The sequence below is a fragment of the Sphingomonas sp. S2-65 genome, from assembly GCF_021513175.1.
GTDB lineage: Bacteria > Pseudomonadota > Alphaproteobacteria > Sphingomonadales > Sphingomonadaceae > Sphingomonas.
The window spans coordinates 56,002-111,033 of sequence record NZ_CP090953.1 but is presented as its reverse complement, the minus strand read 5'-3'; the positions used below and the strand labels follow the sequence as shown (position 1 = coordinate 111,033).

General features: G+C 66.5%; 60 protein-coding genes, 1 tRNA gene and 1 pseudogene (2 of these 62 cut by a window edge). 37 read left to right on the top strand and 25 right to left on the bottom strand.

The features are described 5' to 3' along the window. On the bottom strand, positions 1 to 222 hold the 5' portion of the coding sequence (gene serB / locus LZ586_RS00590; RefSeq protein ID WP_235077784.1) for a phosphoserine phosphatase SerB. 654 nt of this gene lie to the left of the window's left edge; the window shows 222 of its 876 coding nt (coding positions 1–222); it begins with the start codon at positions 220 to 222; the stop codon falls past the left edge of the window. Between serB and miaA the strand changes: the two genes are divergently transcribed. The 9 genes from miaA (at position 221) to LZ586_RS00545 (ending at position 8,314) form a co-directional block, all read left to right on the top strand. Next, the gene (gene miaA / locus LZ586_RS00585; RefSeq protein WP_413777350.1) at positions 221 to 1,159 is read left to right on the top strand and encodes a tRNA (adenosine(37)-N6)-dimethylallyltransferase MiaA; all 939 of its coding nucleotides are present in this window, start codon (positions 221 to 223) and stop codon (positions 1,157 to 1,159) included. The two genes, serB and miaA, sit on opposite strands and share 2 nt — an antisense overlap. A 56-nt stretch (positions 1,160 to 1,215) precedes the next feature. After that, complete coding sequence (ilvB, locus tag LZ586_RS00580; protein ID WP_235077782.1) at positions 1,216 to 2,997, top strand: biosynthetic-type acetolactate synthase large subunit; 1,782 nt, start codon at positions 1,216 to 1,218, stop codon at positions 2,995 to 2,997. Between the two features lie 4 nt (positions 2,998 to 3,001). Further along, positions 3,002 to 3,517 (top strand): acetolactate synthase small subunit, encoded by a 516-nt coding sequence (gene ilvN, locus LZ586_RS00575; protein ID WP_235077781.1) that lies wholly within the window; start codon positions 3,002 to 3,004, stop codon positions 3,515 to 3,517. 35 nt (positions 3,518 to 3,552) lie between these two features. Then, complete coding sequence (ilvC, locus tag LZ586_RS00570) at positions 3,553 to 4,572, top strand: ketol-acid reductoisomerase (protein WP_235077780.1); 1,020 nt, start codon at positions 3,553 to 3,555, stop codon at positions 4,570 to 4,572. Between the two features lie 170 nt (positions 4,573 to 4,742). Beyond that, positions 4,743 to 5,381: a YceI family protein gene (locus LZ586_RS00565; protein ID WP_235077779.1), complete on the top strand. Its 639-nt coding sequence runs from the start codon at positions 4,743 to 4,745 to the stop codon at positions 5,379 to 5,381. 137 nt (positions 5,382 to 5,518) lie between these two features. Further along, positions 5,519 to 6,139: a GTP cyclohydrolase I FolE gene (gene folE / locus LZ586_RS00560; protein ID WP_235077778.1), complete on the top strand. Its 621-nt coding sequence runs from the start codon at positions 5,519 to 5,521 to the stop codon at positions 6,137 to 6,139. Then, on the top strand, positions 6,139 to 6,903 hold the full coding sequence (locus LZ586_RS00555; protein WP_235077777.1) for an SDR family oxidoreductase: 765 nt from the start codon (positions 6,139 to 6,141) through the stop codon (positions 6,901 to 6,903). The genes folE and LZ586_RS00555 overlap by 1 nt, the downstream gene beginning before the upstream one ends. After that, positions 6,896 to 7,246: a dihydroneopterin aldolase gene (locus tag LZ586_RS00550; RefSeq protein WP_235077776.1), complete on the top strand. Its 351-nt coding sequence runs from the start codon at positions 6,896 to 6,898 to the stop codon at positions 7,244 to 7,246. The genes LZ586_RS00555 and LZ586_RS00550 overlap by 8 nt, the downstream gene beginning before the upstream one ends. 78 nt (positions 7,247 to 7,324) lie before the next feature. Beyond that, on the top strand, positions 7,325 to 8,314 hold the full coding sequence (locus tag LZ586_RS00545; RefSeq protein ID WP_235077775.1) for an SDR family oxidoreductase: 990 nt from the start codon (positions 7,325 to 7,327) through the stop codon (positions 8,312 to 8,314). 208 nt (positions 8,315 to 8,522) lie between these two features. On the opposite strand, the gene leuA is transcribed toward LZ586_RS00545, so the two are convergent. Next, positions 8,523 to 10,181 (bottom strand): 2-isopropylmalate synthase, encoded by a 1,659-nt coding sequence (leuA, locus tag LZ586_RS00540; RefSeq protein ID WP_235077774.1) that lies wholly within the window; start codon positions 10,179 to 10,181, stop codon positions 8,523 to 8,525. Positions 10,182 to 10,431: 250 nt separating this feature from the next. Here leuA and LZ586_RS00535 point away from each other — a divergent pair, with 250 nt between their 5' ends. Next, the gene (locus LZ586_RS00535; RefSeq protein WP_235077773.1) at positions 10,432 to 10,836 is read left to right on the top strand and encodes a BLUF domain-containing protein; all 405 of its coding nucleotides are present in this window, start codon (positions 10,432 to 10,434) and stop codon (positions 10,834 to 10,836) included. A gap of 12 nt (positions 10,837 to 10,848) precedes the next feature. Here the strand turns inward: LZ586_RS00535 and LZ586_RS00530 are convergent, their stop codons facing one another. After that, positions 10,849 to 11,832 (bottom strand): Gfo/Idh/MocA family protein, encoded by a 984-nt coding sequence (locus LZ586_RS00530; protein ID WP_235077772.1) that lies wholly within the window; start codon positions 11,830 to 11,832, stop codon positions 10,849 to 10,851. Then, a complete protein-coding gene (locus LZ586_RS00525) occupies positions 11,829 to 12,797 on the bottom strand; it encodes an MDR/zinc-dependent alcohol dehydrogenase-like family protein (protein WP_235079858.1) in 969 nt (322 codons plus the stop codon). The genes LZ586_RS00530 and LZ586_RS00525 overlap by 4 nt, the downstream gene beginning before the upstream one ends. Between LZ586_RS00525 and LZ586_RS18205 the strand changes: the two genes are divergently transcribed. Both LZ586_RS18205 and LZ586_RS00515 read left to right on the top strand, forming a co-directional pair. Next, on the top strand, positions 12,712 to 13,119 hold the full coding sequence (locus LZ586_RS18205; protein ID WP_319938027.1) for a DUF2945 domain-containing protein: 408 nt from the start codon (positions 12,712 to 12,714) through the stop codon (positions 13,117 to 13,119). The genes LZ586_RS00525 and LZ586_RS18205 overlap by 86 nt on opposite strands. A 31-nt stretch (positions 13,120 to 13,150) precedes the next feature. After that, positions 13,151 to 13,420, top strand: coding sequence for an SWIB/MDM2 domain-containing protein (locus LZ586_RS00515; protein ID WP_235077770.1), 270 nt, complete (start codon positions 13,151 to 13,153; stop codon positions 13,418 to 13,420). Between the two features lie 115 nt (positions 13,421 to 13,535). On the opposite strand, the pseudogene LZ586_RS00510 reads toward LZ586_RS00515, so the two are convergent. Beyond that, positions 13,536 to 14,430, bottom strand: a pseudogene (locus LZ586_RS00510) (LysR substrate-binding domain-containing protein). A 97-nt stretch (positions 14,431 to 14,527) separates the two neighbouring features. On the opposite strand from LZ586_RS00510, the gene LZ586_RS00505 reads away from it, so the two are divergent. After that, positions 14,528 to 15,313 (top strand): SDR family NAD(P)-dependent oxidoreductase, encoded by a 786-nt coding sequence (locus LZ586_RS00505; protein ID WP_235077769.1) that lies wholly within the window; start codon positions 14,528 to 14,530, stop codon positions 15,311 to 15,313. Positions 15,314 to 15,477: 164 nt separating this feature from the next. On the opposite strand, the gene LZ586_RS00500 is transcribed toward LZ586_RS00505, so the two are convergent. From LZ586_RS00500 to LZ586_RS00490, 3 genes are read right to left on the bottom strand one after another with little or no spacing between them, the layout of a single operon-like run. After that, positions 15,478 to 16,491, bottom strand: coding sequence for a glycosyl hydrolase (locus tag LZ586_RS00500; RefSeq protein ID WP_235077768.1), 1,014 nt, complete (start codon positions 16,489 to 16,491; stop codon positions 15,478 to 15,480). Beyond that, on the bottom strand, positions 16,488 to 17,306 hold the full coding sequence (locus LZ586_RS00495) for a TIGR04290 family methyltransferase (RefSeq protein WP_235077767.1): 819 nt from the start codon (positions 17,304 to 17,306) through the stop codon (positions 16,488 to 16,490). Before LZ586_RS00495 ends, LZ586_RS00500 begins: the two co-directional genes overlap by 4 nt. Beyond that, positions 17,303 to 17,899, bottom strand: coding sequence for a histidine phosphatase family protein (locus tag LZ586_RS00490; RefSeq protein ID WP_235077766.1), 597 nt, complete (start codon positions 17,897 to 17,899; stop codon positions 17,303 to 17,305). Before LZ586_RS00490 ends, LZ586_RS00495 begins: the two co-directional genes overlap by 4 nt. Positions 17,900 to 18,154: 255 nt before the next feature. Between LZ586_RS00490 and LZ586_RS00485 the strand changes: the two genes are divergently transcribed. The 11 genes from LZ586_RS00485 to LZ586_RS00435 all read left to right on the top strand — a co-directional run bounded on the left by LZ586_RS00485 (position 18,155) and on the right by LZ586_RS00435 (position 29,499). Then, entirely contained in the window at positions 18,155 to 19,273 is a 1,119-nt protein-coding gene (locus tag LZ586_RS00485) for an NAD-dependent epimerase/dehydratase family protein (RefSeq protein ID WP_235077765.1), read from the top strand. Continuing rightward, positions 19,270 to 20,346, top strand: coding sequence for an SDR family NAD(P)-dependent oxidoreductase (locus LZ586_RS00480; protein WP_235077764.1), 1,077 nt, complete (start codon positions 19,270 to 19,272; stop codon positions 20,344 to 20,346). Before LZ586_RS00485 ends, LZ586_RS00480 begins: the two co-directional genes overlap by 4 nt. Beyond that, positions 20,343 to 21,461, top strand: a complete 1,119-nt coding sequence (locus tag LZ586_RS00475) for a glycosyltransferase family 4 protein (RefSeq protein ID WP_235077763.1) — start codon at positions 20,343 to 20,345, stop codon at positions 21,459 to 21,461. The genes LZ586_RS00480 and LZ586_RS00475 overlap by 4 nt, the downstream gene beginning before the upstream one ends. After that, on the top strand, positions 21,458 to 22,588 hold the full coding sequence (locus LZ586_RS00470) for a glycosyltransferase (protein WP_235077762.1): 1,131 nt from the start codon (positions 21,458 to 21,460) through the stop codon (positions 22,586 to 22,588). Before LZ586_RS00475 ends, LZ586_RS00470 begins: the two co-directional genes overlap by 4 nt. Continuing rightward, complete coding sequence (locus tag LZ586_RS00465; RefSeq protein ID WP_235077761.1) at positions 22,585 to 23,667, top strand: glycosyltransferase; 1,083 nt, start codon at positions 22,585 to 22,587, stop codon at positions 23,665 to 23,667. Before LZ586_RS00470 ends, LZ586_RS00465 begins: the two co-directional genes overlap by 4 nt. A 145-nt stretch (positions 23,668 to 23,812) precedes the next feature. Continuing rightward, positions 23,813 to 24,880: a glycosyltransferase gene (locus tag LZ586_RS00460; protein WP_235077760.1), complete on the top strand. Its 1,068-nt coding sequence runs from the start codon at positions 23,813 to 23,815 to the stop codon at positions 24,878 to 24,880. A 218-nt stretch (positions 24,881 to 25,098) separates the two neighbouring features. Next, positions 25,099 to 25,278 carry a hypothetical protein gene (locus LZ586_RS00455; protein ID WP_235077759.1) on the top strand — a complete coding sequence of 60 codons (180 nt, stop codon included), beginning with the start codon at positions 25,099 to 25,101 and terminating at the stop codon, positions 25,276 to 25,278. 13 nt (positions 25,279 to 25,291) lie between these two features. Then, a complete protein-coding gene (locus LZ586_RS00450; RefSeq protein WP_261346020.1) occupies positions 25,292 to 26,452 on the top strand; it encodes an NAD(P)/FAD-dependent oxidoreductase in 1,161 nt (386 codons plus the stop codon). Positions 26,453 to 26,592: 140 nt separating this feature from the next. Next, positions 26,593 to 28,332 (top strand): DEAD/DEAH box helicase, encoded by a 1,740-nt coding sequence (locus tag LZ586_RS00445; protein WP_235077758.1) that lies wholly within the window; start codon positions 26,593 to 26,595, stop codon positions 28,330 to 28,332. Between the two features lie 163 nt (positions 28,333 to 28,495). Then, the gene (locus LZ586_RS00440) at positions 28,496 to 28,954 is read left to right on the top strand and encodes a YaiI/YqxD family protein (protein ID WP_235077757.1); all 459 of its coding nucleotides are present in this window, start codon (positions 28,496 to 28,498) and stop codon (positions 28,952 to 28,954) included. A 266-nt stretch (positions 28,955 to 29,220) separates the two neighbouring features. Beyond that, positions 29,221 to 29,499, top strand: coding sequence for a hypothetical protein (locus LZ586_RS00435; RefSeq protein ID WP_235077756.1), 279 nt, complete (start codon positions 29,221 to 29,223; stop codon positions 29,497 to 29,499). Between the two features lie 105 nt (positions 29,500 to 29,604). Here the strand turns inward: LZ586_RS00435 and LZ586_RS00430 are convergent, their stop codons facing one another. Beyond that, positions 29,605 to 31,317 carry a hypothetical protein gene (locus LZ586_RS00430; RefSeq protein ID WP_235077755.1) on the bottom strand — a complete coding sequence of 571 codons (1,713 nt, stop codon included), beginning with the start codon at positions 31,315 to 31,317 and terminating at the stop codon, positions 29,605 to 29,607. Positions 31,318 to 31,583: 266 nt separating this feature from the next. On the opposite strand from LZ586_RS00430, the gene LZ586_RS00425 reads away from it, so the two are divergent. The 4 genes from LZ586_RS00425 (at position 31,584) to LZ586_RS00410 (ending at position 37,221) form a co-directional block, all read left to right on the top strand. Continuing rightward, positions 31,584 to 32,939, top strand: coding sequence for a M28 family metallopeptidase (locus tag LZ586_RS00425; RefSeq protein WP_235077754.1), 1,356 nt, complete (start codon positions 31,584 to 31,586; stop codon positions 32,937 to 32,939). A gap of 333 nt (positions 32,940 to 33,272) precedes the next feature. Then, positions 33,273 to 34,022 carry a trehalose-phosphatase gene (gene otsB / locus LZ586_RS00420; RefSeq protein WP_235077753.1) on the top strand — a complete coding sequence of 250 codons (750 nt, stop codon included), beginning with the start codon at positions 33,273 to 33,275 and terminating at the stop codon, positions 34,020 to 34,022. Continuing rightward, positions 34,019 to 35,815, top strand: a complete 1,797-nt coding sequence (locus LZ586_RS00415; RefSeq protein ID WP_235077752.1) for a glycoside hydrolase family 15 protein — start codon at positions 34,019 to 34,021, stop codon at positions 35,813 to 35,815. Before otsB ends, LZ586_RS00415 begins: the two co-directional genes overlap by 4 nt. Continuing rightward, entirely contained in the window at positions 35,812 to 37,221 is a 1,410-nt protein-coding gene (locus LZ586_RS00410) for an alpha,alpha-trehalose-phosphate synthase (UDP-forming) (RefSeq protein ID WP_235077751.1), read from the top strand. Before LZ586_RS00415 ends, LZ586_RS00410 begins: the two co-directional genes overlap by 4 nt. Before the next feature lie 126 nt (positions 37,222 to 37,347). Here LZ586_RS00410 and LZ586_RS00405 read toward each other — a convergent pair whose 3' ends face one another. From LZ586_RS00405 to LZ586_RS00390, 4 genes are all read right to left on the bottom strand, one after another. Continuing rightward, the gene (locus LZ586_RS00405) at positions 37,348 to 37,659 is read right to left on the bottom strand and encodes a hypothetical protein (RefSeq protein ID WP_235077750.1); all 312 of its coding nucleotides are present in this window, start codon (positions 37,657 to 37,659) and stop codon (positions 37,348 to 37,350) included. Between the two features lie 150 nt (positions 37,660 to 37,809). Further along, positions 37,810 to 38,124, bottom strand: a complete 315-nt coding sequence (locus LZ586_RS00400) for a hypothetical protein (RefSeq protein WP_235077749.1) — start codon at positions 38,122 to 38,124, stop codon at positions 37,810 to 37,812. Between the two features lie 75 nt (positions 38,125 to 38,199). Beyond that, positions 38,200 to 38,619 (bottom strand): hypothetical protein, encoded by a 420-nt coding sequence (locus LZ586_RS00395; RefSeq protein ID WP_235077748.1) that lies wholly within the window; start codon positions 38,617 to 38,619, stop codon positions 38,200 to 38,202. Between the two features lie 72 nt (positions 38,620 to 38,691). Continuing rightward, complete coding sequence (locus tag LZ586_RS00390; protein ID WP_235079856.1) at positions 38,692 to 39,321, bottom strand: DNA/RNA non-specific endonuclease; 630 nt, start codon at positions 39,319 to 39,321, stop codon at positions 38,692 to 38,694. Between the two features lie 162 nt (positions 39,322 to 39,483). Here LZ586_RS00390 and LZ586_RS00385 point away from each other — a divergent pair, with 162 nt between their 5' ends. Next, positions 39,484 to 40,290, top strand: coding sequence for a DUF6402 family protein (locus LZ586_RS00385; protein ID WP_235077747.1), 807 nt, complete (start codon positions 39,484 to 39,486; stop codon positions 40,288 to 40,290). After that, a complete protein-coding gene (locus LZ586_RS00380) occupies positions 40,290 to 40,649 on the top strand; it encodes a hypothetical protein (RefSeq protein WP_235077746.1) in 360 nt (119 codons plus the stop codon). The genes LZ586_RS00385 and LZ586_RS00380 overlap by 1 nt, the downstream gene beginning before the upstream one ends. 730 nt (positions 40,650 to 41,379) lie before the next feature. On the opposite strand, the gene LZ586_RS00375 is transcribed toward LZ586_RS00380, so the two are convergent. The 5 genes from LZ586_RS00375 to LZ586_RS00355 all read right to left on the bottom strand — a co-directional run bounded on the left by LZ586_RS00375 (position 41,380) and on the right by LZ586_RS00355 (position 43,796). Further along, positions 41,380 to 41,456, bottom strand: a tRNA-Arg gene (locus LZ586_RS00375). Between the two features lie 34 nt (positions 41,457 to 41,490). Next, complete coding sequence (locus tag LZ586_RS00370) at positions 41,491 to 41,958, bottom strand: DUF1178 family protein (RefSeq protein ID WP_235077745.1); 468 nt, start codon at positions 41,956 to 41,958, stop codon at positions 41,491 to 41,493. Then, entirely contained in the window at positions 41,955 to 42,776 is an 822-nt protein-coding gene (locus LZ586_RS00365) for a carbon-nitrogen hydrolase family protein (protein WP_235077744.1), read from the bottom strand. The genes LZ586_RS00370 and LZ586_RS00365 overlap by 4 nt, the downstream gene beginning before the upstream one ends. Further along, a complete protein-coding gene (gene grxC / locus LZ586_RS00360; RefSeq protein WP_235077743.1) occupies positions 42,773 to 43,030 on the bottom strand; it encodes a glutaredoxin 3 in 258 nt (85 codons plus the stop codon). Before grxC ends, LZ586_RS00365 begins: the two co-directional genes overlap by 4 nt. 34 nt (positions 43,031 to 43,064) lie before the next feature. Then, a complete protein-coding gene (locus LZ586_RS00355) occupies positions 43,065 to 43,796 on the bottom strand; it encodes a ComF family protein (protein WP_235077742.1) in 732 nt (243 codons plus the stop codon). Positions 43,797 to 43,838: 42 nt separating this feature from the next. Between LZ586_RS00355 and LZ586_RS00350 the strand changes: the two genes are divergently transcribed. Beyond that, entirely contained in the window at positions 43,839 to 44,678 is an 840-nt protein-coding gene (locus tag LZ586_RS00350) for a methyltransferase domain-containing protein (protein WP_235077741.1), read from the top strand. Here the strand turns inward: LZ586_RS00350 and LZ586_RS00345 are convergent. Further along, positions 44,675 to 45,085, bottom strand: a complete 411-nt coding sequence (locus tag LZ586_RS00345; RefSeq protein WP_261346019.1) for a (deoxy)nucleoside triphosphate pyrophosphohydrolase — start codon at positions 45,083 to 45,085, stop codon at positions 44,675 to 44,677. The two genes, LZ586_RS00350 and LZ586_RS00345, sit on opposite strands and share 4 nt — an antisense overlap. A 55-nt stretch (positions 45,086 to 45,140) precedes the next feature. Here LZ586_RS00345 and LZ586_RS00340 point away from each other — a divergent pair, with 55 nt between their 5' ends. Both LZ586_RS00340 and LZ586_RS00335 read left to right on the top strand, forming a co-directional pair. Then, positions 45,141 to 45,329, top strand: coding sequence for a Flp family type IVb pilin (locus tag LZ586_RS00340; protein WP_235077740.1), 189 nt, complete (start codon positions 45,141 to 45,143; stop codon positions 45,327 to 45,329). Positions 45,330 to 45,454: 125 nt separating this feature from the next. Then, on the top strand, positions 45,455 to 45,637 hold the full coding sequence (locus LZ586_RS00335; protein WP_235077739.1) for a Flp family type IVb pilin: 183 nt from the start codon (positions 45,455 to 45,457) through the stop codon (positions 45,635 to 45,637). Positions 45,638 to 45,694: 57 nt separating this feature from the next. Here the strand turns inward: LZ586_RS00335 and LZ586_RS00330 are convergent, their stop codons facing one another. The 4 genes from LZ586_RS00330 to LZ586_RS00315 form a co-directional block, all read right to left on the bottom strand. Then, a complete protein-coding gene (locus LZ586_RS00330) occupies positions 45,695 to 46,645 on the bottom strand; it encodes an acetyl-CoA carboxylase carboxyltransferase subunit alpha (protein WP_235077738.1) in 951 nt (316 codons plus the stop codon). A 106-nt stretch (positions 46,646 to 46,751) separates the two neighbouring features. Beyond that, entirely contained in the window at positions 46,752 to 47,681 is a 930-nt protein-coding gene (locus LZ586_RS00325) for a tyrosine-type recombinase/integrase (protein ID WP_261346018.1), read from the bottom strand. Next, positions 47,678 to 49,483, bottom strand: a complete 1,806-nt coding sequence (locus tag LZ586_RS00320; RefSeq protein WP_235077737.1) for a hypothetical protein — start codon at positions 49,481 to 49,483, stop codon at positions 47,678 to 47,680. The genes LZ586_RS00325 and LZ586_RS00320 overlap by 4 nt, the downstream gene beginning before the upstream one ends. Next, positions 49,464 to 49,601 (bottom strand): hypothetical protein, encoded by a 138-nt coding sequence (locus tag LZ586_RS00315; protein WP_235077736.1) that lies wholly within the window; start codon positions 49,599 to 49,601, stop codon positions 49,464 to 49,466. The genes LZ586_RS00320 and LZ586_RS00315 overlap by 20 nt, the downstream gene beginning before the upstream one ends. Positions 49,602 to 49,676: 75 nt before the next feature. On the opposite strand from LZ586_RS00315, the gene LZ586_RS00310 reads away from it, so the two are divergent. Together LZ586_RS00310 and aroB are read left to right on the top strand one after the other, a co-directional pair. Beyond that, on the top strand, positions 49,677 to 50,216 hold the full coding sequence (locus LZ586_RS00310; protein ID WP_235077735.1) for a shikimate kinase: 540 nt from the start codon (positions 49,677 to 49,679) through the stop codon (positions 50,214 to 50,216). Beyond that, complete coding sequence (gene aroB, locus LZ586_RS00305) at positions 50,213 to 51,313, top strand: 3-dehydroquinate synthase (RefSeq protein ID WP_235077734.1); 1,101 nt, start codon at positions 50,213 to 50,215, stop codon at positions 51,311 to 51,313. Before LZ586_RS00310 ends, aroB begins: the two co-directional genes overlap by 4 nt. 71 nt (positions 51,314 to 51,384) lie before the next feature. On the opposite strand, the gene LZ586_RS00300 is transcribed toward aroB, so the two are convergent. Beyond that, entirely contained in the window at positions 51,385 to 51,555 is a 171-nt protein-coding gene (locus tag LZ586_RS00300) for a hypothetical protein (protein ID WP_235077733.1), read from the bottom strand. 123 nt (positions 51,556 to 51,678) lie between these two features. On the opposite strand from LZ586_RS00300, the gene LZ586_RS00295 reads away from it, so the two are divergent. Both LZ586_RS00295 and LZ586_RS00290 read left to right on the top strand, forming a co-directional pair. After that, entirely contained in the window at positions 51,679 to 52,050 is a 372-nt protein-coding gene (locus LZ586_RS00295; RefSeq protein ID WP_235077732.1) for a hypothetical protein, read from the top strand. Between the two features lie 149 nt (positions 52,051 to 52,199). Then, positions 52,200 to 54,080 carry a M1 family metallopeptidase gene (locus LZ586_RS00290; RefSeq protein WP_235077731.1) on the top strand — a complete coding sequence of 627 codons (1,881 nt, stop codon included), beginning with the start codon at positions 52,200 to 52,202 and terminating at the stop codon, positions 54,078 to 54,080. A 7-nt stretch (positions 54,081 to 54,087) separates the two neighbouring features. On the opposite strand, the gene LZ586_RS00285 is transcribed toward LZ586_RS00290, so the two are convergent. Continuing rightward, positions 54,088 to 55,032, bottom strand: partial view of a sulfotransferase family protein gene (locus LZ586_RS00285; RefSeq protein WP_235077730.1) — the 3' portion only. Its footprint extends 369 nt past the window's final position; 945 of the gene's 1,314 nt are visible here — the last part of the coding sequence; its start codon lies off the right edge, out of view; its stop codon occupies positions 54,088 to 54,090.

Sequence of the window (55,032 nt, the reverse complement as noted above, 5' to 3'; positions counted from 1 at the left end):
ACGGCCCGCCTGGGGCTGGACGATCACGTCGGTGGCCGGAAACGCCCCTTCCAGCGCTGCGCGCGCCGCCTGCGGATGCGACATGAACAGCAGGTCGGCCGCGCGTCCCTCGTCGATCCAGTGCCAGGCGCCCGGCGCACAATCCACGCCCGCCAGCCGGTCGGCTGCCTCGCCAAGCTGCCCAGCGGTCAACCCCTCTGCTATAAGCGTCGCGATGAACATGACTTCCCCTGCCGATAGCCCTGAGCGCCCAATGGTCGCGCTCATCGCAGGGCCGACCGCGAGCGGCAAGTCCGCACTCGCGCTGGCGCTGGCGCGGAAATATCGCGGCACGGTCATCAACGCCGATTCGATGCAGGTCTATGCCGATCTGCGCATCCTCACCGCCCGCCCCAGCGAAGCGGAGGAAGCCTCCGTACCGCACCGCCTGTTCGGTCACGTCGACGGTGCCGAGCCCTATTCCGCCGCGCGCTGGGCGGTCGAGGCGCGCGCCGCCATCGCCGAAGCGCACCAGCAGGGCCGTCTCCCCATCCTGGTCGGCGGCACCGGCATGTATCTGCGCACCCTGCTCGACGGCATCGCGCCGGTGCCGGAGATCGACCCCGCGATCCGTGCCGAAATCCGCGCGCTCCCGGTGGCGCAGGCGCATGTCGCGCTTGCCGCGCTCGATCCCGAAGCCGCCGCGCGGCTCAATCCAGCGGACACCCTGCGCGTCGCCCGCGCGCTCGAAGTGGTGCGCGCGACCGGCAAGCCCCTCGCCGCCTGGCAATCCGATCGGGTCGGCGGCATCGCCGGTGAGATCCGCCTCGCCCCGCTGGTCCTGCTTCCCGATCGCGATTGGCTCGGTGCGCGTATCGATTACCGCTTCCGCCTCATGGTCGATCAGGGCCGCGAGGAAGCCGCCGCGCTGCTCGCGCGCACCGATGTCCCGCACGACGCTCCGATATTGCGCGCGATCGGCGTGCCCGAAATGCGGGCATTACTTGCCGGCGAGATCGACGCCGACCAGGCTGTGGCGCAGGGCGCGCTTGCCAGCCGCCAATATGCCAAGCGGCAATATACCTGGTTCCGCCGCCAGCCGCCGCCGGATTGGCGACGCGAAAACGAGACAGAAACAAACAAGCTGATGGCCACATTTGAAACTAAGTTGCTTTCATAGGGCTTGACGCGTAGTTTTTGTACCGGTAGCAGGCCGCTCCCGCAGCCATGCTGCGCATGCGAATTCGGAAGGAACAACCAGTGGCCGAGAAGAGCGGCGCCGACATCCTGATCCAGGCACTGACCGACCTCGGTGTGGAGGTCGTGTTCGGCTATCCGGGCGGCGCGGTGCTTCCGATCTACGACGCGCTGTTCAAGCAGGCCGAAAACCCGAACGGCATCCGCCACATCCTCGTCCGTCACGAACAGGCGGCGACCCATGCTGCGGAGGGCTATGCCCGCTCGACCGGCAAGCCCGGCGTGGTGCTCGTCACGTCGGGTCCCGGCGCGACCAACGCGGTCACCGGCATCACCGACGCGCTGCTCGATTCGATCCCGATGGTCGTCATCACCGGTCAGGTGCCCACCGCGCTGATCGGCACCGACGCCTTCCAGGAAGCGGACACGGTCGGCATCACCCGCCACTGTTCCAAGCATAACTATCTGGTGAAGGATCCCGCCAAGCTCGCCGACACGGTGCGCGAGGCATTCTACATCGCCACCGCCGGCCGTCCTGGCCCGGTCGTGATCGACATCCCCAAGGATGTTCAGGTCGCGACCGCGGAGTACACTCCGGCGGGTCCGATCCAGCACAAGACCTATCGCCCGCAGACCGAGCCCGATGCCGCGCTGATCCAGGAAGCGGTCGACATGCTGGCCGCGGCCGAGCGCCCGGTGTTCTACACCGGCGGCGGCATCATCAATTCGGGGCCGGAGGCGTCGCGCCTGCTGCGCGAGCTGGCCGCGCTCACCGGCGCGCCGGTCACCTCCACGCTGATGGGCCTGGGCGCGCTGCCGGCCTCGTCGCCGCAATGGCTCGGCATGCTCGGCATGCACGGCACCTACGAAGCCAATTGGGCGATGAACAAGGCCGATCTCATCATCGCCTTCGGCTCGCGCTTCGACGACCGCGTCACCGGCCGGCTCGACGCCTTCGCGCCGCATGCGCGCAAGGTCCATATCGATATCGACCGGTCGAGCGTGAACAAGAATGTCCGCGTCGATCTGCCCATCATCGCCGATGTCGGCGCGGCGCTGCGCGAGATGGTCGCGGTGTGGAAGCAGCGCGAACACCCCAAGCCCGATTTGTCCGAATGGTGGCGGCGGATCGAGGGGTGGCGCGCGGCCGACTGTCTCGGCTTCGAGGATCGGGGCGAGGTCATCATGCCCCAGCGCGCCGTGCGGGCGCTGTACGAGGCGACCCGGCACCGTCAGCCGATCATCACCACCGAGGTCGGCCAGCACCAGATGTGGGCCGCCCAGCATTTCGGGTTCGAGGAGCCGAACAAGTGGCTGACCAGCGGCGGGCTGGGCACGATGGGCTATGGTTTGCCCGCCGCGATCGGTGCGCAGCTCGGCAATCCGGACGCTTTGGTGATCGATATCGCCGGCGAAGCGTCGATTCAGATGAATATTCAGGAGCTGGCGACGGCGGCGCAATACCGGCTGCCGGTCAAAATCTTCATATTAAACAATGAGTACATGGGAATGGTGCGTCAGTGGCAGGAACTGACCTACCAGTCGCGCTATTCGCAGAGCTACAGCGATGCACTTCCAGATTTCGTAATGCTTGCAGAGGCTTATGGCTGGAAGGGGATCAAGATTGAGCGCCTCTCCGACCTCGCCTCCGGCGTCAACGAGATGCTCGCTTATAATGGTCCAGTCCTAGTCGATTGCCGCGTCGCCAAACTCGCAAACTGCTTCCCGATGATCCCCTCCGGAGCCGCCCATACCGACATGATTCTCCAGGCAAATGAAGTCTCCGGCGAGATGGACGACGAAGCCAAGGCACTGGTCTAAGGGCATGCACATCAAGGAAGAACAGCGCGAGCGCCACACGCTCGCCGTGATCGTCGACAACGAACCTGGCATCCTCGCCCGGATCGCCGGCCTCTTCACCGCGCGCGGCTACAACATCGAAAGCCTCACGGTGACCGACATCACCGAGGACGAGGCGGTGTCGCGCATCACCATCGTCACCTCTGCTTCCGCACATGTGATGGAACAGATCATCGCCCAACTCGAGCGGCTGGTGCCGGTGCACAAGGTCACCGACCTCACCGCACTCGGCCCGCATGTCGAGCGCGAGCTGGCTTTGGTAAAGGTCGCCGGCACCGGCGACCATCGGATCGAGGCGCTCCGCCTGGCCGAGGTCTACCGCGCCCGCGTGGTCGACGCGACGATCGCAAGCTTCGTGTTCGAAGTCACGGGCGGTTCGGACAAGATCGACAAGTTCGTCGAGCTGATGCGCGAGGTCGGCCTAGTCGAAGTCGCCCGCACCGGCATCGTCGCGATCTCGCGCGGCGCCGAGCCCGCCTAACCTTTCCACATCACCCGAAGAGGGACTGAACCACCATGCGTGTCTATTATGATCGCGACGCCGATCTGAACCTGATCTCGTCCAAGAACATCGCCATCCTCGGCTATGGCTCGCAAGGCCACGCCCACGCTCAGAACCTGCGCGACAGCGGCGTCCAGAACGTCGCGATCGCGCTGCGCCCCGGCTCGCCCTCCGCCAAGAAAGCGCAGGACGCCGGATTCCAGGTGATGAGCAACCAGGAAGCCGCCAGCTGGGCCGACATCCTGATGATCCTCGCCCCCGACGAGCATCAGGCCGCGATCTACGAGGCCGATCTCAAGGGCAATCTCAAGCCGGGTGCCGCACTGGCCTTCGCCCATGGCCTCAACGTCCATTTCGGTCTGATCGAGCCGCCCAAGGACATCGACGTGATCATGATCGCACCCAAGGGCCCGGGTCACACGGTGCGCAGCGAATATGTGCGCGGCGGAGGCGTCCCCTGCCTGATCGCGATCCACCAGGACGCCAGCGGCAACGCCCATGACGTCGCGCTCGCTTATGCCAGCGGCGTCGGCGGTGGCCGTTCGGGGATCATCGAGACCAATTTCCGCGAGGAATGCGAGACGGACCTGTTCGGCGAGCAGGCCGTGCTGTGCGGCGGAGCGACGGCGCTGGTCCAGGCCGGCTTCGAGACGCTGGTCGAGGCTGGCTACGCCCCCGAAATGGCCTATTTCGAGTGCCTGCACGAGCTCAAGCTCATCGTCGACCTGATGTATGAGGGCGGCATCGCCAACATGCGCTATTCGATCTCGAACACCGCCGAATATGGTGACATCAAGACCGGCCCGCGCATCATCACCGAAGAGACCAAGAAAGAGATGAAGCGCGTCCTCGCCGACATCCAGTCGGGCCGCTTCGTCAAGGATTTCGTCCTCGACAACCGCGCCGGCCAGCCCGAGCTCAAGGCCAGCCGCATCGCCGCCAAGCGCCACCCGATCGAACAGGTCGGAGCCGAACTGCGCGCGATGATGCCCTGGATCGGCGCCAACAAGCTGGTCGACAAGGACAAGAACTGATCTGCTCGGCATAGGGCCCTCACTCTCCCGTCCCCCCGGCCTTGAGCCGGGGTGACGGAAGTGGGTCGTCAAGCTTGCGGTTTGCCTCCAGAAACGGTCGGTTTCCAACTTGCCGTTTGACCTGCGCAACGAATCAACGGAAATTCCCGTCTCCCAAACAGGAGGCTTCCATGCGCGCCCGCTTCATCGCACTCGCCGCCACGCTCGCTATTGCCACTCCGCTCATCGCTCAGCAGGCGATGCAGGTGCCGGGCTCCAAGAACCCCGCACTCGTCACTGCAGGCAGCTACACCGCAGACCCGGGTCACACACTGGTCGAGTGGACGGTCGACCATCTCGGCTTCACGCCTTATTTCGGCATCTTCGGCGATGTCTCGGGCACGCTGACGCTCGACCCGAAGAACCTCTCGGCCGCGAAGGTCGACGTCACGATCCCGGTATCGAAGCTCACCACCGCCAACGCTGGCCTCACCGCCCACATGCTGCGCGCACCCCAGGGTGGCGGCAAGCCTGACTTCTTCGGCGCCAACCCCGCCGATGCGCGGTTCGTCTCTACCCGCGTGGTCGCCACCGGCCAGACCGCCAAGGTCACCGGCAACCTCACGCTCAACGGCGTAACCAAGCCGGTAACCCTCGACGCCTCCTTCTACGGCGCCGGCAAGGCGCCCGAGCAGATGGGCGGCAAGGAAGCGGTCGGCTTCGAAGCCCGGGGCTCGATCAAGCGCAGCGACTTCGGCGTCGCCTACGGCACCCCTGTCGTCTCGGACGAAGTGAAGCTCAAGATCGTCGCGGCGTTCAACAAGAACTGATCGCAACGCCCCTGCATGCAGGGTTCTCTGGCGCGGCCTGCCGATCCTCGGCGGGCCGCGCCTTTGCTTTTGCTGGCGGGCAAACTAACGCTGGCGCCTTCGACGCCGGCGAGAATGGCGACGCACGAGGAAGACAGATGACGAACTTCAACGCGGATCCCGAGGATGGCGACATCGTCGCGCCGTTGCCCAAGATCCCGGTGCCCGACGAGGTTTCCGACGCGATCCGCACACTGCTCCGCTGGGCCGGCGACGATCCCGAGCGTGAGGGCCTGCGCGACACGCCGCTGCGGGTCGCACGCGCGTGGAAGGAATATTGCGCCGGCTATGGCGAGGACCCCGCTCACCATCTCGAGCGCGTGTTCGAGGAAGTCGGCGGCTATGACGACATCGTCCTCCTTACCGGCATCCCGTTCCAGTCGCATTGCGAGCATCACATGGCGCCGATCACCGGCAAGGCGTCGATCGCCTATCTGCCCAAGGACCGCGTCGTCGGCATTTCCAAGCTCGCGCGCGTGCTCCACGGCTTCGCACGGCGGCTGCAGGTTCAGGAGCGCCTCACCGCCCAGGTTGCCGATTGCATCTGGGAGCGGCTCCAGCCCCAGGGCGTCGCGGTGGTGATCGAGGCGCAGCATGGCTGCATGACCGCGCGGGGCGTGCGTACCCCTGGTGTCGGCATGGTCACCAGCCGGATGATGGGCGTGTTCCGCGAGGATGAGCGGAGTCGCCAGGAAGTGCTCAAATTGATGGGCTATTGATGCGGGTCCTCGTCACCGGCGGCGCGAAGCGGATCGGCGCGGCCATCGCCCGCCGCCTCGCCCTGCGCGGCCATGCCGTGGCGATCCACCACCATCACGCGCCTGAGGACGCGGAGGCACTGCGCGCCGCCATCATAGCGGCCAGCGGAACTGCCTGCATCGTCTCGGGCGAGTTAGCCGACGCCGCTACCGCCGCGACGTTGATCGAGGCAGCGCGCGAGGGCCTGGGCGGCCCGATCGAAGGCCTAGTCAACAACGCTTCGCAATTTACCTTCGACGCGGTGCCGCTGACTGACTTCACGCTGCTCGACCAGCATATGCGCATCAACTGCGGCGCCCCCGTCGCGCTCGCCTCCGCACTCGCGGCGCAGGATGATCTCGAGCGCGGGGCGGTCGTGAACCTGCTCGACCAGAAGCTCGCCAACCTCAATCCGGACTTCCTCACCTACACCCTCAGCAAGGCCGCACTCGCCACCGCGACCGAACTGCTCGCCCGCGCGCTCGCGCCGCGCATCCGCGTGAACGCCGTCTCGCCTGGCCTCACGCTGCCCAGCCTCGACCAGACGCCTGAGGAATTCGCCGAGCACGCCCGTCAGAACCTCCTGCAACAGCCGGTCGCGCTCGATGACGTCGCCGCGGCGGTTGAGCATCTTCTCACCAGCCGCTCGATCACCGGCCAAAACCTGTTCGTCGATTGTGGCCAGCGCTTCCTGCCGCGCGACGGCGACGTGATGTTCTCTTCTCGGGAGCACTCCGATGGCTGAGTACCGCATCCTGCTAGACGGTCTCGAAGTCGCAATGGGCCTCGGCATCCACGCTGCCGAGCGCGCAGCCGCCCAGCGCGTCCAGATCACCGTGGCAATGGAGTGCCGCTATCCAGCAGCGCCCGAAGATCGCATCGATGCTGTGGTCGATTACGACTTCCTGCGGACCGGCATCCTCGCACTCGCCGCCTCGCGGCATTTCGAGCTGCAGGAGGTGTTTTGCGACGCCATCGCGGCCCTCGCCCTGCGCGATTCGCGGGTGCAACGCGTCGAAGTCCGTTCAGTAAAGCTCGACATCTATCCCGATGCCCGCATCGGCTGTGAGATCGTGCGCACCCGCTAAACTTCTGGACCTGCGCAACTTTCCGACTGCGTCCGCCGTTCGTGGTTGGTCCAAGGCAGGGACTTCCAGGAGATCATCATGGCGGAACAGGGAACGACGCGGCGCGGCGTGCTGGGCAGTGCGGCAGCAGGTCTGGCGGCAACCGCCGCGGCCCCTTCATTGGCGCAGGCGGGCGCAGCCGCAGCGGCGCCGCTCCGCGACCCGCAAACCAGGTTCACCAAGGGTCCATTCCCCGAGCAGCGGCAGGAATGGCCGGGGCTCCAGGGCAAGATGACTCCGCGCCCGGATTGCGGCGAAACCAGCTACCGCGGCTCGGGCCGCCTGACCGGACGCAAGGCGCTGATCACCGGCGGCGACAGCGGCATCGGCCGCGCCGCCGCGATCGCTTATGCCCGGGAAGGCGCCGACGTCGCGATCAACTATTATCCCACTGAGGAACCCGACGCCCGCGAAGTTGTCGACCTGATCCAGCGTGCCGGGCGCAAGGCCGTGGCGATCCCGATGGACATCCGCACCCGCGCCAATTGCGAGAAGATCGTCGCGCGTGCGGTGGACGGCCTGGGCGGGCTCGACATCCTGGTGAACAACGCCGCCTATCAGCAGAGCAAGGCCGACATCTCCGAAATCAGCGACGAGCAGATGGTCCGCACGTTCGAGACCAACATCTTCGCCACCTTCCGCCTCAGCAAGGCGGCGATCCCGCACCTGCGGCCCGGCGCGGTAATCATCAACACCGGCTCGGTGAACAGCTATGATCCGGGCGAAGAGCTGCTCGATTACGCCTCGACCAAGGGCGCGATCCTGATCTTCACCAAGGGCCTAGCCAAGCAGCTCGCCAAGAAAGGCATCCGCGTCAACATGGTCGCGCCCGGTCCCTTCTGGACCCCGCTCCAGGTCGCTGGCGGCCAGCTACCCGGCCAACTGGGCGAGTTCGGCAAGGACACACCACTCGGCCGCGCCGGCCAGCCGGTGGAACTCGCCGGCCACTATGTCCTGCTCGCCTCGGACGAATCCAGTTTCACCACCGGCGGCTCGATCGGAGCCAACGGCGGCAAGGGAAACCCCTGAGCCCATGCTGGCCAGCGAACGCCCGCTACAGTCGACCCCCTAACCGTCACCCCGGCCTTGTGCCGGGGTCCACCGGGCGGCACACGCCGGACCAGAGATCAGGCAACAGCCAGCGCGGCAACGTGGCCCCCGGCACAAGGCCGGGGTGACCGCTTATGTTCGCGAACAGGCTTCCAACCTGCCGTGAGGACGGCTCCGACCGCCCCTCTCAGACCCGGTTCGCCGCGCTCAACACCGCACGCACCGAAGCCGTTGCGACATCGGCATCGATCCCCGCCCCGAACACCGTCGCGCCGTCGACAGTCCGACACTCCAGATACGCCGCCGCCTGTGCGTCCGAGCCATGGCCGATCGCGTGCTCATTATAGTCCACAACATCGAGCACGACCCCGCACGTCTCGCGCAATGCGTCGATTACCGACGAAATCAGCCCGTTGCCTCGCCCGCTTACCGAGCGCTGCACGCCGTCCACCGACAGCGTCCCGGCAAAGGTCCGCGCCCCCGCAGCGCCGCTCTCGGCATAGTCCACCAGCGCAAACCGGTCGCTTGCTCCCGGCAGGTACACCCTCTCGAACAGCCCCGAAATGTCGGCGGCATTGAGCTCGCGGCTAGTCTCGTCCGCCAGGGCCTGCACGTGGCGCGAGAAGTCGGCCTGCATGCGCTTGGGCAGCTTCAACCCGCGATCCTGCTCGAGCACCCAGGCGACCCCGCCTTTGCCCGATTGCGAATTCACGCGGATCACCGCCTCGTAATCGCGGCCCAGGTCGCGCGGGTCGATCGGCAGATAGGGCACGTTCCACAACTGATCGTTGCGCGCTTCCTGTGCCGCGAACCCCTTCTTGATCGCGTCCTGATGGCTGCCGGAAAACGCCGTGAACACCAGGTCGCCGGCATAGGGCGTGCGCGGATGGACGGGGATGTTCGTGCAATAGTTCACCGTGTTCACGATCTCGTCGATGTTCGACAGGTCGAGCCCGGGATGCACCCCTTGGGTGTACAGGTTGAGCGCGACGGTCACGAGGTCGCAATTGCCGGTACGCTCGCCATTGCCCAGCAGGCAGCCCTCGACACGGTCGGCCCCGGCCATCAGCCCCAGTTCCGCCGCCGCGACGCCGGTGCCGCGGTCGTTGTGCGTGTGCAGGCTGATCACCACGCTGTCGCGGTTCGGCACGTTGCGGCAGAACCACTCGATCTGGTCGGCATAGATGTTCGGCGTAGCCGCTTCGACCGTGGCGGGCAGGTTGAGGATCAGCGGCCGCTCGGGCGTGGGGCGCAGTATCTCCATCACCGCCTCGCAAACCTCGACCGAAAAGTCGAGTTCGGCCGTCGAGAAGGTTTCCGGGCTGTATTCGAAATGCCACTCGGTGTCGGGCTGCTTGGCAGCCTCGTCGCGCAGCACCTTGGCGCCGGCGACGGCGATCTCGCGCACCTCGTCGCGGGTCATCCGGAACACTACTTCGCGCCACGCGGGCGAGACCGCGTTGTAGAGATGGACGATCGCCTGCTTCGCGCCCCGCACGCTCTGGAAGGTCGTCTCGATCAGGTCGCGCCGGGACTGGGTGAGCACCTGCACGAACACATCGTCCGGGATCTTGGCTTGCTGCACCAGCCCCGAGATGAAGTCGAACTCGGTCGCGCCGGCGCTCGGAAAGCCGACCTCGATCTCCTTCAGTCCAACCTTGCACAGCAGCTCGAAGAAGCGTGTCTTCTTCTCGCTGTCCATCGGATCGATCAGCGCCTGATTGCCGTCGCGCATGTCGGTCGAAAGCCAGCGCGGCGGCGTGGTGATGGTGCGGCTCGGCCACTGCCGGTCGGGCAAGTCGACCTGGGGGAACGGGCGGTATTTGACGCTGGGATCACGCAACATGGGAACGGGCCTCTGCAAGGAGATCGCGGCCGCGCAGTAGCGCAGGCGCAGGGATGCCGGAAAGTCGCTAAACCCTTAGAGGCGTGCGCGCGCGGCGGTTCGGCCCCTAAGGGCGGATAAGTCGAAGAAGGCGCGCGGTGGTCACCGTCACTTTGTGGCCGAGCATGTCCGCTTTGTCCACCGCCGCAAGAATTTGCTCATACTTTCCCCCTAAGTACCGAAAAGCGCGAGGGAAACGCGAGAGGGACCCATGACCATGCTTCAGCTCATCTACGTCAGCAGCGTTCGGCCAGGCGCTGAGGGTATCGATCCGGACACGATCCTTGCGAAATCGCGGGTCAACAACCAGCGCGACGAAATCACGGGACTGCTCTACTCGGACGGCACGCGCTTCCTGCAGGCGCTCGAAGGGCCAACGGACAAGGTCGAGGCCGCATATGCCCGCATCAAGGCCGATCCGCGCCACCGCGCCATCGTGATGCTGTCGGAACGCGAAATCCAGGCTCGCGAATTCGGCGAATGGGCCATGGCGCACAAGACGCCGAGCACCGATGCGGACGAGTTCATCGGCCGCGTCAGCGATCTGTCGGCGAATGCCTCGCCCAACGTCCGCGCGACCTTTGAAAGCTTCGCTCAGGTCCGCCGCGCCGCCTGAGCTATCCCCCGCTCACCGTCCGTAGATCCTGTCGATCACCTCGGCCACGCGGACCAGCCCCTCGGCATCCGCGTCGAACCGCTCGCCAGCCGCCAGCCGCCGCGCCCAGTCGGCTGCGGCGCGCCCGCCCCACGCTTCGGGCGGCTGCGTCATCACCGCGTGCGACGTGCCCGTGAGATGCCGGCTCTCGAAATCGTAGAACGAACCCCCGACATTGCGCTGCGACGCGCCGCCATCGGTGCCGTAGAAGTCGGCGGCGATCACCGCCTCCTGCCCGGCATGGAGCCGCCAGGAACAGGCCAGCCGCACCGATGTGCCGCCCGCTAGCTTGAGCTGCGCCACCGCAAAATCCTCGACGCGGTCGCTGCCGGTCAGCGGCTCGCCCCCGGCGAACAATTGCGAGCGCACGTCGGTGACTTCGGGAAAGCCGAGCACCCACAGCGCCAGGTCGACCAGGTGCACGCCCAGGTCCATGACACAGCCACCCCCGGCAAATTTGGGGTCATAGAACCAGGGCTTGTCCGGGCCGTACGCGTTGTGGAACACCAGATCGGCGGCGAACACGCGCCCGAGCGCCCCGTCCCGGGCAAGCTCGGCGACTCGCCGCGTGCCATCCTGAAACCGGTACGAGAAGTCCACCGACAACAGCCGGTCAGCAGCCCGTGCCGCCGCCACCACCGCGCGCGCCTCCTCGGCGGTGCGCCCCAGCGGCTTCTGACAGAATACCGCGACCCCGGCGTTCAGCGCCGCGATCGACTGTTCGGCGTGGAGCGCGCTGGGCGTTGCGATCACCAGCCCGTCCAGGCCAAGCGCGAGCAGGCCGTTGAGCCCCTCCACCACCGGCGCGTCCGGTGCCAGCTTGCGCGCCTCTGCCACCATGTCGGCAGAGGGGTCGGCGATCCCGGCGACCTCGACTGCACCGGTCTCGACGATCGCTTCCATCCGGTGCCGGCCGATCCAGCCGGTGCCCAGGAAGCCCACCCTCGGCGTGCTCATGCGTCCGCCGCCTCGAAGGTCACCAGCGCCTTCACGAAGCCATCGGGCTTGTCGCGCGTGTCGTTGAGCGCATCGTCCAGCCGGTCCAGCCCGTAGCGATGGGTGTAGAGCGCTCGAGGGTCGAGTCGGCCGCTAGCGACGGCCTCCACGGCCTCCCGCAGCCCCTGCATCTGGACCTCGGGATCGCGCTCATGCGCGTTGATCACGTCGATCCCTTTCCAGTTCCACATCTGCATGTTCACTTGGCGCGGCCCGTCCTGGTGGTAGCCCGCGACGATCAGCTTGCCGCCTTCGCACACCAGCTCGCTGGCCAGGTCGAGCGGCCATTGCTTGCCCACCGCCTCGATCACGCGTTCGCAGCCCTTGCCGCCGGTCAGCGCGCGGACATCCTCGAGGATGCGCCAATGATCGTCCATCACGATCCCCTCGTCGGCGCCATAGCTGCGGGCGAGGTCCAGCGAGCTTTGCCGCCGCGAGATCCCGACCACCCGCGCCCCGGCGTCCTTGGCCAGCCGCGTGAGCACAGCGCCCAGGAAGCCGATGCCGATGATCGCCACGGTCTGCCCGGCTCGGATGTCGCTGCGCCGGAAGATGTTGAACGCACAGCCCAGCGGCTCGCCGGGAAAAGGCTGATCATCCAGGCTGTCGGGCAGCTTCACCACTGCGCTCGCCTGGGCAAGGTCGTATTCGGCGAAGCTCTTGAACGACAGCGCCGCCACCCGGTCGCCGGCCGCCAGCGCCTCGACGCCCTGCCCCACCGCGTCGATCACGCCCCAGCCTTCATGCCCCATGCCGCCGGGATCGGTCGGGAACTGCATCCACTCGGGCCCTTCCCACGGCGTGATGTTCGAGGCACAAACCCCACACCCTTCCAGCCGGATGCGGACTTCGCCCGCTCCGGGCTCCGGCCGTTCCACGCTGTGCACGGCGAACGCACGGGGGCCGGTTACCACGGCCGCAAGCATCTTGTTCAAAGAAGAACCCCTTTCGGTGAGCCGAACGGTGAATGCGGTCACGCGTTCCGTCGGCGAAACATATTTCGCGGATGCGCGCTTAATCCCCGTTAGCAGGAGATGTCCGATGGCCGATGACCTCAAAAAGGGCGATCATGTAAGCTGGAAATCGCACGGCGGCACCGCCCACGGCGAAGTCGTGACTAGACAGACGAGCGATACCAAGATCAAAGGGCATCAGGTCCGTGCTTCAAAGGAGGACCCGCAGTTCATCGTGAAGAGCGATAACGGCGGAAAAGCGGCTCACAAGCCGGGGGCATTGACCAAGGAATAGCCCGTAACGGGCGGAACAGGAGAAGAGACACATGGCCGAGACTAAAGCAGCTGGCGGCGCCAAGGGCGGTATTGCGAAGCCCGTGACCCCCTCGCCCGAACTGGCCGCGATCGTCGGCAAGGCCGATCTGCCGCGCAGCGAGATCGTCAGCAAGATGTGGGAATACATCAAGAAGCACAACCTCCAGAACCCTGAAAACAAGCGGGAAATTCTGGCGGACGACAAGCTGGAGAAGATCTTCGATTCCAAGAAGGTCACGATGTTCGAGATGAACAAGCACATCTCCAAGCACGTCAAGTAACCCGAGCGGCCGGCATCACGCCGGCACCGGTTGCGATTTCGCGGGGCGAGCCTTTCAAGAAAGGCTCGCCCCGTTTGCGTTCGGAGGCGACAGCCGCGTCCGGCCAGCGACTCAGTCAGCCCGGCAGTGCCAGATGCTCGTTCAGAAAGTCCAGAAAGGCGCGAATCCGAACCGCCAGCCGCTCCTGGCCGACATAAACCGCATGAATATACTCGCCATCGCCCGGGTTGAACCACGCAATACCTCCACAAGGCGTCCTTCTTCAGGTCCGCCGCGATGTGGAACCGCCCCAGCCGGGCGATCCCGCCACCCGCAGCCGCCATCTGGCGCACGACCTCGCCGGAATTCCCGAAGAACAGCCCGCTGACCGGCCGCTGCATCCCCCGTCCCTCCACGGTGAACGGCCAGCGGTCGACCGAGCGGCGGAAGCTGAAATGGAGGCAGCGATGCGCGTCGAGATCGCTCGGGTGCTGCGGCGTGCCGTGGCGCGCCAAATAGTCCGGGCTTGCGACCACTGCCATTTCGCTGCGGCCCAACTTCTTGGCGCGAAGTCGGCTGTCGCGTAGCGGCCCCACCCGAATGGCCAGGTCAGCGCGTTCCTCGACCAGGTCCACCACGGCATCCGACAGCGTCAGGTCTAAAGTAATGGCCGGATATTCTTCCTGGAAGCGCGGCAGGATGGGCACCAGGCAGTGCAGCCCGAACGGAACCGACGCATTGATCCGCAGTCGCCCGCTCGGCCCCGCCTGCCCACGCGACAGGTTGCGCTCCACCGCATCGAGTTCGGCGAGCAGGCCCGCCACTTGATCGCGATATGCCTCCCCTTCCGGCGTCGGGGCCAACGCACGGGTGGTGCGGCGGATCAGCACCAGCCCCAGCCGGGTCTCCAGCCGCGCGATACTGCGGCTCACTGCCGAGGGGGTTAGCCGCAACGCCTTCGCCGCGGCCGCGAAGCTCCCTTCGCGCGCCACCGCCAGAAACGCTTCCATCTCACCGATGCGATTGTCCAATTGATGACTCCCACGCACTTCTGAGGTGCATCATGCTCGTCTAATCACGAGCAGAGCAGGCGCCTAGCTTAAGGCAGCATCATCAACGGAGCATATCATGGATCTTCAGCTGCAAGGCCGCACCGCCGTCGTTACCGGTTCTACCGCAGGCATTGGCTTGGCAATTGCCGAACGGCTGGCTGCCGAGGGCGTGGAGGTCGTGATCTGTGGCCGCAACCAGGCCAAGCTCGACGCTGCCGCCGCGCAGGTCGGGGCGGCGGGCAAGGTTCGCGCAGTGCTGGCCGACCCGGCGACCGCCGAGGGTGCCGAGGCGTTGATCGCTGCGGCGCCCGATGCCGACATCCTGGTCAACAATCTGGGCATCTACGAAGCCAAGGCTTTCGCAGACATCACCGACGCGGACTGGCACCGGTTCTTTGAAGTGAACGTGGTGAGCGGCGCGCGGCTGGCCCGCCATTATTTCCCGCGCATACTGGAAAAGAACTGGGGCCGCGTGATCTTTATCGCCAGCGAGAGCGCGCTCGTGATCCCTGGCGAGATGATCCATTACGGCATGACCAAAACCGCCCAGCTCGCGATCGCCCGCGGCCTGGCCGAACAGACCCGCGGCACCGGGGTGACGGTGAACTCGGTCCTGCCCGGCCCGACGCGGTCGGAGGGGATCGTCGAGTTCATCCGCTCTGTGGTCGACAACAAGAATGCACCGGAGGCCGAGCGCGAGGAGGCGTTCTTCACCAAGCTAGGCCCGCTGTCGCTGATCCGCCGGCTGATAGAAGCGGAGGAAATCGCCGCGACGGTGGTGTTCCTGGCAAGCCCGCTGGCCGCAGTGACCAACGGAGCGTCGATCCGCGCCGAGGGCGGGATCGTGCCGACGATCGCTTAAGCGGCGGCTCACCGGTGGAAGGTGGATCCCTGCTATATACTGCTCTCCGGCGGAGGCCGGGGTCCAGTTAGGCTGCGCTATGAAGCAGGGGCTGTCGTCACGCCCCTTCGCGGCTGGACCCGGCCTCCGCCGGGGAATCCGACGGTCGAACGGCGGCCGCCGGCTCAGGCGGCGCTGCGCTCCCCTGCCAGGCGTTCGTCGCGATTGAAGTTCAGCGTCGCCAGCTCTGCCGCCTGAACCTCCACGCCGTCCGGCAGAGCCGGCGCCTCGACCGCCGGCCGCTCCGCCTGGCCGGGAGCGTAGCGGTCGATCATCCAAGCACAGAAATCGGCGAAGGCCTGGGGATCGCGTGCGGGGCTGGTGTGGTGCGGCGCGACGCCCAGATGGGCTGGCGTGAAGCAGAAGGTGACGGTAACCTCGAACTCCTCCAGCGCGCCCATCATGCGGTCGAACCAGTCGATTGCATTCGGGCGGAAGCTGTCGGCCCAGCTCAGCCCGGTGCGCAGTCGCTTGGTGCCGAGCCGCTTCATCCACGCGACGGCGTCGTCCAGCCGCGGGTCCTCGAAATGGAACCACTGCATCAGGCCGAGATCGGCGGCATAGCGCGAATAGACGTCGAGCGCCGGCTTGGGGGTCCCGTCCTCGCGGATCAGGCCCAGATAGAAGTGACGGTAATAGGACGATCCTTCCGCCTCGCGGTGGCGGGTCTCCGCACCCCAGCTCATCGGCAGATCGTAGAGCGAGTACCAGAAGGCGCGCGGCGCGACGCCCTTCAGCAGCTCGGCGGTACGCTCCAGGCCAAAGGCCTGGACTTCCTCGGCGCCGAACGAACTCACACCGACTTCGGTGACCCACACCGGCTTATCGGTGACCGCCTTGATCTCGGCGATCTTCTCCGGCCAGGCGGAAAGCGGCCACAGATTCCAGTCGAGCGGGAAGCCGTGCACGGCAACCGCGTCGACGGCGTCCAATGCGCCATGCGCCTCGATCTTGCGCAGCCAGTGCGGGTCGATCGGCGACATGCCGCCCAGCACGCGGGTAACGGCCGGGTTCATCGCCTGGATGGCGTTGCCGGCGAGCGTCACATGCTCGGCGAACATACGCCAGTCCGGGTCGATCTGGGGGTCCCAATGCGATTTGTTGTTGGGCTCGTTCCAGATCATCGCGGCTTCGATCATGTATTCCCCCTTGCCGGATAGACGGCCATGCCGCCGGCCCAGTCCCCATAAGGAACGGGTGCGACACGGCAAAGATAGACTTCGTGTTCGGGCTGCGCCTCGATGGTAAAGCCCGAGGCGCGCAGCATCGCCCCGCTTGCCGCCTTGTTGGGCGCCCACCAATTGGTCCAGTCGTTCGCGAACTTGCGCTCGATGAAATGCATCTTCGGATAGGCCGGATCATCGAAATAATCGGGCGGGTTGTTGGTGCCGGGAACGTGGAAGGGATGGTCCTCGGGAACCTCCAGCACGTCCTTCGAGCCCTGCTGCATGGTCTGGAACAGCATCATGTCGCCGGCGACATGCTCGCGGATCAGGTCGAGCGCCAAGAGCGGATGCCGCAGATGGTAAAGCACGCCCATGAAGATCACCAGGTCGAACGTCTCGCCCAGCGCGCCGACATCATAGACGTCGAGCTTGCGGAATTCGATGTCCTCGAAACCCAGGGTCTGCGCGACGAAGCTGGCCTGGGCCAGGTAATGGTCGTCGCTGTCGATCGCGACCACCCGGGCCGCGCCGCGCCGCTTCATCTCCATCGAATAGAAGCCCGCGTTGCAGCCGATGTCGAGCACGGTCTTGCCGGTCAGGTCGGCGGGGATCGCGTCGGCGAAGCGCGCGAACTTGAAGCGCGGATAGTCACCCAGGAAATGGTCGGGGGCCGTGGTGACGCCGTGGCCCAGGTCGATATTGTGGAACCAGGGGCCCAGCGCCTCGACCTGCGCACGCAGCTCGGCGGCGCGGTCTTCCGCGGGGTGGATCGGAGCCATGTCGTTCATCGGCAAACCTCGTTGATGCTCAAAACCCGCGCTCCCCAATCGCCCATTGCGATACGGCTGACCGAGGCGGGGTCCACGTCGAAGCGGTGGAAGTCGTCGAGCGAAAGCCCGAGCACATGCGCAAGCGCCGCGCGGATGATGTCGCAATGCGTCACCACCGCCACGCTTTCGCTGGGATGGTTGCCGGCAAGCGCCCGTAGATGCGCCACCACGCGCGCCTGCGCCGCCGCCATGCTTTCGCCGCATGGGGGCGCGGCGGTGGCGCGGCTGTCGTTCCAACGGTCCCACTCGGGATCGCCGACCAACGCCTCGAACGCGCTGCCGGTCCAGTCGCCGAAATCGATCTCGTCCAAAGCTTCGGCGACGTCGACGTCCAGCCCCCTGCCCGCCGCGATGGCAGCGGCCGTTTCGCGCGCGCGCTGCACCGGGCTCGATTGGATCGCCGCCAGATCATGAAGCCGCAGGTGATCGGCCAGTCGCTCGGCTTCGCTTATGCCCGACGACGTAAGCCCGATCCCGCCGAGCCGCCCCGACAGGATCTTCCCCAAATGCGCGTGCGACGCGTGCCGGATGAGAAATATCGTCGCCGTCACTGCGCGCAGAGGCTCCCGGTCTCGTCGTGGGAACGCGCGATGCGCTCCGGTCAGCTTCTACAAACCTACCGCCTCGCCGACGGTTCCGTTATCGGAACGATGGGCGTGGAACAAAGAAGAAGAAGAAGCATTGAGGATCGCGCGGGCGAAACGATAAAGTAAGCTCGCTAGCGCTTTGTAACCTAAATTGAATTGCTGGCAATCCCGCGTCGCGGGCGTGATCGCCGGGCGCGTCAAGACTGAATGGGGGTATAGTTGTCCGAGACCATCCTGATCACCGGCGGCGCGGGCTTTATCGGCCGCTTCGTCTCCCGGGAACTCCTCAGCCGCGGCAACAAGGTCCGCGTGCTCGACAGCCTGATCGAGCAGGTCCACGGCGCTGACGCGGCGCTGCCCGCCGACATCGCCGGCGACGTCGAGTTCATCCATGCCGACATCCGCGACGGCGAAAAGGTGGCAGCGGCGCTCAAGGGTACCGACAGCGTCATCAACCTGGCAGCCGAAGTCGGCGTCGGCCAGTCGATGTACGAAGTCGAGCGCTACACCAGCGCCAACGACGTCGGCACCGCAGTGCTGTTCGAGCGGCTGATCGACAATCCCGTGCGCCGCGTGGTCACCGCCTCCTCGATGTCGATCTATGGCGAGGGCCTGTACCGCGACGCCGACGGCAAGCTGGTCGAGAATGCCGAGCGCGGCGTCGTCAAGGACGGCCAGGCCAACTGGGAACCCACCGACGCGCAGGGCCGCCCGCTGACTCCGGTCGCCACGCCCGAATGGAAGCGCCCGAGCCTGTCGTCGATCTACGCGCTCAACAAGTACGTCCAGGAACGCACCACCCACATCATGGGCCGCCCCTACGGCATCGAAAGCGTGTGCCTGCGCCTGTTCAACGTCTATGGTCCCGGCCAGGCGCTCTCCAACCCCTATACCGGCGTGCTGGCGATCTTCGCCTCGCGCCTGCTCAACGGCCAACAGCCGATGATCTTCGAGGATGGCGAGCAGCGCCGCGACTTTGTCCATGTGACCGACGTCGCCCGCGCCTTTGCCGATGCCCTCGTCCACCCCGACGTCGTCGGCGAGACCTTCAACGTCGGCTCGGGCAACGACCGTTCGGTCACGCAAGTCGCGCAGGCGCTCGCCCAGGCGATGGGCAAGAACGACATCGAGCCCGAGATCGTCGGCAAGTCGCGCACCGGCGACATCCGCCACTGCTTCTGCGACACAAGCCTGGCCGCCGAAAAGTTCGGCTTCCAGGCACGCACCGACTTCGTCGAAGGGCTGGCCGAACTCGCCGGCTGGGTCGCCGAGCAGACGGCCGTCGACAATGTCGCCCAGGCGCGCGCCGAGCTCGAAAAGCGGGGCCTGGTCGCGTGAGCAGCGCCGTGCAGGACGACCGCCCGATCCTGATCACGGGCGGCGCGGGGTTCATCGGCTCGAACCTGGCCGACCGGCTGGCAGGCGAAGGCCACTCCGTCATCGTCTATGACGCGCTCAGCCGCCCCGGTGTCGAGAACAACCTGCGCTGGCTCCAACAGCGCCACCACAACCGGATCGAAGCCATAATCGGCGACATCCGCGACGAGGCGGCGGTCGCCCAGGCCGCGTGCCGCGCCAAGGCGGTGTTCCACCTCGCCGCACAGGTGGCGGTGACGACCAGCATGGTCGATCCGCGCGACGATTTCGAGATCAACATCCGCGGCACGCTCAACGTCCTCGACGCGCTGCGCGAGACCAGGACGCCCGTCATCTTCGCCTCGACCAACAAGGTGTACGGCGACCTGATCGACCTCGACTTCGCGCTGGAGGACGAGGCCTATGTGCCCACCGATCCGCGCATCCGCGACCATGGCATCGGCGAAGACCGCCCCCTCGACTTCCACACGCCTTATGGATGCTCGAAGGGCGCCGCCGACCAATATGTCCTCGATTATGCACGCAGCTTCGGCATCCCCACCGCCGTCATTCGGATGAGCTGCATCTACGGCCATCGCCAGATGGGCACCGAGGATCAGGGCTGGGTCGCGCATTTCCTGATCCGCGCGCTCGAAGGCAAGCCGATCACGCTGTACGGCGACGGCCACCAGGTCCGCGACATCCTCGACGTGTCCAATGCAGTGGAAGCCTATGTCCATGCCTGGCAGCGGATCGAGCAGGTTTCCGGCCGCGCCTTCAACCTGGGCGGCGGGCCGCAGAACGCCGTCAGCCTGCGCCAGCTCCTCGCCCATATCGGCGACCTGATCGGCCGCCCGGTCGAGATCGACTATTCGGACTGGCGCGCAGGCGACCAGCGCTACTTCGTGGCCGACACCCGCGCCGCCGAAGCCGCGTTCGACCTCAGCCCCAAGGTGCCGTGGCGCGACGGCGTGGCAGCACTGGCGCAGTGGCTGGCCGAGGAACGCGGCTTTACCCTGACCCCCGCGCAAGAGCCGGAACGCCTGACTGCATGAGCGGGGCAGCGCCCCTCAAGCTCCTGATGACGGCGGACGCGGTCGGCGGGGTGTGGCAATACGCCCTCGACCTGGCCGCCGCGCTCGGCCCGCACGGCGTGCAGACGACGCTCGCCGTGCTCGGCCCCTCGCCCAGCCCCGCGCAGCGCGCCGAGGCGAAGCGAGTCAAGCGCCTGACCCTGGTGGACACGCGCCTTCCGCTCGACTGGCTGTGCGACGCGCCCGAGCCGGTGCTCGCCGCGGGCGAGGCGATCGCCGCGCTTGCCGGCAAGCTCGGTGCCGACATCGTCCAGCTCAATATGCCGACGCTGGGCGCCCGCGCGAAGTTCGACGTGCCGGTGCTGGCGGTGACGCATGGCTGCGTCGCCACCTGGTGGAGCGCGGCGTTCGGGGGCGATCTCGCCCCGCAATATCGCTGGCACCGCCTGCTGATGGATGAGGGGCTGCACGCCGCCGACCTGGTCGTCGCCCCCAGCGCGGCCTATGCCGCCACGGTCGCGCGGCACTATGCCCTGGCGGAGACACCCCGCGCGATCCACAATGGCCGGCCCCCGCTCCTGCCCGCGCCCGGGCCGGCAATGCCGCAAGAGGACTTCGCCCTCACCGCCGGCCGGCTGTGGGACCGGGTCAAAGGCATTCGCACCCTCGACCGCGCCGCCGCCGCGCTATCGGTGTCGTTTCACGCCGCCGGCGCAGTGCGCGGACCGCATGGCGAGACCATCGCGCTCGAACATCTTCACGCTCTCGGGCATCTGTCGAGCGCGGCACTGGCGCTTCGCCTCGCCGCGCGCCCGGTGTTCGTCTCCGCCGCCGGCTTCGAGCCCTTCGGCCTCGCCGTGCTCGAGGCCGCGCATGCCGGCTGCCCGCTCGTGCTGTCGGACATCGACACCTTCCGCGAGCTTTGGGACGACGCCGCGCTGTTCGTCGCACCTGACGACGCGGCGGGCTATGCCGCCGGGGTCGAGACGATCCTCGCTGACCCTGCGCTGCGCCACCGCCTCGGCAGCGCCGCACGTAGCCGCGCCGCCCGCTACACGCCCGAGGCCAAGGCCGCGGCGATGGCCACCCTGTTCACCGACCTAGCCGCCAAGGCGCCTGCGAAACGAGCCGCATGAAGATCGTCTATTTCACGCATTCGCTGTCCAGCTGCTGGAATCATGGCAACGCCCATTTCCTGCGCGGGGTGCTGCGCGAGCTGATCGCGCGCGGTCATGAAGTGGCGGTGTGGGAGCCCGAAGGCGCCTGGAGCCTCCAGAACCTGGTCGCCGACCATGGCGAGGCCGGGCTCGACGCCTATCGCCAGGCCTATCCCGAGCTCAGCTCGCGCACCTACACCCCGCTCGCCCAGCTCGACCGGCTCGTCGACGGCGCCGATCTGGTGATCGTGCACGAATGGAACGACCATCATCTAGTCGCCAAACTCGGCGCCATCCGCCGGGGCGGTGCGCCGTTCACTCTGCTCTTCCACGACACCCACCACCGCGCGGTCAGCGAGCCCGCGTCGATGCAGGCCTATGACCTTGAGGATTATGACGGCGTGCTCGCGTTCGGCGAGACGCTGTCCGAGGTTTATCGCGGCTGGGGCTGGCAGGATCGCGTCTGGACCTGGCACGAGGCCGCCGACACCCGTCACTTCCATCCGCCCGCGCAGGAGCAGGACCGCCAGGGGCTGGTGTGGATCGGCAATTGGGGCGATGGCGAGCGCACCGCCGAACTGGAGGACTTCCTGTTCCGCCCCGCCCAGGAAACCGCGCTGCCGCTGGACATCTATGGCGTGCGCTATCCCGATGAGGCGAAGGCCATGCTCGCCCGCTACGGCGTGCGCTATCATGGCTGGGCGCCCAACGCCCGCGCGCCAGAGATCTTCGCCCGCCATATAGCGACCGTGCATGTGCCGCGCCGCTTCTACAGTACGATCCTGCCGGGCATTCCCACCATCCGCGTGTTCGAGGCGCTGGCCTGCGGCATCCCGCTCGTCTCCGCGCCCTGGGACGATGCCGAACATCTTTTCCGTCCCGGCCAGGACTATCTGGTCGCACGCAACGGCGCCGAGATGGCTCGCCAGCTGCGCGATCTCCAGAACGACGCGGGCCTGCGCGAGCATCTGGTCAACAGCGGCCTCGAAACCATCCTGGATCGCCACACCTGCGCACACCGCGTCGACGAATTGCTCGACATCGTCGCCACGTTGCGCCCGCAGCAAGCCGCCACTCCCCCAAGCCATTTGAGGATCCTCGCGTGAAGATCGCCTTTTACGGCTCCAGCCTCCTGTCCTCCTACTGGAACGGCGCCGCCACCTATTATCGCGGCATCCTCAAGGCGCTCGCGAGCCACGGCCACGATATCACCTTCTACGAACCCGACGCGTTCGACCGCCAGCAGCACCGCGACATCGAACCGCCTTCCTATGCCAAGGTCGTCGTCTATCCCGCGACCACCGACGCGCTCGCCAGGGTGCTCGATGCCGGCGGCGACGCCGACGTGGTGGTGAAGGCCAGCGGCGTCGGCGTGTTCGACGCCGAGCTGATCCAGGGCATCCTGCGCCACCGCAACGCGATCCGCATCTTCTGGGACGTCGATGCCGCCGCGACGCTGGACGAGATGCGCCAAGCCGATGACCACCCGGTCCATGCCGCGCTTCGCGAGCTCGACATGGTGCTGACCTATGGCGGCGGCCCACCCGTCATCAACGCCTATGAAGGCTTCGGCGCCAAGCGCTGCATCCCTGTCTACAACGCGCTCGATCCCGAGACCCACCACCCCGCGCCGCGCAACGACCGCTTCGCCGCCGATCTCGGACTGTTGGCCAACCGCCTTCCCGACCGAGAGGCGCGGATCGAGGAATTCTTCCTGCGCGCCGCCGCGCTGCTGCCCGAGCGCAAGTTCATGCTGGGTGGCAATGGCTGGCACGATAAGGCGATGACGGACAATGTCCGCGCGATCGGCCATGTCGGCACCGCCGATCACAACGCCTTCAACTGCACCCCGAACGCGGTGCTCAACGTAGCGCGAGACTCGATGGCGAATATCGGCTTTTCGCCGGCGACCCGGGTGTTCGAGGCTGCCGGCGCCGCCGCCTGCCTGATCACCGACGCGTGGGAAGGGATCGAACAGTTCCTGAAGCCCGACGAGGAAGTGCTGGTCGCGCGCGACGGCCAGGACGTCGCCGAGCATCTCAAGGCGCTGACGCCCGAGCGCGCCCGCGCGATCGGTGACGGGGCGCTCGCCCGCGTGCTGGCCGAACACACCTATGAACTGCGCGGGCATCAGGTCCACGCGATCCTCACCGAGCAGCGCGCGCGCATGAGCGTGCCGGCATGACGATGGCAAAAAGGCTCCCTCTCCCCTTCAGGGGAGAGGGTCGGGGAGAGGGGCAAGTGCCATGCGCTACCTCCAGGCCCCTCTCCCTAACCCTCTCCCGTGAAGGGAAAAGGGAACAGGTTCGCTCCACGTCCGGAATTTTGGCATGAAGCTCGTCGTACTCGGCCTCTCGCTGTCCTCGTCCTGGGGCAATGGCCACGCCACGACATTCCGTGCGCTGCTCAAGGCGTTCGCCGCGCGCGGCCATGACATCCTGTTCCTCGAACGCGATGTCCCCTGGTACCGCAACAGCCGCGACCTGCCGAACCCGGGCTTCTGCCGCCTCGAATATTATAGCGACCTGCCCGACCTCGCCCGCTTCGAGGCCGAGATCATCGAAGCCGACGCAGTGATGGTCGGCTCCTATGTTCCCGAAGGCGTGGCGGTCGCCCGCTACGTTCAGGACCGTGCGGAAGGCGTGACCAGCTTCTACGACATCGACACGCCGGTGACGCTCGCGAAGCTGGAACGCGGCGACTTCGAATATCTCTCGCCGCAGGTCATCCCAGGCTACGACGTCTATTTCTCCTTCACCGGCGGCCCGACGCTGGATCGGCTGGAGCAGCAATACCGCTCGCCTGCCGCGCGTCCGCTTTATTGCTCGGTCGACGCCACCGCTTACCGCCCGCTCGGCGTGCCGAAGAAGTGGGACCTGTCCTATCTCGGCACCTACAGCCCCGACCGTCAGCCAACGCTCGAACGCCTGCTGATCGCGCCGGCACGCGCGCGGCCGGACCTGCGCTTCGTCGTCGCCGGCCCGCAATATCCCGACGACATTGACTGGCCGGCCAATGTCGAGCGGATCGAGCATTGCCCACCCGCCGACCATGCCGAATTCTACAGCGCGTCGCGTTTCACGCTGAACGTCACGCGCGCCGACATGATCGCGGCCGGCTGGTCGCCTTCGGTCCGCATCTTCGAAGCGTGCGCGTGCGGCACGCCGATCATCTCCGACATCTGGGACGGCATCGACACGGTGCTGGAGCCCGGCCGCGAGATCATCCTCGCGAAGACTGCCGACGATGTCCTGAGCGCCCTCGCCAGCGATGCCGACGCGCTCGGGCAAGCAGCCCGCACCCGCGTCCTCTCCGAACACACCGCCGAACACCGCGCCGCCGAACTGGAGGCGCACCTCCAGGACGCGCTGATCGAACCCCTATTGGCGACTGCCTAACGAATCCTCCCCCGGAGGGGGAGGTGGCACGCGCAGCGTGACGGAGGGGTATTCTCCTCATGTGGCATCGCCCGCGGCGATTACCCCTCCACCATGCGTTGCATGGTCCCCTTCCCCCGGAGGGGGGAGGATTTGACAAGGCCGACAGCTTCGCCATTTCCCCGGGTCGCCCGCGATGCTAGCGCGCTTCAGCCGGATGCCCCGGCAGGAGTGTTCCCGTGTCCGAGCGTTTCGAGCGTCACCGCCAGCCCTGGCGACCCGACGAGCTCCAGAAGCTGCACACCCTGGCCAAGAAGGGCATGCCGCTAAAGTCGATCGCCAAGGCGCTGACTCGCAGCGAGGAGTCCGTGAAGGAGCGTGCCAAGCTCGACGGCCTGAACATCGCCAAGCTGCGCTGAGGCGTTCCTTTCCGTGAGCGAGTATGACGCGATCGTCCTCGGCGCCGGCGCCGCCGGCCTGATGTGTGCCGCGGTCGCCGGCCAGCGGGGCCGCCGCGTGCTGCTGCTCGACCATGCCGATCGCCCGGGCAAGAAGATCCTGATCTCCGGCGGCGGGCGGTGCAACTTCACCAACCTCCACACCGCGCCCGACCGCTACCTCTCGCAAAACCCGCATTTCGCCAAGTCCGCGCTGGGCCGCTACACCGCGCAGGATTTCCTCGATCTGGTCGAGCGCCACCGCATCGCCTGGCATGAGAAGACACTCGGCCAGCTTTTCTGCGACGGTTCCGCGCGCCAGATCGTCGACATGCTGCTCGACGAATGCGACGCCGGTCAGGTGACGATCCAGACCGGCCGCCAGATCGGCGAGGTCGCGCATGCCGATGGCCGCTTTCGGCTGGGAGACGACACTGCGCCCGCGCTGGTGATCGCCACCGGTGGGCCATCGATCCCCAAGATGGGCGCCACCGGCTTCGCCTACGACCTCGCCCGCCGCTTCGGCCTCAAGGTCGTCGAGCCGCGCCCGGCGCTCGTCCCGCTCACCCTTGCGCCCGATCAGTCGCTGTTCCGCGACCTCGCCGGCGTCGCCGCTCCCGTCCGCGCCCGCGCCGGCAAGGCGAGCTTCGACGAAGCCGCGCTGTTCACCCATCGCGGCCTGTCCGGCCCCGCCATCCTCCAGGTCAGCTCCTATTGGCGCCACGGCGAGAACGTCGCGATAGACTTCCTCCCGCACTCCACCACCGGCTGGCTCGCCGCCGCCAAGCGCAGCCACCCGCGCACGACACTGCGCAAACTATTGTCGGACACGCTCCCCGGCCGCCTCGCCGAAACGCTCGCCGAACAGCTCGCGCTTCCCGGCGAACTCGCAAACTTGCCCGACCGCAAGCTGGCGGAGGCAGAACAGCGCCTCGCCGGCTGGCCTTTCCTCCCCAACGGCACCGAAGGCTTCGCCAAGGCCGAAGTCACCGTCGGCGGCATCTCCACCGCCGACCTATCGTCGCAGACAATGGAGGCGCGGAAAGTCCCCGGCCTCTACGCGATCGGCGAAGCGGTCGACGTCACCGGCTGGCTGGGTGGCTATAATTTCCAATGGGCCTGGGCCAGCGGCTGGGCGGCGGCGCAGGCGCTCTGAACCCGCCGCAATCGAAACCGCGCCTCCCGCGCTTGTCCTGAGCAACTATCCGCATCCCCGAGGTACAAAGCGCGGCGATGATCTGCTGCGGCGCATATAAAGCTTGCCCTGCACGCCCGCTGCCCCCATCTGGCGGGTTCATGCCATTCTCGACTCTCCCCCCGCTTCTCGCCGAAGCGCTCGCCGCGCGTGGTTACGCCGCGCCCACGCCCGTCCAGGCCGCCGTCCTCGAACCCGAGGCCAATGGCCGCGATCTGATCGTCTCAGCCCAGACCGGGTCGGGCAAGACCGTCGCGTTCGGCATGGCCATGGCCCCCGACCTGCTCGGTGAAGACGGCCGCGTCATTCCGACGCGCGAGCCGCACGCGCTGATCATCGCCCCCACCCGCGAGCTCGCGCTCCAGGTCAGCCGCGAGCTGATCTGGCTCTACGGCCCCACCGGTGCGCGCATCGCCACCTGCGTCGGCGGCATGGACGCCTCCAAGGAGCGCCGCCAGCTCAGCCACGGCGCGCACATCGTCGTCGGCACGCCGGGCCGCCTGCGCGACCATCTCGAACGCGGCGCGCTCGACCTCTCCTCGCTCAAGGCCGCCGTGCTCGACGAAGCCGACGAGATGCTCGACATGGGCTTCCGCGACGATCTCGAGCACATCCTCGACGCCAGCCCCAACGAGCGCCGCACGTTGCTCTTCTCGGCGACGATGCCCAAGCCCATCGTCCAGCTCGCCAAGCGCTACCAGAAGGACGCGCTGCGCATCGCCACCATCGGCGAGGATCGCGGCCATGGCGACATCGCCTACCAGGCGGTCACCGTCAGCCCCTCGGACATCGAGCACGCGGTCATCAACCTGCTGCGCTTCCATGAGGCGGAGACGGCGATGCTGTTCTGCGCCACTCGCGACAATGTCCGCCACCTCCACGCCACGCTGACCGAGCGCGGCTTCTCCGCCGTGGCGCTGTCGGGCGAGCACAGCCAGAACGAGCGCAACGCCGCGCTCCAGGCGCTGCGCGACCGCCGCGCAAGAGTCTGCGTCGCGACCGACGTCGCATCGCGCGGCATCGATCTGCCCAGTCTCACCCTTGTCGTCCATGTCGAGCTACCGCGCGATGCCGAGACCCTTCAGCACCGTTCGGGCCGCACCGGCCGCGCCGGCAAGAAGGGCACCGCCGTGCTCATCGTCCCCTTCCCGCGCCGTCGCCGGGTCGAGATGATGCTGCGCGGCGCCCGCATCAACGCCGAGTGGATTGACGTCCCGACGCCCGAGGCGATCCGCGCCCAGGACCATGAGCGCCTGCTCGCCGCTTTGCTCGCGCCGATCGAGACCGACGAGGAAGACGTCGCCCTGGCCGAGCGCCTGATGGCCGAGAAGTCGCCCCAGGAGATCGCCGCCGCTTTGGTCCACGCCCACCGCGCATCCATGCCGCAGCCCGAGGAACTCAGCGACCGCGCGCAGGGCGGCGCCCGTGACGAGGGTCAATCGGCGCATCGCCAGGGTTTCGAGGACATCGTCTGGTTCCGCATGGACATCGGCCGCAATCAGAACGCCGATCCGCGCTGGATCCTGCCGCTGATCTGCCGTCGCGGCCACATCACCAAGAACGAAGTCGGCGCGATCCGCATCGGCGCGAACGAGACTGCGTTCCAGGTGCCCCGCGCGCTTGCCGCCAAGTTCCAGGCTTCGGTCGCCCGCACTGCCAGCGAAGACGACGATGTCCGCTTCGAAGTCTCCGAAGGCCCGGTGCAGCAGGGTGGCCGCATCCAGCGCGGCGGCCCGAACCGTCCGGCCGGCGGCGCCAACCGCCCGACCGGCGGCGCGCGCGGCACCCACTCGGCCAAGCCCTATGTGCGCAAGGGCCCACCCCGCGGCCCCCGCGGCTAATCACACCCTCCGTCACCCCGGCCTTGCGCCGGGGTCCCGCTATTCGACTCACAAGAAGAAGCGGGATCCCGGCGCAAGGCCGGGATGACGAGGAAGTAAGGTTGGCCCCACGCGCAGCATTCCGGCGGGTAACAAACCCCGCGACGAACTGGAGTAACAACCAGTGACTCAACCCCGCATCCTCGTCGACGCCGATGCCTGCCCGGTAAAGGACGAGATCTACAAGGTCGCCTGGCGCCACGAAGTGCCGGTGACGATCGTCAGCAACCAGCATATCCGCGTGCCGCAGCACCCGCTCGTCGCCCGCATCGTGGTGAGCGATGCCTTCGACGCCGCCGACGACTGGATCGCGCAAGCCTCCGGCCCCGACGCGATCGTCATCACCGCCGACATCCTCCTGGCCGACCGCGCGCTCAAGGCCGGCGCCCGCGTCCTCAGCCCGACCGGCAAGCCTTTCACCACCAGCTCGATCGGCAGCGCCATCGCCACCCGCGCGATCATGGCCGACCTGCGCGCCGGCGGCGAGCAGATCGGCGGCCCCAAGCCCTTCGCAGCAGCCGACCGCTCGCGCTTCCTCCAGGCGCTCGACACCACCCTGGTAGCGCTCAAGCGCGGAACCTAGCGGCCCCTTCTACTCCCCTCCCTGCAAAGGGGGGGGCGGGGGTGGATTGGCGAGCAAAGCGAGCCATCCTGCGCAAGCCGCACAATCCGCCGTGTCGCCCGAGAGCGCGCCATGCGGAACACCCCCGACCCAGTCCGGCGGCATATTTCCCAGCGGGACTCCCGCCCTCGCCCGAAAACGGGGCGCTCCGGATATAGCTGAAAGCCTCTGCGCCCAATCCAGGCCCCCGCACGTTCCCGCATCGAAGACGACCCACAGGAGCAGCGATGACGACCTACCCCCTTAGTGAACCGGCAACGATCTACGCTGCCGAAGGCGATGGCGGCTCCGATCCCAGCGTGGTCGGAAAAGGAACCTTGGCGGAGTGCGCCGACACCGTCGCCGGCCTGGCGCCGGACAAACAAAAGACGATCTCCATCCAGATGGATGCTCTCGACCTTCGCTTCGACCCGCAGGAGGTCGGCGAACTCTTGCGGTTCCTGGATGAGGAAAGTGCCGGTCTTTCGAACAACGAGATCGCGGAGATCAAAACGTCCGAGCAGTGAGCCGTCGTTGAGCCGCATCCCAGAAGGCCCGCAACAGTGCCTCTGAAGCGGGGTAGATAGCGCCTGCAACCTCGCCGGCACTCCCCCGAGTGCCGGCTCGTGACCTCAAGGCTGCGGGTTCCAGCCGGCATTCCCGTTCCACTGGGCAAACACCTTGGCGCGGGTATTGACCGCCGAAAGATCCGCGCCGCTCGTGGCATAGCGCGTCTCGCGTCCAGCAAGCGGCATCGGGGCTCCGGCCGCAGTCAGCGAACCGCTTTCACGCCAACCTTCGCTCGACCTGGGCAAGAGGTTGGGGATCGGATTGATGAACCAGCCCGCCGGCGCGATATGGTCGCCCATCCTCACGCCGATGAATGCGACGTTGTCGCAATACTGGTTGGCGTTCCCCGGCGATCCGCCGCCCAGTGCCAGCATGGTGGTGCAATAGCCCTGCGCCTGAGTCACGCCCCCCGAGCGCGCGAGGTAGGTCGCCTGGTTCGGCACCCCGCTCGCGGCCGTGAGCGACCCGCCCAACACCACGAAGCCGGGATACCCCTTCGCGGAGCGCGCCTGAAAGATATACCCTCCCGAAGTCTGCGTCGCAGTATCCACGACGGTGCGGATCTCCGTATTTTCGATCAGCATCGCGTAAGGGTAGCCCCAGACGAAGTCGACATCGCCGGCCACCAGGCTGTTGTAGAGCCACACCCAGCCCTTCATCTGAAGCGTGTCCTGTGTCCCGATGAAGTTCATGTCGGTGCCGACGAACCGCGAGCCGTTCAGGTTCGCGGAGTTGAAGTATATGACCTCTGCCTGGCTGTTCTGCGTCGCGTCCTTCACATGTGTGTTGGTCATCGTGAAGTTGCTCACCTTGAGCAGGTCGCCGCCCTCGATGAGGAAGACCGCCCTTCCACCACCCAAAGCAAGCCGGTTGCCGAGCGTCGCGACACCACCGATGTTGCTGAAGGTCGTGTTCGGCGTGGCACGGCTACCCCCCGTCCCTGGGTTGAAGGCTTCCCAATTGTTGTTCTGCACGATCGTTCCCGCGCGGCTCTCGCCGACGATCGTTAGATTGCTGACGTTGCGCAGGAAAAGCTGCTCGTCATAGGTGCCGTTCTTGATCGTGATCGTCTTGGCGGCCGCCGCGCCGGCGCAGGACAGGCAGCCCGTGGCCATCACGTGATCCAACGCGCCCTGCACCGATCGGAAATCGGCGGGCCCGTCGTCGTCCACGACGATGCTGGTGGTGGAAGTCGGTGCAGCCTTGGTCCGGAACGTCCACTCGCTCGTGCCGGCGATACCGGGGAAGCTGCCCGCGCCGCGGAAAGGTCCGTTGAACACCGACTGATCGATCTGCACATAATATGCGGTGTCATATGCCAGCACGTTGTCGTGCAGCTTGATGGTCACGGTGTTTCCGGACACCCGAACCGGGCGATAATAGGTGTAGCGATATTGCGTAAGGCTGGGCACGCCGTTGCCGATCTTGTCGATCTCGGTGTTCGGGGCGCCAATCGCGCCTTGCGTCTCGCCGCCGGCGACGACGACATTCGCCGAAGTGTCGATCCTGTCGACCAGCGTTCCGTCGCTCCGATACACGCGGATGGACCCGCTCCCCGTTATTACCGGGCTTCCATCGAAGGTGAGCTTGAGCAGCGTGTCCTTGTACGCGGCGGCCTCTCCGGCAACGGGCAAGAGGCCCGAAGTTATTGCCGTCGGGGGCGGCGTTGGGTTCGACGCCGAAGGTGGCGCCTCGATTTCCCCGTCGCCGCTGTCGCCGCACGCGGCCAGCATCAGGATCAATGCAAGGCTCGATACCCCGGCACGCACCTTCATCGCACTCTCCCCATGTTCATGGTCGGGTTGGCCCGATCCATAGTGGACACCATCGTGATACCGGTGTCAGATATAGTCAATATGTTGTTGTTCGGGGTCGTTGGTGGTGAGTTCACGCGGCCCGTCCTGATTTGGACAGGCAAGCTCGTCTTATTTCCTTCATGTGCTGCTTTTCTGCCCGGCACGGATTGATCGTCGGCGTTCCCATCACGGTTGCTCTCCTGGCGCCCCCTTCTTAAGCTCCACTAAAATCACTCGGGGGCTCCATGCACAGACTGAACACCATCTTCCTCGCCGGCACCCTCCTGTCCGGCGCGCTCGCCGCCCCCGTCCATGCGCAGACCGTCCACGAGGCCTCGGTCCGCGGCCATGTCGAAGTGCTGGCCGGCCCCGGCCTGCGTGGGCGCGAAAGCGCCAGCGCTGACGAGGCTGCCGCCGCCGCCTTCGTCGGGGCGATGTTCCGCGGCTATGGCCTCCACACCGCGCCCGGCATGACCGGCTACACCCAGACCGCCGACATCGTCGTGCGCAAGCTCACCGGCCCCGCGCTGCTCACCGCCAATGGCGCGCCCGTCGCCGCGCCGCTGCTGATCGCCTCCGCGGGTCAGCCGGTCACGGGCAAGCTGACCGTGTTCGCCGGCACCGACCCGGCAAAGGTCCCCGCCGCCGACGTGGTGATCGTCACCGATACCAGCGTGAACCCGCTGCGCGTCGCCGGCTCGCTCGATCCGGCCAAGGTCAAGCTGGTCATCGTCCGCGCCACGCCGGACGTGCAGGCTTATTTCCAGCGCATCGGCGGCGCCCCACGCCTGCCGCGAAGCTTCAAGGGCGAGGCACCCAATCCCCGCACCACCGTGGTCGCACTGGCCGACGCCGCCTTCGATGCGCTCGCGCAGCGTCCCGACGCCGACATCGCGCTCACGCTGCCCGGCCTGGTCGAGGAGCCGCGCGTGACCACCAATGCCATCGGCTGGCTGCCCGGCACCGATCCGGCGGCGGGCGTGCTGCTGCTCTCGGCCCATCTCGACCATTTCGGCGTCCGCCCCGACGGCAAGATCATGTACGGCGCCAATGACGACGCCTCGGGTACCGCCGCGGTGATCGAGCTGGCCAAGGCGCTCGCCCAGGGCAAGAGGATGCGCCGCGGCGTGCTCTTCGTCGCCTATGGCAGCGAGGAAGCAGGCGGCTTCGGTGCCCGGAAATTCATCCAGAACCCACCTGTGCCGCTCGAGCAGATCGTCGCCAATCTCGAGATCGAGATGATCGGCCAGCAGGATCCCAAGCTCCCCGCCGGCACGATGATGATGACCGGCTTCGACCGCTCGACCTTCGGCGAGACGCTCAAGGCACACGGCGCGCTGGTGACCAGCGATCCCTATCCCGAGCAGAACTTCTTCCAGCGCTCGGACAATTACGCGCTCGCCGAAAAGGGCATCGTTGCGCACACCGTCTCGGGCTGGGCGGTGGTCCCAACCTATCACACGCCCGAGGACACGGTGGACCGCCTCGACCTCCCCTTCATGACTCGCGCCATCCAGTCACTGGTCGCGCCGCTGCGCAGCCTGGCCAACAGCCGCGCCAAGCCCGAATGGAAGCCCGGCGGCAAGCCCACCGCGGAATGAATCAACTCCTCCCCTGAAAGGGGAGGTGGCAGCCCGCAGGGCTGACGGAGGGGTATCCCCCGCTTCGGCACGGTACCCCCGCGCCCAGGGGACACCCCCCGTCGCGCTTACGCACGCCACCTCCCCTTGCCGGGCAGGATCGAGGTTTCAGCCTCCAGTTCCCCGGCGAAGGCCGGGGCCCGGTGGCAATGCCGTCGAAGTGGCATAACGTCATCGCCAGTGCATGGAAGCTGGGCCCGGCCTTTGCCGGGGCCAGACGTTCGACTCCACCCAGGGAAGCTAGCGCAGCCCACAGGGGTTCCCAACCACGCCCCGCTGCGTCAGGAAGCCGCCATGCCCGACACCCCCCTCCCCGCGCCGCCCGCCGGCCTGCTCGACGGCGCCAGCCTGTTCCTCGACTTCGACGGCACGCTGGTGGAACTCGCCGAGCGTCCGGACGCCGTCGCCGTAGACGATGGCCTGCGCGCCCTCATGCGCCGCCTGGCGCAGCGGCTCGATGGCCGTGTCGCCATCGTCAGCGGGCGCCCGGCCGGGCAGGTCCAGGCGCTGTTCGGCGATGACGGCATGACCGTGGTCGGCAGCCACGGCATGGAGTTCCGCTGGCACGACGGTCGCGTCCGTGTCGCCGACCGGCCCGAAGGGCTCGCCCAGGCGCTCGCCGCGATGCACGCGCTGGCCGACCGCACGCCGGGCATGCTGGTCGAGGACAAGCCGCTTGGCGCCGCGCTTCATTTCCGCATGGCGCCGGGTGCCGAGGCGGACGCCCAGGCACTCGCCACCGAATTGGCGGCACGCCACAACCTCCACCTCCAGCCCGGCAAGATGATGGTCGAAGTCCGCGCGGCGGGCGGGGACAAGGGCGCGGCGATCCGCACCTTGATGTCGGAACCCGAACTCGCCTCCACGCGTCCCCTGTTCATGGGAGACGATCACACGGACGAGCCCGGCTTCGAAGCCGCCGCGGCTCTGGGTGGCGCCGGGATCCTCATCGGCGCTCCCCGTCCGACCAACGCCATCTATCGATTGAACGATGTCCAGGCGACGCTCGCCTGGCTCGAAGCCGCCTGTGGGAGTGCTGCATGACGACCAACCTCGACCTTTGGCCGATCGGCAATTGCCAGGTCAGCGCGCTGATCGACCGCGCCGGCCGTTTCGTGTGGGGCTGCGTCCCGCGCGTAGATGGCGATCCGATGTTCTCGGCGCTGGTCGGCGGGCCCGATACTGCGGCGCAGGATGCCAAGGGGCTATGGGCGATCGACCTTGAGGACTGCGTCTCGACCGAGCAGCATTATGTGCGCAACACCCCCATCCTGGTGACGCGGCACACCGATTCTGCTGGGAACAGCATCGAAATCGTCGATTTCTGCCCTTATTTTCGGCGCGACAACCGCACCTACCGCCCTGTGGCCTATGCGCGCATCGTTCGGCCGGTCTCGGGCAGCCCGCGCATCCGCATCCGCCTGCGTCCGTCATGCGGCTGGGGAGATAGCTGTGGTCAGCGGATCGGCGGGTCGAACCATATTCGCTATACGATGGAGGCACTTACCATGCGCCTCACCACCACCGCGCCGGTCGGCGTGGTGCATGAGGAACGCCTCTTCCGCCTCGAACGCCCCCTCCATTTCTTCCTGGGGCCCGACGAAAGCTTCAGCGGAGAACTAGCCTCCAGCGTCAACGAGATGCTCGCAAACACCACCCACGAATGGCAGGAATGGGTCAGAGGTTTGGCCATCCCCCTGGAGTGGCAGGACGTCGTTATCCGCTCCGCGATCACCCTAAAGCTCTGCCAGCACGAGGAAACCGGCGCGATCGTCGCCGCGCTCACCACCTCGATCCCCGAACATGCCGGGTCGGAGCGTAACTGGGACTATCGCTACTGCTGGATCCGCGACGCCTATTACACCGTCCAGGCACTTAACCGCCTCGGTGCGCTCGATGTCCTCGAAGGCTATCTCGTCTACCTCCGCAACATCGTCGACAGCGCCAGGGGCGGCCACATCCAGCCGCTCTACGGCGTGCTCGGCGAAGCGACGCTGGAAGAAGGCTTTGCCGAAAAGCTCCCCGGCTATCGCGGCATGGGTCCGGTCCGCGTCGGCAATCAGGCCTATGAGCAGATCCAGCACGACGCTTATGGCCAGATCATCCTGTCCAACGTCCAGGCCTTCTTCGACCAGCGCCTGTTCCGCATGTCCGGCATCGAGGACTTCGAGGCGCTCGAACGCGTCGGCGAGCGCGCCTGGGACAATTACGACCAGCCCGACGCCGGGCTGTGGGAGCTGCGCACCCGCCAGAGCGTCCATACGTATTCCTCGGCAATGTGCTGGGCGGCGTGCGACCGGCTCGCCAATGCCGCGCACGTCCTCGGCCGCGAGGATCGCCGCGCCTTCTGGCAGGATCGTGCCGACCATATCCGCCACCACATCGAAACCGCCGCCTGGCGGGAAGACACTCGCCGCATGTCCGCCACTTTCTCAGGCGACGATCTCGACGCCAGCCTGATCCAGCTGCTCGACCTGCGCTTTCTCTCCCCCGACGACCAGCGCTTCAAGGACACGCTGACCGCAGTCGAGGCCGGGCTGCGACGCGGCTCGCACATGCTGCGCTACGATACCGAAGACGATTTCGGCCTGCCCGAGACTGCCTTCAACGTCTGCACCTTCTGGCTGATCGAGGCACTGCACTTCACCGGCCGCAGCGCCGACGCGCGCGCCCTGTTCGAAGAGATGCTCGCTCGCCGCACCGCCGCCGGGCTGCTCTCAGAAGACATCGATCCGGTCACCTACGAGCTCTGGGGCAATTATCCCCAGACCTATTCGCTGGTCGGCATGATCAACTGCGCCGTCCTGCTCAGCAAACCCTGGAGCGCCATCCGTTGAGCCGCCTGATCGTCATTTCCAATCGTGTAAGTGCCCCCACCGGTTCGCATTCGGGCGCCCAGGGCGGCCTCGCCGTCGCGCTGCAATCCGCGCTCAAGGAAATGGGCGGCATCTGGTTCGGCTGGTCGGGCGAGCAGACCGACGCCTTCACCGGCCAGGTCAACCTCCACCGCGGCGACGGCTACACCACCGCCACCGTCGACCTCGAGGAACAGGATATCGAGGAATACTATAACGGCTACGCCAACCGGACATTGTGGCCGCTCTTCCACTATCGCATCGATCTGGCCGAATATGAGCGCGGCTTCGCCGGCGGCTATCAGCGCGCCAACGAGCGTTTCGCAGAGACCGTCCGCCCGCTGATCGAGGAAGAAGACGCGGTCTGGATCCAGGATTATCACATGATCCCGCTCGGCCAGGAGCTGCGCAACCGCGGCTGCGCGAACCGGATCGGCTTCTTCCTGCACACTCCCTGGCCGCCCCGCCGCCTGCTCGGCACGCTTCCCGAAGCCGCCGAGCTGGTCGAGACGATGTTCGCCTACGACCTGATCGGCTTCCACACCGACGAATGGCTCCAATCCTTCTGCGACTTCGCCCGGCTCGACATGGGTGCGGAGCTCGAAGAGGGCGGCGTGATTCGCTACAAGGGCCGCAGCGTTCGAGTGCTCGTTTGCCCGATCGGCATCGACGCGCGGGAGTTCCGCGAGCTGTCCGCCAGCGACACCGCTCGCGACACCTTTCAACAGATGGAGCTAAGCGCCACCGGCCGCGCGATGATCGTTGGCGTCGATCGCCTGGATTATTCAAAGGGCCTCGAAGAGCGCTTCCTCGGCTATCAACGCTTCCTCCGCGAACATCCGGAAGAGCGCAAGGAAGTGTTCTTGCTCCAGATCGCCCCGCCCTCGCGCGCGGCGGTGGAAAGCTACCAGCGCATCCGCAACGCGCTCGAAACGCTGTCGGGCAAGATCAACGGCGAGCATGCCGATCTCGACTGGGTCCCGATCCGCTACGTCAACCAGGGGTATCCGCGCGACGTGCTCGCCGGCGTGTACCGCGCCAGCAAGATCGGTCTGGTCACTCCCTTGCGCGACGGCATGAACCTGGTCGCCAAGGAATATGTCGCCGCACAGGACCCGGAGGACCCCGGCGTCCTGATCCTCTCCCGCTTCGCCGGCGCCGCCGACCAGATGCCCGACGCCGTGCTGGTGAACCCGCACAGCGCCGAGGAAATCTCCGACGCGATCCTCCAGGCGCTGCGCATGCCCCGCGCCGAACGCATCCGCCGCTGGCGCGCGATGATGGAGGGGATCGAGCGCGAGGACGTGCTGTGGTGGCGCAAGCGGTTTACGGACGCGCTACTGGAAGTACCGCTAGCCGATCCGGAAGCAGAGGACGCTACCGTCTAGCTGCGCGCAGTCCAGCGATGCCGAGCGCCAGACGCTGGCCCGAACGACTATGCTGTGAGGTGCATGACCCCACCAAGGTGCGGGCAGGCTGTCCAGTGCCGCTATTCGCGCGCCTCCAGCTCAGCCTTAGATCCTCGCATCGCGCAGGGCCTCCAATTCCGCCAGTCTAATCGGATCGTCGGAGGCGAGCTCCTCTTCGAGATAGAAGTAGTATGCTATGTTGCGCACCACTTCTTGCACCTCGCCGCTGCACTCCCCGGCGACCACAGCAAAAGCGTCGATCAACTCGCGAAGGAACCCTTTGTCCAAGGCCTGAAGATCGCCTGCCAGAACCTCCATCATCTCGACGGCATCGTCGGGGTCCAAGACATCGTCGTCGGTCAACTCAAGAAACACTACAAAATCGGCGATTATTTGCGCAATTTGAAGAGCTATCATGGCTTGACCTCCTGTGACATCGATGTTGGAGCGGCCTCATGCCTTAGGCGGCGAGCGGAAGCGCTGCACAACCTCTGACGAGCTGGTGCTGCATCAACTCCGTAGTTGAGCGAGCAGTTATCCCGTTCGCCGGGCTGTAGTGGTAGGCGTTCAATCCTCCTCCGCGTCTCGCTGCGCCTCCAGTTCGGCCAGCTTCGCCGGATCGTCGGCTGCCAGCGCTTCCTCAAGATAGAAGTCGTGAGCCAGATTGCGGACCAGCCGCTGCGCCTCGCCCCTGTACTCCGGAGCTATCACAGCGAACGCGTCGACGAGTTCGCGGAGAAAAGGCTTGTCGAGCGCCTGCAGGCCTCCCCCTAGCGCTTCAATCATCTGGACGGCCGTATCGGGATCGAGATTTTCGTCATCCGTAAGGTCAAGAAACAAAGACATATTCGCGATGATACGCGCGACTTGGATGGCGATCATGATTTTACCACCCTCTCTCGATGTTGTTTGCCCTAGGCCTCCTGTACAACGTGACCGCACGACCTCGTTCTAGGGCTACAATTCGTACCGAGGCCCATCACCCTCAGCCAACAGAGGCGGATACACAATCCGCTTGGTACCAAAATAGCTCTGGACCACCCGATCGCGCCGCTCGAACGAGTCCTCTTCACGATCGATTTCTTCAGGATAGGTAAAGGCCACGTCGAACTTTCCGTCGCGCACAACATATTCGATCTCTTCCCACCGATCGTCACTGTCCTGCGCTTCCCAGAGATCGAGCAAGGCGTCGCCCAATTCTCTGAGGTCGGGGTCTCGATATAGGATGTGGTCAGAGAGATTCTTGAATATCGATGGGGCGACGAAGTTTTGGCCGACCTCTGCATAGAGCAGCGTTCCATCGAGCGGATACTCTTTGTCCCTTGCCAGCAAGTGACCGATCGTGGTGAGCAGGCGCTCAGTTTCATCGTCTGCCATGCAGCTTCTCCGTTCGCTCGTTGGGCATTTTGATGCTCCTCTTCTGGCATTTGATCGTGAAGCTGACGTCTATTAGCCCAATCGTCCTCGAGCACACGATAGCGGCCGCGGTTGAAATTGGTTTCGGGCGAAGTGGTTGAAGGCATCCTTCGGCCCGTCGAAGCGCGCCGCTATATAGTGCCCGCCGTCGTCGCTCGCACGACGGTCTTCACCGCCTGCCTTCGCCTGGTTCGTGGCTGAACGGGCCGGCATATCGCTGTCCGATAGCACGCCCGACACTCGTCTCGTCCGGCCACGAGCGTCGATTTCATAGGTGTAGCCGTTGCGCACGACGATAGTACGATGCTCGGTTTTGCCATCGCCACCCCTCTTGTCGGAAAGGCTCGCAGATCCACCTGCATGGTCGCGACGCTCCGGCTGGGTTGAAGGTCTGGATGCAGAGTAATCCGCTTGCGCTGGCGCGTCCCAACTTCCGCTTGCACCTCCACCCCCGACACTCCCGCCGCCCCCACGAAAGTCATTGTGACCAAGCGGACCGTTGGTTGGCCTACCAGCCGAGCTTGTCGGGTTATTGGGACGGCCTGAGCCGCCGATGGCTTCCGCGGGGCCACCGCATTGACGGGCAAGTTTCCGCAGATACCCTGAGCAGCGCGCGAAGGTGAGCGGCTTCAAAGCGGAGATCGACGCCGAAGAGTGGCTCATATCGGAGGTCTCGCACAGGATCAGCAACGGTTCTTCAACAGATCTCAGCTTGGAAGCAGTTTCCAGCCACACACACCGCTAAATCAGCCTCGCGGGTTTAGAATTGGCGCGATCTTCTTTTCAGCATTACATCGTGCCTGACGAAGCGGTCGGAGCAACAGTGTGGTCTTCACGATAGTCGACATCCCCAAGGTTATGCGTACGAAGGGCTGGATCATCGCGGCAGCGCTGATGGAGCGGTGGTTCCACCGATCTGCAAGGATCATGTCGCTCAAGGAGAAAGAGGGCACGATTCCACCAGGGGACCTGGAGGAAAAGCTGGTCACCATGGCTTGGGCGATGAAGTTCACCCGCGCCCGCGACGCTCGAGATGAACTGATCAAAACATGGTCGTTGCCAGAAAGGATGGAGAGGTCTCGCCCGCATCTCGAAAACCAGCTGCGCCAATGGCAGAGCAAGGTGCCCGGCGGCCGCCCGTTTCGCTTCGGCGACCTGAGCGCGCGTGCAGCGGTGGTGGATGTTACCTGTCAGGTGAACATCCAGAAGATCCCCTCTTCCGCCTGGACGCCCATCGACAGCTTCTACGCAGCCATCGGCGCTGCGTCGGTCAAACTGGCGGTATCCGGATTGGTCACGCCTGGTGCGAATGGACAGATGCGCTTGGCCATTGATGAGATCGGCGTGTACCTGCGGGACACCTATGACTTCAACGGAGATCAGATGCTCGGGCAATGGGGGCCGAATGGGGTTACCAAGGCCAACGTGCTGGAGCCTAGCATCCCCATTGCACAGGACGATGTGACCAGCATCGCTGGCTGGAAGCCAGCGGAAAGCTTGAAGCTGTTCAGCGTGAACAATACGGATTTCTCCCGCTATCGCACCCGCTTTGCCAAAGGCGGCGATTTCGTGATCTTCAGCGATATCGAACGCCAGAAGCTTCCCAAGCCAATCATCGTGGATTTCTCGTGATGCCGATCAGCAAGAAGATGAAACTGGCGATCATCGGCACACTCGCCGTCGCGATCGTCGCCGTTCCCCTGGGCACCTATCTGGCATCAGGGGACGAGACACTCGATGCGGAAACGTCTCCCGACGGCCGCTACAAGTTGGAAGTCCGCAGCGCCACGCGATGGCAGGTGGTCACCCATTCCATTGCCGACCAGCTGGTATATGCCCGCCTTCATCTACCGAGCGGAAAGAAGGTCGACTCCTCCCCGTTCGATGCGAGTGGAGTCGGTCCCACTTTGTGGACGAAAGATGGGGGCGTGCAGATCGGCACCACGGCGATCTACGAGCCTCAGAACGAACGATGGTCGGTTGAGTGGTAGCGTAGTTTACCTTGCCACTAAAGAGCGGAGCCTGCTGATCTTCAGCCGCAAGGGGGCCGGCGTGTCTTTCACCGGCGGCACCCCCCTCGCTTGCCCCTTCCCCGCCGAGGAAGCGAGACCCGCCGTTTCGGCATAAAGGCAGGCGGAGCGCCGGGCCCGGGAGACCGCTGGCCACCCCATCGAAGGCCCGAGAACGCCTCGACCGCAGTAAGGCGCCTAGACCTCGTCGGCTTCGGTCGCGTCCGCAAGCTCCGTCTCCTGCTCCGGCGACTTCACCTCTGAGGACACGCCAATCTCCGACACGGTCGGAGTCTCCTTGAACACGTACTGCGCGAAAGCTTTCGCTCAAGCAACGCGGCTACCTCTATCTGGTGCAGCCCGCGCTACGGCGTTAGCATAGGTCACCACGTGCGGGTTGATGTGAGATCGATCCTCAGCGTCCACACGAAGCGCTGCATCAACTTCCTCACCAAGGGCTATTATCCTGCTTGCAAGGCCGTCTATCACCGCCTGATCCAACGGCAGACGCTCCACTCTGGCAGCAAATGCCATGAACATGGTGTAGAAGTCTGACGCTCACTACCTCAACAGGGATCCGAGGCTCGCCGAAGCAGCCCTCCGAAAGCTCGAAACGGGCTGATTTTCAAATTGAACTTCAAACCGGGCCATTCCCGCCCCGGAATCTCAACCAAGATCGCCGGGAATTCGGTTTCAAATTAATCGCTTAAAATGGTGCCCCGAGAGAGACTCGAACTCCCGACCTTTGGTTTAGGAAACCACTGCTCTGTCCTGCTGAGCTATCGGGGCACGCCGCCGCTGGTAAAGAGCCCGGCGGCAGGAATCAATTGCAAGCCTCGGGCGGGATCACCGGCAATGGCAGCGCCGCGACCGGAACGCCTTCCTCGATCAGTTCCTTCGCCTCCGCCACCGTCGCCTGGCCGTGGATCGGCGCGACGGGCATTTCGCCGAGGTGCATCGCCCGCGCCGCATCGGCAAAGCCGGTGCCTACCCATTGTGACTTCTCGAGCAGCTTGGCCTGCGCTGCCGCTAGCGCGCCGATCATCACCTTCATCGCCTCGGGCGAAGGCGCGTGGGCGGGTACAGCGCCAGCTGGCGCGTGCACGACGTCCGCTCGCCGATTCCCCTTCGCGCCGACGTTCGGCGCCATCACCGCCTTGGCCACCTCCCGGTCTCCGCACAGCGGACATTCCACCAGCCCGGCTGCGCGTTGTTCCTCATAGGCTGCGCTGGAGCCGAACCATGCTTCGAACACATGCGCAGCGCTGCACCTCAGGTCGAAGACGATCACGATCCCGTCACCGGCCCGATCGTGCGCCGGTGCTGCAGCACCGGTACGCGCGTACGAGCCTCGCGCTGCCGCTCCCCATCGAGTTCGACCAGAGCCAGCCCTGCGGTATCGCCCATGTCGAGCAGCACCTCGCCCCATGGGTCGACCGCCAGGCTATGGCCATAAGTGGCGCGGCCATCCTCATGCTCGCCGGTCTGCGCCGCCGCGACCACGAACGCCGCCGCCTCGATCGCCCGGGCACGTAGCAGCACATGCCAATGCGCCGCCCCGGTCGGGCGCGTGAATGCCGCAGGTACCGCAAACAGCGTCGCGCCGGCGTCGCTCAAGGTGCGGAACAGGTCGGGGAAGCGCAGGTCATAGCAGATCGCCAGCCCCAGCCTGCCGAGCGGCGTGTCCACCAGCACCGGCCCCTCGCCGGCGGCATAGCGGTCCGATTCCCGCCAACGCTCGCCGCTCGCCAGGTCGACATCGAACAAGTGCATCTTGTCGTAGCGCGCGCGAATAGCGCCGACATCGTCGATCACGAACCCGCGATTGGCCAGCTTCCCATCGGCGCGGACGATCGCCAGGCTGCCGAGATGCACCCAGATGCCGTGCCGCGCCGCCGCCTCGCACACGCTCGCCAGCACGCGATCGTCCTCCTCGCGCACCAGCGATCCCGCCGCCCGGTCGCGGTCGCTGTCGAGCAGCCCCGACATCTCCGGCGTGAACAGCATCGCGGCACCGCCGGCGGCAGCCTGCGCGACGCCTTCCTCTAGGGTGCGCGCATTCGCGGCGGGGTCGATCCCGCTCGTCATCTGCAGCAGTGCGGCCTTCATGCGGCGAGCAGGGGATCCAGTCCGCCTTGCCGATCCAGCGCGGCGAGGTCGTCCGACCCGCCGATGTGACGCCCGTCGATGAATATCTGGGGCACGGTGGTGCGGCCATTGGCGCGCTGGATCATCTCCTCGCGCTTCGGCCCGCCCATGCTGATATCGGTCTCTTCGAAGTCGGCACCCTTTGCGCGAAGAAGTCCCTTCGCGCGCGTGCAATAGGGGCAGAAGGCCTTGGTGTAGATTTCGATTTTCGCCATGATCTTCCTGACGTGTGTTCCCTCCGGGCGCTTGTCAATCCGCGCCCTCGATATCCAGAACGCGCGCCCAGCACAGAAGGATCACCTTCGCCGCCCCGCCGCGCTTGAGCACGCGGCTACAGGCTTCGGCGGTGGCACCGCTGGTGTGAACGTCGTCGACCAGTACAATCGTTCTGCCCCGCAGCTTTGCCCTGGCGTCCGGCCCGAGCGCGAAAGCGCCTGCGACTGCCCTTACCCGCCCCTTCGCGCCGAGCCCGCGTAGCACCGGCGTCGCCTTTACTCGGCGAAGCAGGTCGACTTCTACCGGCGTGCCTTGCACCCGGCTCAGGGAGCGCGCGATCAGCGCAGCCTGGTTGTACCCTCGGCTCCATATCCGCCAACGATGCAGCGGCACCGGCACCAGCATCTCGACATCCCCCGGCATCAGCCGCGCCATTGCCCGCGCCATCGTCTCCGCGCATCCAAGCCGCCCGCCATATTTAAGCTTCAGCGCCACGCCGCGCGCGACGTTGCCATAGGCTACCGCCGCGCGCACTCCATCATGTGCCGGCGGGTCGGCCATGCACGCCCCGCACAGCGCCTCCGCACCCCGATCATACTCGAACGGCAGGTGACAGAGCGCACACCAGGGCGGACCCAGAAAGCTCAGGCTGGACCAGCAAGTGACGCAGAAACGGTGATCCTCCGCCGTCACTTGCCCGCAGCCGGGACAACGCGGCGGCAGCGCGAAATCGGCAAGTCGGGCCAGCGGGGTGAGCAGCGCCATGACGCCCTTGTCGCGGGCGGTCGCGGGCTGCACAAGCGCCCTGTGTCCGACTCCGAAATCTTCGCCCGCGCCACCCGCCGCCGCCGCCGGGACCGTGCCGCAGCCGCCTATCCGGACTTCTCGTTCGTGCGCCAGCACATGCTGGACGGGCTTGTCGAACGGCTTGAGGGCGTGCAGCGCGACTTCCGTGATGTGCTCGACCTCGGCAGCTTTGCCGGCGACCTGACCTTGCCTGGCAAGCGGGTCGCCCGCCTCGACAGCGGCTTCGGCTTTGCCCGAGCCGCGGGCGGCGTGCAGGCCGACGAGGATCGCCTGCCTTTCGCCGATGCGAGCTTCGACCTGGTCATCTCGGCCGGGGTGCTCGACCAAGTCAACGATGTCCCCGGCGCGCTTGTCCTGGCCCGCCGCGTGCTGCGCCCGGACGGTTTGTTCCTCGGCGCCTTTTTGGGCGCCGGTACGCTTTCAACGCTCCGCGCTTCGATGTTCGCTGCCGAGGCAGATCGCCCGGCGGCACGCTTCCACCCGCAGATCGAGGTGCGATCCGCGGGCGATTTGCTCGGCCGCGCCGGTTTCACCCTGCCGGTCGCGGATGTCGAGACACTGAACGTGCGCTATGGCGGCATCGCCAACCTGCTACGCGACCTGCGCGGCATGGCCGCCACCAACCTGCTTCCCGACGCACGTCCGCTTACCCGCGAAACGCTCGCCCGCGCCGCCCATGCCTTTGCTGAGCGCGCCGATCCGGACGGCCGCACCGCCGAGAAGTTCGAGATCGTCTATCTTACCGGCTGGGCGCCGGACCCGTCCCAGCCCAAGCCTGCCCGCCGCGGCAGCGCCACCACCTCACTGGCTCAGGCGCTGAAAGGGCCGGGCGCAAGCTAGACCAATCGCTCCAGCGCGGCGACCAACGGAACGTCCGCGGGTGGCATGGCGAGCGCGCGCAACGCGCTCGGATGCACCCATTGCAGCGCCTCGGCATGCTGCGCGATAGGCGCGCCGCGCCATGTTCGAACCAGATATAGAAGCAGCAGCAGGTGCCTGGCGCCGAGGCCTTCGCTCGCAAAGGCGCACGGCTTCAAGTCGGCGGCTTCCACGGCGATCCCCAGTTCCTCCTCCAGTTCGCGCGCCAATGCCGTTTCCGGAACTTCGCCGGCTTCCACCTTGCCACCGGGAAACTCCCACAGCCCGGCCATAGGCGTACCGGCTGGGCGGCGCTGGACGAGCACCCGCCCTTCAGGATCGATCATCGCGGCGGCGACGACCAGCAACAAGTCCGACTTGCTAAGCACTTGGTAACCCCGCTCTTCTAATTGGAACCTGTCCAGTGCGAGAGAATGAAGCGCGATGCGAGCCTTGGTGCGAAATTTGCGGTTCCTGCTCCGCGATCCAAAGGCTGCGACAGCCATAGAATATGGCTTGATCCTGGCGCTTATCGTGCTCGCGATCATGGCATCGCTGGTCCTGTTGGGCACCACCACCACCGACATCTGGAACAATGTCAGCACGAAGGTCGTCAGCGTCACGCCCGCTTAAGGTTACGCAACCGTAACCTGTTGCATTAGCTAAGTGTTTACCGGTTCTCGCTATTGCGGCTGTGCCGATCCGGAAATCGGAGCGGCCGGGTAAATGAAGCTTCCTTTTGAACGTTGGAGACCGGTATGCAGAAGATCCGCAATTTCATCAAGAATTCCAAGGGCGCGACCGCGATTGAGTACGGCCTGATCGCCGCTCTGATCGCCGTTGCTGCCATCGCCGCGATGCAGGGCCTCGGCAACTCGCTGAAGGGCACGTTCAACAACGTGTCGGGCACGATGACCGCCGCGTCGGGCACCGCTAGCTAAGCTTCGAACGAAGTTGGAAACGGGCGGCGGAACCTTGGTTCCGCCGCCTTTTTCTGTTCAGCCGACGCGTCCCATCGCCAGGAACTTGGCCCGCCGCGCTTGCCGCAGCCCTTCCGGCGAGACGCCGTCCAGACTCTCCAGCGCCGTTTCGATCGCATCGCCCAGCGCCATTACTGCCTCGCCCGGCGCACGATGCGCGCCGCCCAGAGGCTCGGCCACGATCTGGTCGATCACACCCAATTCCTTCAGGTGCTGCGCGGTCACCTTCATCGCTTCGGCGGCATCGGCGGCCTTGTCGGCGGTGCGCCACAGGATCGACGCACAACCTTCAGGCGAGATCACCGAATAGACCGCGTGCTCCATCATCAGCACCTGGTTGCCGGCCGCCAGTGCCACCGCGCCGCCCGAGCCGCCCTCGCCGAGCACCGCTGAGATCAGCGGCACGCCCAAATTGAGGCATTGCTCGGTCGACCGGGCAATCGCTTCGGCCTGGCCGCGCTCCTCGGCCTGCACGCCCGGGAACGCGCCGGAGGTGTCGACCAGCGTCACCACCGGCAGCCGGAACTTGTCGGCCAGCCGCATCAGCCGGATCGCCTTGCGGTATCCTTCGGGCTTGCCCATTCCGAAATTGTGCTTGAGCCGGCTCGCGGTGTCGTCGCCCTTCTCATGGCCGATCACCATCACCCGGCGTCCACGGAAGCGGCCCAGCCCGCCGATGATCGCATTGTCGTCGGCAAAGGCGCGGTCGCCGCCCAGCGGCATGAAGTCGTCGATCAGGCCGGCGACATAATGCTTGAAGTGGGGACGCTCGGGATGCCGCGCGACCTGGGTCTTCTGCCACGGCGTCAGCCTGGCATAGGTATCCTGCAGCAGCCGGTCGGACTTGTCCTGGAGCGGCCCGATCTCCGCGTCGATATTCACCTCGCCGCCTTCGGCGGTGCGGCGCAGCTCGTCGATACGGGTCTGCAGCTCTGCGATCGGTTTCTCGAAATCGAGGAAGGTTGCCATCAGGCGCGCAATTCCATGTTGTTGTGAGCGTGTCCTTAGCCGCTCGCCCCGGCATTGTCGAAGGGGCGCGGCACGGCCGTTCGCGGACGGAACGGTGTGTCTGGCACTATGCCCGGCCAGGCTTCGCGTCAACGCGCGCCTCACTTAGCGCTTCCCCCAGCGGATGCCGCGCATTCACCAGCTCGACCAGCCGGCGGCTGTCGACAAGGGTATAGATTTCAGTCGTGGCGATGTCGGCATGCCCTAGCATCGCCTGGAGCGCGCGCAGATCAGCGCCACCCTCCAGCAGGTGCGTGGCGAACGCATGTCGCAGCACGTGCGGACTGACTCGGTCGGGCGGAATCCCCGCCAACCCGGCCAGCGCCTGGATCAACTGGAACAGCCGCACGCGCGACAGATGCCCCTTCCCCGATGGGAACAGCCACGCGCTTGCCGCCGGTACCTTGTCCCGCCACGCAGCCACTGCCGCGCGCGCCCGGTCGGAGATCGGCACCAGCCGCTCGCGCCCGCCTTTGCCCTTCAGGATCAGGTATGGCCGATCCGGCGCCACTGCGTTGCGCGGCAGCGACACCAACTCGGTGGCGCGCAGCCCCGACCCGTATAACAGCTCCACCAGCGCCAGCAGCCGCAGGTCGAGCGGATCGGCCGGCTCGCGCGCCATCCGCTCGGCGACAGCCGCAAACAGTCGCTCGACGTCGCCCGCGGTCAGCACCTTGGGCAGCGGCCGAACCGACCCCGGCCGCGGCAGCGCCTGCCCTGGATCGTCCGCCCGGAACCCTTCGTCCGCCAGGAAAGAGAAGAACCGTCGCAGCGCTGCCGACTTGCGCGCCACCGTGGAGGACGCCAGCGCCTGCCACGCGCCGGCGAGCCGCTCCAGCTCGGCCGCGCCGGCCACGCTCAACCCGCCACCCAGCGCATGCGATGCCAGCCGCAAGTCGGTGCCATAGGCCGCAATCGTGTTGCCCGCGGCTCCGGCTTCAGCGCGCAGCATCTCGAGGAACCGGTCGATCAGCGCGCGATCGTCCGAACCGCTCAAGCCCGGCTGACCGCCTCGACGGCGATCATCCGCGCATAATTGACCATCCCCGCCGCGCGCAGCGACGCGACGACATGGAACAGCGCCTCGGGCGTCACCCAGTCCCAATTGGGCGACTGCATGCCTACCGCCGCCAGCAGCACCACCATGCCGGTGTCGCCGCGTTGTCCTGCCTCGTCGATCGCCCGCGTCCAGGCATTGCTGCCCCCGATTGCCACGTCCAGCTCGGCGGCGGCACTCTGCGCGTCGGCAGGGCTCATCCGCCCCAATCCAGCCAGCCCGGCGAGCAGCATCTGCCCCTTGCGGCGCGAAGCGGTATTGCCGAACCCCTCCACATCGCCCGACGATACCGCGCCCGCACCGGCCGGATCGGCCAGCGTCAGCAACGCCCATCCTTCGCTGCCCGGGGTCACGGCAGTTCGCCACTCCATCGCCGCGCCGTCCAGCCCAGCCGAGAGCATCGACGCGACCAGACGGTCCGCCTCGCCCAGTTTCGCATCGGCCGGCACCCACGCCGCAGCCCGCGCCGTCAGGATCAGCCGGGCATAGCGGGTGCGCGGCGTTTCCGCGTCGTCCCACAGCGCCCGTAATGCCTTCACCCGCGCACTCGCGCTGGTGTCGGTATAGGCCACGCGCAGGTTGCGCGCGACACCCGCCACCTCAGGCGCCGCATCCGCGCCCTGCTCGATCTCGCTATACAGGTCGACCAGCCCGGCGTTGGAGAACACTCCCGCGGTCGCCGCCAGCTCGGCTGCCGGCGCGCGCTGCGCCGCGTCGATATTGGGGGCCAGCGCCTGCCAGTAGCGCACGTTCGGGCCAGCGCTCCGGTACAACCAGGCCGGCACTTCGACTCGCGTCGCCGTCGCCAGGCCCCAGCGCCACGCCGTGAGCTGGGGCACCCCGGCCCACTCGATCGTCACCGCGCGCCGCCCCTGCGCGCCGGTGCCCAGCACCTTTTCGGCGAGCAGCGTATCGATGTCGCCCTGGCTCGTTCTCCAACGCGCCTGGCGCAGCAATTGCCCGGCTTCGGTCGGCTTGCCGGCAAGCCCCGCGCACATGGCGCGCGCCAATGCCCATCCGCGCTGCGGGATCGCCGCCGCACCCTTGTCGACCACCGGACACAATGCCGCAGGGTCGCCATTGGCCATCGCCGCCTGCATCGCGATCTCGTACAGCGGCGCGGTATAGTTGTCGGTGTCGACATCCTCGACCACGCTGCGCGCCGCGACCGCTTCGCCCATGCGCAGCAGCACCCAGGCGCGCTCCGCCGCGAAATCGGCACCGTTGATGTCGGCGGGCGTGTCGACCGGCGACATCAGCGCGCGCCGCAACAGGATCGATGCCCAGCGCGACGCCACCGGCGCGTCCAGCCGCCGCATCAGCGTCTGGAGATATTTGCCGCTCGCCTGGCCGAACGCGTCCGCCGGAAACGCCTCGTTCCCCGCAGCGGTCGCGCCAACCTTGGCCAGCGAGTGCCGCGCGAACTCGGGCAGCTCATATTTAGACCAGTCGATCTCCGCCGCATCGACCGCGTCCGCAGCCGCAACATTGGCGATCGGCGAATCGCCTGACGTCGCCGGCTCTGCCGGCAGGGGTTGCACGATCTCCGCGGGCCGCGGCGCGCCCGGCGCTGCCGGTGCCGAGCTCGGCGTGGGTGCAGGCGTCGGCGCGGGCTCGTCGAACCCGGGTGGCAACAGCGACTCCGGCCGGTCCTGCTGGCCTTGCGCCGGAACCGCCACCCCCGCGAGCAGCACCGCCGCCAGTGCGGCGGCGCGCGACCGCTTACTTGGTGAGGTTTTCAAGCGGGACTACCTTTTCCATGCGGACCGGCTCCTTCTCGGCGGTGCGGCCGGCCAGGAAGAACAGGCCTCCGACCACAATGACCAGGACGACAAGTAGAGCGACGAGCGAACGCGACATGAAAACAGTCCGTGACTTGAATAATCCGCGGGCCTTTTGCCCGAGACCCGCCCTCGCTGTATAGCCCCCGCCAGGATGTTACAAACCGAGGCGCATACCCTTCGCTGGAATGGCAAGCCGATCGTGCTGATCGGGCTGATGGGAGCCGGCAAGACGACGGTCGGCCGGCGGCTGGCGCAGCGCATGCGCCTGCCCTTCGTCGATGCCGATGTCGAGATCGAGACCGCCGCTGGAATGACCATCGCCGACATCTTCGAACGGTTTGGCGAGCCGCATTTCCGCGATGGCGAGCGCCGCGTGATCGCTCGGCTGATCGACGGCACGCCAAAGGTGATCGCCACCGGCGGCGGCGCGTTCCTCAATGAACAGACCCGCCGGCTGATCCTCGAACAGGCCACCGCGATCTGGCTGGACGCCGACCCCGACGTCCTGGCCGACCGAGTGAAGCGCCGCGACACGCGTCCGCTGCTGCGCGGCAAGGACCCCCGGGCCGTGCTCACCGAACTGGCGCGCGTGCGAAATCCCTTCTACGCGCTTGCGCCGATCCACATCCCCAGCATAGCCGCGCCGCACGAAGCCACCGTCGACGCCATCCTGAAGGCCATCCAACCTTGACCACCATCCCCGTGGCGCTCGGCGAGCGCAGCTATGACGTGCGTATCGAGGCCGGGCTGCTCGCCCGCGCCGGCGACATCCTCGCGCCGCTCGCCAAGGGCCGGCGCATGCCGATCGTCACCGACGCCAATGTCGGTTCCCATCTCGCCACCCTCCAGGCCAGCCTCACCGCCGCCGGCATCGCCAGCGAAGCCATCGTCCTGCCGCCGGGCGAAGCCACCAAGAGCTGGGCCCAGCTCGAGGCGCTTACCGATCGCCTGCTCGAGCTCGGTGTCGAACGCAGCGACCATGTCATCGCGCTTGGCGGCGGGGTGATCGGCGACCTGGTCGGCTTCGCCACCGCCATCCTCAAGCGCGGCTGCCGCTTCGTCCAGATCCCCACCACGCTGCTCGCCCAAGTCGATTCGTCGGTCGGCGGCAAGACCGCGATCAACAGCCGCGCCGGCAAGAACCTGGTTGGCGCCTTTCATCAGCCCGCACTGGTCCTGATCGACCCGCAGGTGCTCGACACGCTGCCCATCCGCGAACTGCGCGCCGGCTATGCCGAAGTGGTAAAATACGGCCTGATCGACGACTATGCCTTCTTCGAATGGTGTGAAGCCAATGCCGCCGCGCTGCTCGCCGGCGATCCCGAAGCCCGCAGCCACGCCATCGCCCATTCGGTCGGCGCGAAAGCCCGCATCGTCGCCGCGGACGAACGCGAACTCAGCGGCACCCGCGCGCTGCTCAACCTGGGCCACACCTTCGGCCACGCGCTGGAAGCCGAGACCGGCTTCTCCACCAAGCTCCTCCACGGCGAAGGCGTTGCCGCCGGCACCGCGCTGGCCTTCGCCTTCTCCGCCCGCCAGGGCCTCTGCTCCCAGCAAGACGCCGAACGCGTCGCCACGCACCTGCGCGCGGTGGGCCTTCCCGACGGCCTCAAGGCTGCCAACATAACCGCCAGCGGCGCCCGGCTGGTCGAACACATGCTCCACGACAAGAAGATGGCCGCCGGCACCCTGCCCTTCCTGCTCGCCTGCGGCATCGGCGAGGTGTTCCTCGACAAGACGGTGGACCTCAAGGACGTCGAAGCGTTCCTGGACGAACAACCCCGCTAACTTTCCCCGTCATCCCGGCCTTGAGCCGGGATCCCGCTTCTTCTGCCCAACGAAGGCAGCACGGCTCCAATTCAGAGCGGCTCCGGCAACAACCGCTCGACCGCGTCCAGCCGCGCACAGGTCAGCTCCGCATGCACCCGTCGCAGCTGCGCGCGCATCGCCTCGATCTCGGCGGCAAGTTCGGCCAGGTCCAGCGACAACGCCGTCATCGCCGCGGCTCTCTCGATGTCGGGACCGTTCATCGTGCCTGCCTCCTACTCCGCCTCAACGCGCGCCAGGCAAAGTGGATGCAGCGCAGGCCTCCTGTCCACGCACATCCGTGGTAAACGCGTGAACCCCTGCATCCGGCCTGCGTTCACCACGCCATGTCCGAACCCCGCACCATCGGCTGGCTGCTCGACGACCTCGACCGCGCCGCGCTGCTGATCCGCTTCCCGCCGATCTGGCCCGACGTCGTCGCCCATCACGTCACTCTCGCATCAAAAGTAACCGACCAGATCCCGACCGCGACAACCGGCGAGATCGTCGGCCAGGTCGATGACGGCCAAGGCCTCCAAGCCCTCGTCGTCGCGATCGGCGGCACCACCGACCGCCCCGACGGCAGCACCTATCACATCACCTGGTCGCTGGACCGGGAGCGCGGCCGCCGCGCCGTCGAAAGCAACGACGTCCTGCGCGAACAAGGCTGGCACCGCATTGAGCCAATCCCCATCACCCTGATCCCAAGCAACCTCTAAAAAATCCTCCCCGGAACGGGGAGGGGGACCATGCGAAGCATGGTGGAGGGGGCCCTCCACCAGCGACACGCCTGTGGCCCACCCGTCCCCGCCCGGAGGATTGAACGTCTCATTGCCCTCCCCCGGCAACCCGCTTACCGATACGCGCCATGCGCATCCTCCTCCCCGCCCTCGCTGCCCTGATGACCACCACCGCCCCGGCAGCCCTCGCCCAGCAGGCGAAGCCCGCCCCGATCCTAACCACGCCCGAGGCGAAGGACGTCTGGACTCACGCCCAGCCCGAAGTCGCCCGCGTCACTCATGTCGCGCTCGACCTCACCGCCGATTTCGCGCGAAAGACGATGCGCGGCACCGCGACTCTCGACGTCCTCGCCGCCCGCAACGCCAAACAGATCGTCCTCGATGTCGACGATCTCGCAATCGCCGCGATCACCGATCCCGCCGGCACACCGCTGGCCTACACGGTCGGCCAGGACGATCCCGAACTCGGCCAGGCGCTCACCATCCAGCTGAACGGCGCCAGGCGCATCCACATCCGCTACGAGACCAAGCCCGGCGCCTCCGCGCTGCAATGGCTCCCGCCTCAACTCACCGCCGGCAGGGCCAAGCCGTATCTGTTCAGCCAGGGCCAGCCGATCAACAACCGCAGCTGGATTCCGACGCAGGACAGCCCCGGCATCCGCCAGACCTGGGACGCCCGGATCACCGTTCCCGCCGACCTCGTCGCGGTGATGAGTGGCGAGCGCGTCGACGGCGCCAAGGGCCAGCCTGCGGGGGCCGGCATGCACAGCTTCCGCTTCCGCATGGACAAGCCGGTGCCGCCCTATCTCATCGCGATGGCGGTGGGCGACCTCGCCTTCAAGGCTACGGGCAAGCGCTCCGGCGTCTGGACCGAGCCGAGCCAGCTCGACGCCGCCGCGTCCGAAGTCGGCGACGTCGAAAAGATGATCGACGCGGCGGCGGCATTGTACGGCCCCTATCGCTGGGGCCGCTACGACATGCTGGTCCTGCCGCCTTCCTTCCCGTTCGGGGGCATGGAAAACCCCACCCTCACCTTCCTGACACCCACGATCATCACCGGTGACCGCTCGAACACCGACGTCGTCGCCCACGAACTCGCGCATAGCTGGTCGGGCAATCTCGTCACCAACGCCACTTGGTCGGACAGCTGGCTCAACGAGGGGTTCACCACCTATTTCGAGAACCGCATCATGGAGGCGGTTTACGGCGCCGAGCGTGCCGCGATGTACGCCGACCTCGACTGGGACGGTCTCCAAAGCGACATCAAGGATGCCGGCGGCGCCCAGGCACCGACAACCCGCCTTCACGGCGATCCCGGCGCGACCTTCGGCCAGCTCGACTATTTCAAGGGCTCGACCTTCCTGCGCACCGTCGAACAGGCAGTCGGCCGCCTGCGGTTCGACGCCTATCTGCGCTCCTATTTCGATCGTCACGCTTTCCAGCCACAGACCACTGCAGGCTTCCTCGCCGACCTGCGCGCAAACCTGATCAAGGGCGACAAGGCGCTCGAAGCCAAGCTTCAGCTCGACCGCTGGGCCTATCAGCCCGGCCTCCCCGACAATGCCGTGCATGTGCAGTCACCGACGCTCGCTCGGATCGATGCCAAGCTCGCGGCAGTGAATGCCGGCGGCCCTATCTCCGCCGTCCAGCCCCAGGGTTGGAGCACCCAGCAATGGATGCGCTTCCTCAATGGCCTGCCCCGCCAGCAGACTCCTGCCCGCCTCAGGGAGCTCGACGAGACGCTGGGCCTCGGCAAGTCCAACAACGCCTATGTCCGCTCGGCGTGGGCGGAACTCGCCATCGCCAACCGCTACGATCCCGCGCTGCCCTCGATCCGCGCCTTCGTGAACAGCGTGGGCCGCGGCCTGCTCATTCGCCCGATCTACGAAGGTCTGATGAAGCAAGGCGAATGGGGCCAGCCGATCGCCCGCCGGTTCTTCGCCGAAGCTCGCAACACCTACCATCCCGCTACGGCGGCCGGCGTCGCAAAGATCGTCGGCACGAACTGAATGCCGGTCAGCCGGCGCGGATCCGCGTCTGCGCCGGCTCTGCCTTGTGCTCGATAGCGCTGGGCACGAGCCGCAACCGGTCGGAAGAAGGCGCGGCGACCATCGCCGCGTCAACCTCCTGGCGGCTTAGCCCGAACGCCTCCAGCGTATAGCGGTGCCCGCCAAGCTTGCGATGCGCCGGCTGCGCCATATAGCGCGCCATCCGCTGCTCAACCGCAGGCGTGAGTGCCATGCCAAGCGCACGATACACCCGCTGCATCTCGCCCGCCCAATCCGCATTCATTGTGTCGAAGTCGACATCCACCTGCGGCACATCCGCCCGCGCCCGCGCCGCCCGCATTCGCCGCTGGCGCAGCGCGATCTTGCGCAGCCACTCGCGCCCGATCCAGTCACGGTCGACCGCATCCGACTGCATCCGCATTTGGCTGTGCACGAGCGACGCCGAAGACGCGACCAGCGCCGCCGCAGGCCTGTCGAGGCACACCAGCCGCGCGTCGGGGAACACTTCCAGGAGAGCCCCCAAGTCCTGGGTCAGTTGCGGCACCTTCAATATCCATGGCCGGTCGCCGCGCTCGCCGCGCAGCCACGCAATGGACTGCAACAGCCGCTTGAACTCGGTATAGACCGGTACGGCGTCCATCGCCTCCCCGGCCGCGGCGAAGCTCGGCACCCGCCACTGCGCCTCGAACGCCGATCCGAAGATCGAGACGTTGTGCAGGCCTATCTCCTCGTCGGGCTGGCACGTGCCGGTGGGATGGATGATGCCGAACTCCGGGTTCAGCCAATGCGCACAGCGCAGCCCTATCCAGCCGCGCAGCATGCGATCGTCAATGCGACCCAGGCGCGCGCCGGGCAGCGGATTCCAGCTTTCGAAGAAGCGGGTATGCGCCAGCCGCGGGTCACAGGCGAGCAGCCGCTGCATTCGCGTACTTCCCGATCGCATTTGCCCCAG

Coding starts and splice junctions, on each gene's coding strand:
- LZ586_RS00300 (WP_235077733.1), bottom strand. CDS start 51,555: ATGAACGGTCCCGACATCGAGAGAGCCGCGGCGATGACGGCGTTGTCG.
- LZ586_RS00425 (WP_235077754.1), top strand. CDS start 31,584: ATGCACAGACTGAACACCATCTTCCTCGCCGGCACCCTCCTGTCCGGC.
- LZ586_RS00430 (WP_235077755.1), bottom strand. CDS start 31,317: ATGAAGGTGCGTGCCGGGGTATCGAGCCTTGCATTGATCCTGATGCTG.
- ilvC (WP_235077780.1), top strand. CDS start 3,553: ATGCGTGTCTATTATGATCGCGACGCCGATCTGAACCTGATCTCGTCC.
- LZ586_RS00545 (WP_235077775.1), top strand. CDS start 7,325: ATGGCGGAACAGGGAACGACGCGGCGCGGCGTGCTGGGCAGTGCGGCA.
- LZ586_RS00405 (WP_235077750.1), bottom strand. CDS start 37,659: ATGATAGCTCTTCAAATTGCGCAAATAATCGCCGATTTTGTAGTGTTT.
- LZ586_RS00535 (WP_235077773.1), top strand. CDS start 10,432: ATGACCATGCTTCAGCTCATCTACGTCAGCAGCGTTCGGCCAGGCGCT.
- LZ586_RS00330 (WP_235077738.1), bottom strand. CDS start 46,645: ATGGCAACCTTCCTCGATTTCGAGAAACCGATCGCAGAGCTGCAGACC.
- LZ586_RS00395 (WP_235077748.1), bottom strand. CDS start 38,619: ATGGCAGACGATGAAACTGAGCGCCTGCTCACCACGATCGGTCACTTG.
- miaA (WP_413777350.1), top strand. CDS start 221: ATGACTTCCCCTGCCGATAGCCCTGAGCGCCCAATGGTCGCGCTCATC.
- LZ586_RS00550 (WP_235077776.1), top strand. CDS start 6,896: ATGGCTGAGTACCGCATCCTGCTAGACGGTCTCGAAGTCGCAATGGGC.
- LZ586_RS00340 (WP_235077740.1), top strand. CDS start 45,141: ATGCGAGCCTTGGTGCGAAATTTGCGGTTCCTGCTCCGCGATCCAAAG.
- LZ586_RS00355 (WP_235077742.1), bottom strand. CDS start 43,796: ATGGCGCTGCTCACCCCGCTGGCCCGACTTGCCGATTTCGCGCTGCCG.
- LZ586_RS00530 (WP_235077772.1), bottom strand. CDS start 11,832: ATGAGCACGCCGAGGGTGGGCTTCCTGGGCACCGGCTGGATCGGCCGG.
- LZ586_RS00335 (WP_235077739.1), top strand. CDS start 45,455: ATGCAGAAGATCCGCAATTTCATCAAGAATTCCAAGGGCGCGACCGCG.
- LZ586_RS00415 (WP_235077752.1), top strand. CDS start 34,019: ATGACGACCAACCTCGACCTTTGGCCGATCGGCAATTGCCAGGTCAGC.
- LZ586_RS00565 (WP_235077779.1), top strand. CDS start 4,743: ATGCGCGCCCGCTTCATCGCACTCGCCGCCACGCTCGCTATTGCCACT.
- LZ586_RS00310 (WP_235077735.1), top strand. CDS start 49,677: ATGTTACAAACCGAGGCGCATACCCTTCGCTGGAATGGCAAGCCGATC.
- LZ586_RS18205 (WP_319938027.1), top strand. CDS start 12,712: ATGCGGACTTCGCCCGCTCCGGGCTCCGGCCGTTCCACGCTGTGCACG.
- LZ586_RS00290 (WP_235077731.1), top strand. CDS start 52,200: ATGCGCATCCTCCTCCCCGCCCTCGCTGCCCTGATGACCACCACCGCC.
- LZ586_RS00295 (WP_235077732.1), top strand. CDS start 51,679: ATGTCCGAACCCCGCACCATCGGCTGGCTGCTCGACGACCTCGACCGC.
- otsB (WP_235077753.1), top strand. CDS start 33,273: ATGCCCGACACCCCCCTCCCCGCGCCGCCCGCCGGCCTGCTCGACGGC.
- LZ586_RS00525 (WP_235079858.1), bottom strand. CDS start 12,797: ATGCTTGCGGCCGTGGTAACCGGCCCCCGTGCGTTCGCCGTGCACAGC.
- ilvN (WP_235077781.1), top strand. CDS start 3,002: ATGCACATCAAGGAAGAACAGCGCGAGCGCCACACGCTCGCCGTGATC.
- LZ586_RS00390 (WP_235079856.1), bottom strand. CDS start 39,321: ATGAGCCACTCTTCGGCGTCGATCTCCGCTTTGAAGCCGCTCACCTTC.
- LZ586_RS00555 (WP_235077777.1), top strand. CDS start 6,139: ATGCGGGTCCTCGTCACCGGCGGCGCGAAGCGGATCGGCGCGGCCATC.
- LZ586_RS00435 (WP_235077756.1), top strand. CDS start 29,221: ATGACGACCTACCCCCTTAGTGAACCGGCAACGATCTACGCTGCCGAA.
- LZ586_RS00400 (WP_235077749.1), bottom strand. CDS start 38,124: ATGATCGCCATCCAAGTCGCGCGTATCATCGCGAATATGTCTTTGTTT.
- leuA (WP_235077774.1), bottom strand. CDS start 10,181: ATGTTGCGTGATCCCAGCGTCAAATACCGCCCGTTCCCCCAGGTCGAC.
- LZ586_RS00495 (WP_235077767.1), bottom strand. CDS start 17,306: ATGAACGACATGGCTCCGATCCACCCCGCGGAAGACCGCGCCGCCGAG.
- LZ586_RS00470 (WP_235077762.1), top strand. CDS start 21,458: ATGAAGATCGTCTATTTCACGCATTCGCTGTCCAGCTGCTGGAATCAT.
- grxC (WP_235077743.1), bottom strand. CDS start 43,030: ATGGCGAAAATCGAAATCTACACCAAGGCCTTCTGCCCCTATTGCACG.
- LZ586_RS00445 (WP_235077758.1), top strand. CDS start 26,593: ATGCCATTCTCGACTCTCCCCCCGCTTCTCGCCGAAGCGCTCGCCGCG.
- LZ586_RS00475 (WP_235077763.1), top strand. CDS start 20,343: ATGAGCGGGGCAGCGCCCCTCAAGCTCCTGATGACGGCGGACGCGGTC.
- LZ586_RS00315 (WP_235077736.1), bottom strand. CDS start 49,601: ATGTCGCGTTCGCTCGTCGCTCTACTTGTCGTCCTGGTCATTGTGGTC.
- LZ586_RS00505 (WP_235077769.1), top strand. CDS start 14,528: ATGGATCTTCAGCTGCAAGGCCGCACCGCCGTCGTTACCGGTTCTACC.
- LZ586_RS00500 (WP_235077768.1), bottom strand. CDS start 16,491: ATGATCGAAGCCGCGATGATCTGGAACGAGCCCAACAACAAATCGCAT.
- LZ586_RS00460 (WP_235077760.1), top strand. CDS start 23,813: ATGAAGCTCGTCGTACTCGGCCTCTCGCTGTCCTCGTCCTGGGGCAAT.
- folE (WP_235077778.1), top strand. CDS start 5,519: ATGACGAACTTCAACGCGGATCCCGAGGATGGCGACATCGTCGCGCCG.
- LZ586_RS00380 (WP_235077746.1), top strand. CDS start 40,290: ATGCCGATCAGCAAGAAGATGAAACTGGCGATCATCGGCACACTCGCC.
- LZ586_RS00515 (WP_235077770.1), top strand. CDS start 13,151: ATGGCCGAGACTAAAGCAGCTGGCGGCGCCAAGGGCGGTATTGCGAAG.
- LZ586_RS00365 (WP_235077744.1), bottom strand. CDS start 42,776: ATGAAGGCCGCACTGCTGCAGATGACGAGCGGGATCGACCCCGCCGCG.
- ilvB (WP_235077782.1), top strand. CDS start 1,216: ATGCGAATTCGGAAGGAACAACCAGTGGCCGAGAAGAGCGGCGCCGAC.